General features: G+C 60.6%; 55 protein-coding genes and 1 rRNA gene (1 of these 56 cut by a window edge). 15 read left to right on the top strand and 41 right to left on the bottom strand.

Going from position 1 to position 56,644, the window contains the following annotated elements; all coding sequences use genetic code 11:
• Window positions 1-34: the end of a hypothetical protein gene (locus ACQ4WZ_RS26015; protein WP_436574821.1), read on the top strand. The gene continues 500 nt to the left of window position 1, outside the view; only the last 34 of its 534 coding nucleotides appear in the window; its start codon lies off the left edge, out of view; its stop codon occupies window positions 32-34.
• A 74-nt stretch (window positions 35-108) separates the two neighbouring features.
• On the opposite strand, the gene ACQ4WZ_RS26010 is transcribed toward ACQ4WZ_RS26015, so the two are convergent.
• Window positions 109-366: a hypothetical protein gene (locus ACQ4WZ_RS26010; protein WP_436574820.1), complete on the bottom strand. Its 258-nt coding sequence runs from the start codon at window positions 364-366 to the stop codon at window positions 109-111.
• Here ACQ4WZ_RS26010 and ACQ4WZ_RS26005 point away from each other — a divergent pair.
• Complete coding sequence (locus ACQ4WZ_RS26005; protein ID WP_436574819.1) at window positions 365-2,017, top strand: DUF885 domain-containing protein; 1,653 nt, start codon at window positions 365-367, stop codon at window positions 2,015-2,017. The genes ACQ4WZ_RS26010 and ACQ4WZ_RS26005 overlap by 2 nt on opposite strands.
• A 268-nt stretch (window positions 2,018-2,285) precedes the next feature.
• On the opposite strand, the gene tatC is transcribed toward ACQ4WZ_RS26005, so the two are convergent.
• The 33 genes from tatC to ACQ4WZ_RS25840 all read right to left on the bottom strand — a co-directional run bounded on the left by tatC (window position 2,286) and on the right by ACQ4WZ_RS25840 (window position 33,541).
• Window positions 2,286-3,041, bottom strand: coding sequence for a twin-arginine translocase subunit TatC (gene tatC / locus ACQ4WZ_RS26000; protein WP_101483218.1), 756 nt, complete (start codon window positions 3,039-3,041; stop codon window positions 2,286-2,288).
• On the bottom strand, window positions 3,038-3,571 hold the full coding sequence (gene tatB / locus ACQ4WZ_RS25995; protein WP_034780928.1) for a Sec-independent protein translocase protein TatB: 534 nt from the start codon (window positions 3,569-3,571) through the stop codon (window positions 3,038-3,040). The genes tatC and tatB overlap by 4 nt, the downstream gene beginning before the upstream one ends.
• Before the next feature lie 48 nt (window positions 3,572-3,619).
• On the bottom strand, window positions 3,620-3,856 hold the full coding sequence (gene tatA / locus ACQ4WZ_RS25990; protein WP_092717368.1) for a Sec-independent protein translocase subunit TatA: 237 nt from the start codon (window positions 3,854-3,856) through the stop codon (window positions 3,620-3,622).
• Window positions 3,857-3,936: 80 nt separating this feature from the next.
• Window positions 3,937-4,308, bottom strand: a complete 372-nt coding sequence (locus ACQ4WZ_RS25985) for a histidine triad nucleotide-binding protein (RefSeq protein WP_101483219.1) — start codon at window positions 4,306-4,308, stop codon at window positions 3,937-3,939.
• A gap of 15 nt (window positions 4,309-4,323) precedes the next feature.
• The gene (locus tag ACQ4WZ_RS25980) at window positions 4,324-4,695 is read right to left on the bottom strand and encodes a phosphoribosyl-ATP diphosphatase (protein ID WP_034753849.1); all 372 of its coding nucleotides are present in this window, start codon (window positions 4,693-4,695) and stop codon (window positions 4,324-4,326) included.
• Window positions 4,692-5,129 carry a phosphoribosyl-AMP cyclohydrolase gene (hisI, locus tag ACQ4WZ_RS25975; protein WP_101483220.1) on the bottom strand — a complete coding sequence of 146 codons (438 nt, stop codon included), beginning with the start codon at window positions 5,127-5,129 and terminating at the stop codon, window positions 4,692-4,694. The genes ACQ4WZ_RS25980 and hisI overlap by 4 nt, the downstream gene beginning before the upstream one ends.
• A 26-nt stretch (window positions 5,130-5,155) precedes the next feature.
• Entirely contained in the window at window positions 5,156-5,917 is a 762-nt protein-coding gene (gene hisF / locus ACQ4WZ_RS25970) for an imidazole glycerol phosphate synthase subunit HisF (RefSeq protein WP_070219637.1), read from the bottom strand.
• A gap of 60 nt (window positions 5,918-5,977) precedes the next feature.
• On the bottom strand, window positions 5,978-6,751 hold the full coding sequence (gene hisA / locus ACQ4WZ_RS25965; protein WP_101483221.1) for a 1-(5-phosphoribosyl)-5-[(5-phosphoribosylamino)methylideneamino]imidazole-4-carboxamide isomerase: 774 nt from the start codon (window positions 6,749-6,751) through the stop codon (window positions 5,978-5,980).
• Window positions 6,752-6,833: 82 nt separating this feature from the next.
• Window positions 6,834-7,472: an imidazole glycerol phosphate synthase subunit HisH gene (gene hisH / locus ACQ4WZ_RS25960; protein WP_101483222.1), complete on the bottom strand. Its 639-nt coding sequence runs from the start codon at window positions 7,470-7,472 to the stop codon at window positions 6,834-6,836.
• A 40-nt stretch (window positions 7,473-7,512) separates the two neighbouring features.
• The gene (gene hisB / locus ACQ4WZ_RS25955) at window positions 7,513-8,103 is read right to left on the bottom strand and encodes an imidazoleglycerol-phosphate dehydratase HisB (protein ID WP_010402123.1); all 591 of its coding nucleotides are present in this window, start codon (window positions 8,101-8,103) and stop codon (window positions 7,513-7,515) included.
• Between the two features lie 19 nt (window positions 8,104-8,122).
• Window positions 8,123-9,217: a histidinol-phosphate transaminase gene (gene hisC, locus ACQ4WZ_RS25950; RefSeq protein ID WP_133989055.1), complete on the bottom strand. Its 1,095-nt coding sequence runs from the start codon at window positions 9,215-9,217 to the stop codon at window positions 8,123-8,125.
• Window positions 9,218-9,250: 33 nt separating this feature from the next.
• The gene (locus ACQ4WZ_RS25945; protein ID WP_436574818.1) at window positions 9,251-10,228 is read right to left on the bottom strand and encodes a DNA-methyltransferase; all 978 of its coding nucleotides are present in this window, start codon (window positions 10,226-10,228) and stop codon (window positions 9,251-9,253) included.
• Window positions 10,225-11,550 (bottom strand): histidinol dehydrogenase, encoded by a 1,326-nt coding sequence (gene hisD / locus ACQ4WZ_RS25940; RefSeq protein ID WP_436574817.1) that lies wholly within the window; start codon window positions 11,548-11,550, stop codon window positions 10,225-10,227. Before hisD ends, ACQ4WZ_RS25945 begins: the two co-directional genes overlap by 4 nt.
• 26 nt (window positions 11,551-11,576) lie before the next feature.
• Window positions 11,577-12,245: an ATP phosphoribosyltransferase gene (gene hisG, locus ACQ4WZ_RS25935; RefSeq protein ID WP_101483226.1), complete on the bottom strand. Its 669-nt coding sequence runs from the start codon at window positions 12,243-12,245 to the stop codon at window positions 11,577-11,579.
• A 19-nt stretch (window positions 12,246-12,264) separates the two neighbouring features.
• Entirely contained in the window at window positions 12,265-13,515 is a 1,251-nt protein-coding gene (murA, locus tag ACQ4WZ_RS25930; RefSeq protein ID WP_070290314.1) for a UDP-N-acetylglucosamine 1-carboxyvinyltransferase, read from the bottom strand.
• Between the two features lie 4 nt (window positions 13,516-13,519).
• A complete protein-coding gene (locus tag ACQ4WZ_RS25925; RefSeq protein WP_034753824.1) occupies window positions 13,520-13,756 on the bottom strand; it encodes a BolA family protein in 237 nt (78 codons plus the stop codon).
• A 70-nt stretch (window positions 13,757-13,826) separates the two neighbouring features.
• Window positions 13,827-14,588 (bottom strand): ABC transporter permease, encoded by a 762-nt coding sequence (locus ACQ4WZ_RS25920; protein WP_101483228.1) that lies wholly within the window; start codon window positions 14,586-14,588, stop codon window positions 13,827-13,829.
• Window positions 14,585-15,502, bottom strand: a complete 918-nt coding sequence (locus ACQ4WZ_RS25915; protein ID WP_436574816.1) for an ABC transporter ATP-binding protein — start codon at window positions 15,500-15,502, stop codon at window positions 14,585-14,587. Before ACQ4WZ_RS25915 ends, ACQ4WZ_RS25920 begins: the two co-directional genes overlap by 4 nt.
• 211 nt (window positions 15,503-15,713) lie before the next feature.
• Entirely contained in the window at window positions 15,714-16,061 is a 348-nt protein-coding gene (locus tag ACQ4WZ_RS25910) for an STAS domain-containing protein (RefSeq protein WP_133989051.1), read from the bottom strand.
• A gap of 52 nt (window positions 16,062-16,113) precedes the next feature.
• On the bottom strand, window positions 16,114-16,749 hold the full coding sequence (locus tag ACQ4WZ_RS25905; RefSeq protein ID WP_101483231.1) for an MlaC/ttg2D family ABC transporter substrate-binding protein: 636 nt from the start codon (window positions 16,747-16,749) through the stop codon (window positions 16,114-16,116).
• 72 nt (window positions 16,750-16,821) lie between these two features.
• Entirely contained in the window at window positions 16,822-17,706 is an 885-nt protein-coding gene (locus ACQ4WZ_RS25900; RefSeq protein WP_133989050.1) for an MlaA family lipoprotein, read from the bottom strand.
• Window positions 17,703-18,173 (bottom strand): outer membrane lipid asymmetry maintenance protein MlaD, encoded by a 471-nt coding sequence (mlaD, locus tag ACQ4WZ_RS25895; RefSeq protein WP_101483233.1) that lies wholly within the window; start codon window positions 18,171-18,173, stop codon window positions 17,703-17,705. Before mlaD ends, ACQ4WZ_RS25900 begins: the two co-directional genes overlap by 4 nt.
• Before the next feature lie 79 nt (window positions 18,174-18,252).
• Entirely contained in the window at window positions 18,253-19,038 is a 786-nt protein-coding gene (gene mlaE, locus ACQ4WZ_RS25890) for a lipid asymmetry maintenance ABC transporter permease subunit MlaE (protein ID WP_101483234.1), read from the bottom strand.
• Window positions 19,035-19,844, bottom strand: coding sequence for an ABC transporter ATP-binding protein (locus ACQ4WZ_RS25885; RefSeq protein WP_101484785.1), 810 nt, complete (start codon window positions 19,842-19,844; stop codon window positions 19,035-19,037). The genes mlaE and ACQ4WZ_RS25885 overlap by 4 nt, the downstream gene beginning before the upstream one ends.
• A gap of 259 nt (window positions 19,845-20,103) precedes the next feature.
• Window positions 20,104-21,567 (bottom strand): glutamate synthase subunit beta, encoded by a 1,464-nt coding sequence (locus ACQ4WZ_RS25880; RefSeq protein ID WP_101483235.1) that lies wholly within the window; start codon window positions 21,565-21,567, stop codon window positions 20,104-20,106.
• A gap of 81 nt (window positions 21,568-21,648) precedes the next feature.
• Complete coding sequence (locus ACQ4WZ_RS25875; protein WP_101483236.1) at window positions 21,649-26,349, bottom strand: glutamate synthase-related protein; 4,701 nt, start codon at window positions 26,347-26,349, stop codon at window positions 21,649-21,651.
• Between the two features lie 194 nt (window positions 26,350-26,543).
• Complete coding sequence (locus ACQ4WZ_RS25870) at window positions 26,544-27,251, bottom strand: transposase (protein WP_436574815.1); 708 nt, start codon at window positions 27,249-27,251, stop codon at window positions 26,544-26,546.
• Between the two features lie 306 nt (window positions 27,252-27,557).
• Window positions 27,558-28,238 carry a response regulator transcription factor gene (locus ACQ4WZ_RS25865; RefSeq protein ID WP_034753797.1) on the bottom strand — a complete coding sequence of 227 codons (681 nt, stop codon included), beginning with the start codon at window positions 28,236-28,238 and terminating at the stop codon, window positions 27,558-27,560.
• A gap of 137 nt (window positions 28,239-28,375) precedes the next feature.
• Window positions 28,376-29,509 carry a PAS domain-containing sensor histidine kinase gene (locus tag ACQ4WZ_RS25860; RefSeq protein ID WP_133989048.1) on the bottom strand — a complete coding sequence of 378 codons (1,134 nt, stop codon included), beginning with the start codon at window positions 29,507-29,509 and terminating at the stop codon, window positions 28,376-28,378.
• 49 nt (window positions 29,510-29,558) lie between these two features.
• Window positions 29,559-32,663 carry a DEAD/DEAH box helicase gene (locus ACQ4WZ_RS25855; RefSeq protein WP_436574814.1) on the bottom strand — a complete coding sequence of 1,035 codons (3,105 nt, stop codon included), beginning with the start codon at window positions 32,661-32,663 and terminating at the stop codon, window positions 29,559-29,561.
• 208 nt (window positions 32,664-32,871) lie between these two features.
• Entirely contained in the window at window positions 32,872-33,084 is a 213-nt protein-coding gene (locus ACQ4WZ_RS25850) for a type III secretion system chaperone family protein (protein ID WP_436574813.1), read from the bottom strand.
• Between the two features lie 24 nt (window positions 33,085-33,108).
• Entirely contained in the window at window positions 33,109-33,417 is a 309-nt protein-coding gene (locus ACQ4WZ_RS25845) for a hypothetical protein (RefSeq protein WP_436574812.1), read from the bottom strand.
• Window positions 33,404-33,541 (bottom strand): hypothetical protein, encoded by a 138-nt coding sequence (locus ACQ4WZ_RS25840; RefSeq protein WP_436574811.1) that lies wholly within the window; start codon window positions 33,539-33,541, stop codon window positions 33,404-33,406. The genes ACQ4WZ_RS25845 and ACQ4WZ_RS25840 overlap by 14 nt, the downstream gene beginning before the upstream one ends.
• Before the next feature lie 209 nt (window positions 33,542-33,750).
• Here ACQ4WZ_RS25840 and ACQ4WZ_RS25835 point away from each other — a divergent pair, with 209 nt between their 5' ends.
• The 4 genes from ACQ4WZ_RS25835 (at window position 33,751) to ACQ4WZ_RS25820 (ending at window position 37,598) form a co-directional block, all read left to right on the top strand.
• Entirely contained in the window at window positions 33,751-36,099 is a 2,349-nt protein-coding gene (locus ACQ4WZ_RS25835; protein WP_436574810.1) for a Tex family protein, read from the top strand.
• Between the two features lie 4 nt (window positions 36,100-36,103).
• A complete protein-coding gene (locus ACQ4WZ_RS25830; protein ID WP_436574809.1) occupies window positions 36,104-36,574 on the top strand; it encodes a GNAT family N-acetyltransferase in 471 nt (156 codons plus the stop codon).
• A 105-nt stretch (window positions 36,575-36,679) separates the two neighbouring features.
• Window positions 36,680-36,991: a Grx4 family monothiol glutaredoxin gene (grxD, locus tag ACQ4WZ_RS25825; protein ID WP_010402157.1), complete on the top strand. Its 312-nt coding sequence runs from the start codon at window positions 36,680-36,682 to the stop codon at window positions 36,989-36,991.
• Window positions 36,984-37,598, top strand: coding sequence for a UbiX family flavin prenyltransferase (locus tag ACQ4WZ_RS25820; RefSeq protein WP_133989042.1), 615 nt, complete (start codon window positions 36,984-36,986; stop codon window positions 37,596-37,598). The genes grxD and ACQ4WZ_RS25820 overlap by 8 nt, the downstream gene beginning before the upstream one ends.
• Window positions 37,599-37,747: 149 nt before the next feature.
• Here ACQ4WZ_RS25820 and ACQ4WZ_RS25815 read toward each other — a convergent pair whose 3' ends face one another.
• Together ACQ4WZ_RS25815 and ACQ4WZ_RS25810 are read right to left on the bottom strand one after the other, a co-directional pair.
• Window positions 37,748-38,074, bottom strand: a complete 327-nt coding sequence (locus ACQ4WZ_RS25815) for a hypothetical protein (protein ID WP_133989041.1) — start codon at window positions 38,072-38,074, stop codon at window positions 37,748-37,750.
• An 89-nt stretch (window positions 38,075-38,163) separates the two neighbouring features.
• Window positions 38,164-38,571 carry a hypothetical protein gene (locus ACQ4WZ_RS25810; protein ID WP_034753756.1) on the bottom strand — a complete coding sequence of 136 codons (408 nt, stop codon included), beginning with the start codon at window positions 38,569-38,571 and terminating at the stop codon, window positions 38,164-38,166.
• A gap of 244 nt (window positions 38,572-38,815) precedes the next feature.
• On the opposite strand from ACQ4WZ_RS25810, the gene ACQ4WZ_RS25805 reads away from it, so the two are divergent.
• From ACQ4WZ_RS25805 to ACQ4WZ_RS25775, 7 genes are all read left to right on the top strand, one after another.
• Window positions 38,816-39,184, top strand: a complete 369-nt coding sequence (locus ACQ4WZ_RS25805) for a hypothetical protein (protein ID WP_436574808.1) — start codon at window positions 38,816-38,818, stop codon at window positions 39,182-39,184.
• Window positions 39,185-39,280: 96 nt separating this feature from the next.
• Window positions 39,281-39,685, top strand: a complete 405-nt coding sequence (locus ACQ4WZ_RS25800; RefSeq protein ID WP_034753754.1) for a MerR family transcriptional regulator — start codon at window positions 39,281-39,283, stop codon at window positions 39,683-39,685.
• 135 nt (window positions 39,686-39,820) lie between these two features.
• Entirely contained in the window at window positions 39,821-41,005 is a 1,185-nt protein-coding gene (locus tag ACQ4WZ_RS25795) for an isovaleryl-CoA dehydrogenase (RefSeq protein ID WP_101483246.1), read from the top strand.
• A 53-nt stretch (window positions 41,006-41,058) separates the two neighbouring features.
• Window positions 41,059-42,861, top strand: coding sequence for a bifunctional isocitrate dehydrogenase kinase/phosphatase (gene aceK, locus ACQ4WZ_RS25790; protein WP_133989039.1), 1,803 nt, complete (start codon window positions 41,059-41,061; stop codon window positions 42,859-42,861).
• A complete protein-coding gene (locus tag ACQ4WZ_RS25785) occupies window positions 42,854-44,050 on the top strand; it encodes an acetyl-CoA C-acyltransferase (protein ID WP_101483248.1) in 1,197 nt (398 codons plus the stop codon). The genes aceK and ACQ4WZ_RS25785 overlap by 8 nt, the downstream gene beginning before the upstream one ends.
• 75 nt (window positions 44,051-44,125) lie before the next feature.
• Entirely contained in the window at window positions 44,126-44,794 is a 669-nt protein-coding gene (locus tag ACQ4WZ_RS25780) for an SDR family oxidoreductase (RefSeq protein ID WP_101483249.1), read from the top strand.
• Window positions 44,795-44,834: 40 nt separating this feature from the next.
• Entirely contained in the window at window positions 44,835-45,962 is a 1,128-nt protein-coding gene (locus tag ACQ4WZ_RS25775) for an acyl-CoA dehydrogenase family protein (protein WP_436574807.1), read from the top strand.
• A 464-nt stretch (window positions 45,963-46,426) separates the two neighbouring features.
• Here the strand turns inward: ACQ4WZ_RS25775 and ACQ4WZ_RS25770 are convergent, their stop codons facing one another.
• The 4 genes from ACQ4WZ_RS25770 to ACQ4WZ_RS25755 all read right to left on the bottom strand — a co-directional run bounded on the left by ACQ4WZ_RS25770 (window position 46,427) and on the right by ACQ4WZ_RS25755 (window position 53,355).
• Window positions 46,427-47,320, bottom strand: a complete 894-nt coding sequence (locus tag ACQ4WZ_RS25770; protein WP_101483251.1) for a YihY/virulence factor BrkB family protein — start codon at window positions 47,318-47,320, stop codon at window positions 46,427-46,429.
• A gap of 87 nt (window positions 47,321-47,407) precedes the next feature.
• Complete coding sequence (locus ACQ4WZ_RS25765; protein WP_101483252.1) at window positions 47,408-48,487, bottom strand: S66 peptidase family protein; 1,080 nt, start codon at window positions 48,485-48,487, stop codon at window positions 47,408-47,410.
• 89 nt (window positions 48,488-48,576) lie between these two features.
• Complete coding sequence (locus tag ACQ4WZ_RS25760) at window positions 48,577-51,330, bottom strand: TonB-dependent receptor (protein WP_436574806.1); 2,754 nt, start codon at window positions 51,328-51,330, stop codon at window positions 48,577-48,579.
• Window positions 51,331-51,546: 216 nt separating this feature from the next.
• Complete coding sequence (locus ACQ4WZ_RS25755) at window positions 51,547-53,355, bottom strand: ABC transporter substrate-binding protein (protein WP_133993143.1); 1,809 nt, start codon at window positions 53,353-53,355, stop codon at window positions 51,547-51,549.
• Between the two features lie 217 nt (window positions 53,356-53,572).
• On the opposite strand from ACQ4WZ_RS25755, the gene ACQ4WZ_RS25750 reads away from it, so the two are divergent.
• Window positions 53,573-54,811: a nucleoside recognition domain-containing protein gene (locus ACQ4WZ_RS25750; protein WP_101483253.1), complete on the top strand. Its 1,239-nt coding sequence runs from the start codon at window positions 53,573-53,575 to the stop codon at window positions 54,809-54,811.
• Between the two features lie 8 nt (window positions 54,812-54,819).
• On the top strand, window positions 54,820-56,322 hold the full coding sequence (gene dacB / locus ACQ4WZ_RS25745; protein WP_436574805.1) for a D-alanyl-D-alanine carboxypeptidase/D-alanyl-D-alanine endopeptidase: 1,503 nt from the start codon (window positions 54,820-54,822) through the stop codon (window positions 56,320-56,322).
• Between the two features lie 222 nt (window positions 56,323-56,544).
• Here dacB and rrf read toward each other — a convergent pair.
• Window positions 56,545-56,644 (bottom strand): 5S ribosomal RNA (gene rrf / locus ACQ4WZ_RS25740); the annotation flags it as partial.

Genomic DNA, 56,644 nt, shown 5'->3' with positions numbered 1-56,644 from the left:
CCGGCGCAAAAAACCGCGCAGCGGCGGCAATTAATGCTAATCTTTGGGCCGCCCAGGCAAGCAAGGCCAACCTTTCAATAATTGTTTGTTACTTATATTATCAGTTCATTATTTTCTGATACTAACAAACGACAAAATATTCAAGAGATAAACTATGCTGATAAAAAATAAAGTTGCGCTCGCCGCATTGATGATGGCTTTTAGCCTGACACCGGCCAGCGCCGCCAAGAAGCCGCAGAAAAGCGGCAAGGCCAGCACCAGCAGCAGCAAGAAAAAAACTGTCGGCAAGAAGGCGGCCGTCGCCACGACTGCAGCGGCCGCGACGGTAGCAGCCGTCGCCAGCGAGAACAGCAGCGACCGCTCCATGAATAACCTCAGTGGCCAATTCCTCACGGCCCTGTGGCGTTTGGACCCGGAAAGCGCGATTTCGGTCGGCAAGTATGATGGCGCCGCCAACCTGAGCATTCCCGATGCGGCCAGCCGCCAGAAGCAACTGGCCTTCATCGAAGAATGGCTGGGCAAGTTCGGCAAGCTGAATGCGAGCAAAATGTCGGACAAGCAACGCACCGACCTGGCCTTGCTGACGAATAAACTGCAATCGGACCGCTGGTACCTGACCACCTTCCGCGAATTCGAATGGAATCCCGCACAGTACAACGTGGCCGGTTCCATCGACTTCATCCTGAACACGGAATACGCATCCCAGCCGCAGCGCCTGCGCACCTTGCTCAAGCGTATCGCCACCGTGCCGCAATACTATGCGGCCGCGCGCGCCAGCATCGTCAACCCCACGCGCGAACACACGCAGCTGGCCATCGCCCAGAGCGCCGGCGTGCTCAGCGTGCTTGACGACCTGAACAAGACAGCACAGGGCTCCATCCTGACGCCGGCGGAAAAACAGCTGTACAACGCCCGCATCGCCGCAGCCCGCACGGCCGTGCAAGGCTATGCCGCCTGGCTGACGGACCAGGATGCCGCGCTGGCGCAGAACGGCAACGCGCGCTCCTTCCGCATCGGCAAAGACTTGTACGAACAGAAATTCGCCTACGATATCCAGGCCAGCGTGAGCGCCGAGCAGATGTACCAGAAAGCCCTGGCCGCGCGCGAAAAGCTGCTTGAGCACATGGATAGCCTGTCCGACGAACTGTGGGTGAAAACCATGGGTGCCACGGCCAAGCCGGCGGACCGCACGGCGAAGATCGGCATGGTGATCGACAAGCTGTCCAGCAACCACGTGGCGCCCGCCGACTTCGTGCCGGAAATTCGCCGCCAGATCCCGGAATTGCAGGAATGGGTGACCAGCCACAACCTGCTGACGATGGACCCGAAAAAGCCTCTGGTCGTGCGTGAAACCCCGGCCTACCAGCGCGGCGTGGCTGGCGCCAGCATCGAGGCGCCCGGCCCCTACCGTCCACAGGACCGCACGTATTACAACGTGACGCCGCTCGATGGCGAAACGGCAGAACAGGCGGAAAGCAGCTTGCGCGAGTACAACCACTGGATCTTGCAGATCCTCAATATCCACGAAGCCATTCCCGGCCATTACACGCAGCTCGTGTATGCCAACAAGTCGCCCTCGCTGGTCAAATCCATCTTTGGCAACGGCGCCATGATCGAAGGCTGGGCCGTGTATGGAGAGCGCATGATGCTCGAATCGGGCTATGGCAACAATGCGCCGGAAATGTGGCTGATGTACTCGAAGTGGAATTTGCGCAGTGTCACCAACACTATCCTCGACTACAGCGTGCACGTACAGGGCATGACGCAAGAGCAAGCGCTGGACCTGCTGACGCGCCAAGCCTTCCAGACCAAGCGTGAAGCAACAGAGAAATGGCGCCGCGTGCAGCTGAGCTCGGTTCAACTGACCAGCTATTTCAGCGGCTACAGCGAAATCATGGACTTGCGCGAACAGCGCAAGCAGGCGCTGGGCAACAAGTTCGTGCTGAAGGATTTCCACGAGCAATTCCTCAGCTATGGCAGCGCACCCGTGAAAGTCATCAAGGAATTGATGAATTAAGCGCTGCGCTTCCTCACCTTGCAAAGGGCGCTACGGCGCCCTTTTTGCATGGGTTTGCGCGGCCGTAAACCACCGGCGGCCCTGGCTATCAGGCTGATGGCAAGGCAGGCACCACCGCACTTCGCACTGGCAATTGCCGATTTTCCAGCAATGAGAAGCGCATGTAGTAAGTGCTCACCAAGCGCCTGTGCAATGAAAAAGCCGCTGCTCCCAGGGGAGGTCAGCGGCTTTTGCCTGCGTATCGTGCTTGCAGTATATTGCTTGCCGGCTAGGACGCCTCTTCCGGCGCCTGGGTGGCCTTGACGAAGATGGGCGCCACCAGCAGGCCCAGCTCGAACAGCAAACACATGGGGATGGCCAGCGAGAACTGGCTGACCACGTCCGGCGGCGTGACGATGGCGGCAATCACGAAGGCGCCCACGATGACGTAAGGGCGTACTTCCTTGAGCTTCGCGATAGTAACCAAGCCCATGCGCACCAGGATCACCACCACCACGGGCACTTCGAAGGTGGCGCCAAAGGCCAAACACATCGACATGACGAAATCGAGATAGTTTTCGATATCGGGCGTGACGGCGATCGAGGATGGCGAGAAGTCGCTGATGAAGTGAAACACGCGGCCAAATACAAAGAAGTAGCAGAAGGCTACGCCAGCGATGAACAGCAGGGACGAGGAAATGACCAGCGGCGCGATCAAACGCTTTTCATGCGTGTACAGGCCGGGCGCGATGAAAGCCCACATCTGGTACAGCACCCAGGGCAAGGCAACGATGAAGGCGATCACCAGGGTCACTTTCATCGGCACCAGGAACGGTGAGATCACGCCGGTGGCGATCATTTTCGAGCCGGCAGGCAGCGAGGCGATCATCGGTGCGGCAATAAAATCGTAGATCTGCGAGGGGCCGGGCCAATAGAACAGCACGGCGCAGACGACGGCGATGCCGATCGAGGCCTTGACCAGGCGGTTGCGCAGCTCGACCAGATGCGAGATAAAGGTTTCTTCCACCGGGGATTTGCTACTCATGAGTAAAAGGAGGAGGAACTGGCACGCGGACGGAAGCGCGCCACGCGGGCGGCCGCCGACTGCACGTGCAGCTTGCCGCCATGGCGCTGCTTGTACCAGCCAGGGATGGCGGAATTGCGCACCAGCTTCTTGCGGCGGAATTCGCGCGCCTTGCGGGCCAGGTCATCGTTGGTGGCGCGCAGCATGGCTTCATGGGCATCGTGATGCCCCTCATACGAGCTGGAATCGCCGCGCCAGGCGTTTTCCACCTCGGCCAGGTTGCCGGAGATCGAGTTTTCCACGCCATGCATGGATTTCTCCACGCTTTGCTTGACGGAATGGGCTGCATCCTGCACTTCCTTCTGCAGGTTTTTCAGCTCTTCCATTTCAATTTCGCGCGAGACTTCGGATTTCACCTGGTTCAGGTAGCGTTGCGCGCGGCCATACAGGGTACCGGCCATGCGTGCTACTCTCGGCAACTTTTCAGGGCCGATGACTATCAACGCAACCACGCCGATGATGGCGATTTTAGAGAGACCGAGATCGATCATAAGCGGACAAGGGCTGTTACCGGACGAGGCAAGCGCCCCGCCACGCTATCAGAACTTGCTTTTCTCTTTCGTCTCGACGTCGATGGTGCTTTTGTCGGCCACTTGCGATGGCGCAGCAGGAGGGGTGTTGGCTGCCGGAGCATCATCTTCACCCTTGACGCCATCCTTGAAGCCTTTGACGGCCTTGCCGATATCACCGCCGATATTGCCCAGTTTCTTGGTGCCGAAGACCAGCATCACAATGACCAGAACGATCAGCCAGTGCCAAATACTCAATGAACCCATCACATTCTCCTTGCGGGACGGTGCCCGAATAGCGTCAACCAATGCCGGTAGTATACACGTGAACCCGGCGCACGGCGAAATCAGTGCTGGCCGCGCCAGGGGCGGGGACCGCCGTACACATGCATGTGCAAGTGATACACCTCTTGCCCGCCGTTCGGGCCGCTGTTGATCATGGTCTTGAAGCCACCGCCGGGCGTGCCATCGGCGTCATACGTGACGGCGCAGCCGAACTCGGCAGCGAGCCTGGGCGCCAGGCGCAGCAGCTTGCCCAGCATTTCCGTATGGCTATCGTCGCAGTCGGACAGGCTGGCCACGTGGCGTTTGGGGATCAGCAGCAAATGCACGGGGGCGGCCGGGTTGATGTCCTTGAAGGCCAGCAAGTCCTCGTCTTCATACACGATGGAAGAAGGAATTTGCTTTGCAGCAATCTTGCAAAAAATACAGTTATCCACGCACGCTCCAGTAGGTCAGTGTTTGTCTGTTTCGCCGGCGTCGCGCAGCTCATCCTTGCGCGCCGCCTTTTCTTCCAGGCCGGACAGGCCTTCGCGGCGCGCCAGCTCGTCGAGCACCTGCTGCGGCGTCAGGTCGAACTGCGCCAGCATCACCAGCGAGTGAAACCACAGGTCGGCGCATTCGTACAGGACCTTCGACGGGTCATTGTCGCGGCGCGCATCCTTGGCGGCCATCACCGTTTCCGTCGCTTCCTCGCCGATTTTTTTCAGAATGGCATCATCACCCTTGGCAAACAGGCGCGCGACATAGGAAGTGGCGGGGTCGCCGCCGTTGGCCAGCTTGCGCGATTCGATCACGGCTGCCAGGCGCTTTAAAGTTTCACTCATTTGTTCTTGGTTTCCGCGTAAATCGTGTCAGGGTCTTTCAGCACGGGGTCGGTGATTTGCCATTCGCCCGTTTTTTCATCGCCTTCGAATTTCTGGAAGAAACACGAATGGCGACCCGTATGGCAGGCGATGCCGCCGGCTTGCTCGATTTTCAGCAAGACCACGTCTTCATCGCAATCGAGGCGGATTTCCAGCACCTTTTGCGTGTGGCCCGATTCTTCGCCCTTGTGCCAGAGTTTCTTGCGCGAACGGCTCCAGTACACGGCTTCGCCCAGCTCCACCGTGCGCGCCAGCGCGTCGCGGTTCATCCAGGCAAACATCAGCACGTCATTGCTGCCCGCTTCCTGCGCGATCACGGGCACCAGGCCGTGCTCGTCCCATCTGACCTTTTTCAGCCACTTGGCATTGCTTGCTACGATGGTTCCGTTTTGCATGTTCTTTATCCTGGGTACTATTTTGTTTACGCCAGGCGCATGGGGATGCCCTGCTGCGCCATGAAACGCTTGGCTTCCTGTACCGTGTGCTGGCCATAGTGAAAGATGCTGGCGGCCAGCACGGCGTCCGCGCGGCCCACCTTGATGCCGTCGACCAGGTCTTGCAAGCCGCCCACGCCGCCCGAGGCGATGACGGGAATGCTGACGGCGTCCGACACGCCGCGCGTCAGGCCAAGGTCGAAGCCCACCTTGGTACCATCGCGGTCCATGCTGGTGAGCAAGATTTCACCGGCGCCCAGGCTTTCCATTTTACGCGCCCATTCGAACGCGTCCAGGCCCGTCGCGGTGCGTCCGCCATGGGTAAACACTTCCCATTTTCCGGGCGACACTTGCTTGGCGTCGATGGCCACGACGATGCATTGCGAACCGTGCTTTTGCGATGCTTCAAACACCAGTTGGGGATTCGTCACGGCCGAGGTGTTGATGCTGACCTTGTCGGCGCCCGCGTTGAGCAGCCGGCGCACATCTTCCACCACGCGCACGCCGCCGCCCACGGTCAGCGGAATGAACACTTGCGACGCCACCGCTTCGATGATGTCGAAGATCAGCCCGCGGTTGTCGCTGGACGCGGTAATGTCGAGGAAAGTGATTTCATCGGCGCCCTGCTCGTCATAACGGCGGGCAATTTCCACCGGGTCGCCGGCGTCGCGCAATTCCGTGAAATTGACGCCTTTGACAACGCGGCCATTGGTCACGTCGAGGCAGGGGATGATACGTTTTGCAAGCATGATGGTATCCAGATTGTCGCCAGGCCGGGCGTGCACATGCACGCTCCCGGCCAGGCTGGCTTAAACGGCGGCGTCGGTCAGTTCGTCGGCGCGTTCTTGCGCCTGCGCCAGGTCGATCGTGCCTTCATAGATGGAACGGCCGCAGATCACGCCTTCGATGCCTTCGGCCTGGACAGCGCACAGCGCTTCCACGTCGCCGATATTGTGCAGGCCACCCGAGGCGATGACGGGAATCTTGACGGCTTGCGCCAGCTTGACGGTGGCTTCGATATTGATGCCGCCCATCATGCCGTCGCGGCCGATGTCCGTGTAGATGATGGATTCGACGCCGTAAGCTTCGAATTTTTTCGCCAGGTCGATCACTTCGTGGCCCGACATCTTGCTCCAGCCATCCGTTGCCACTTTGCCATCCTTGGCATCGAGGCCGACGATGATGTGGCCCGGGAAGGCGCCGCAGGCGTCGTGCAGGAAGCCGGGGCTTTTCACGGCCGCCGTACCGATGATGATGTAGGTGATGCCGGCGTCGAGATAGCGCTCGATGGTGTCGAGATCACGGATCCCGCCGCCCAGCTGCACGGGGATTTCCTCAATGTCGTTTTCCACGGCGAAATCCTGCACCGCCTTCAGGATGGCCTTCACGGCGCCTTCGTTCTTCGGCTTGCCGGCAAAGGCGCCGTTCAGGTCGACCAGATGCAGCCGGCGCGCGCCTTGCATCAGCCAATGGCGGGCCATGTCGGCCGGGTCTTCGGAAAATACGGTGGCAAGTTCCATATCGCCTTGTTTCAGGCGTACGCAGTGACCGTCTTTCAGGTCGATGGCGGGAATAAGCAGCATGGTCAGTGTGGTGTCAGAGTGAGTGAGAAGCGAAGCCGGAAAGGCCACGAAGGTACATCAAAAGGTAGGTCAATACGATACGTCAGGGTTTCCAGTGAACAAAGTTCTTGTACAGCTGCAAGCCAGCGGCAGCACTTTTTTCAGGGTGAAACTGCGTCGCGAAAATATTATCACGGGCGACGGCACAAGCGAACGGCGCGCCATAAACAGTCTCGCCCACCGTGTGCGCCGCCTCTTGAGGTTGAGCAAAATAGCTGTGCACAAAGTAAAAATACGCGTTGTCGGCGATGCCATCCCACATCGCATGGGGCGCCGTTTGCCGCACTTGGTTCCAGCCCATTTGCGGCACCTTGAAGCGCGAGCCATCCTCCTGCACCTGGCCGTCGAGCTGGAAGCGCACGACTTTTCCTGGCAGCAAGCCCAGACCGGCCGCATCACCCTCTTCGCTGCCCTCGAACAGCATTTGCTCGCCGATGCACACGCCCAGCACGGGCTTGCTGTCCGCGGCGCGCAGCAGCGCTTCGAGCACGCCCGATTCGCGCAGGCTGCGCATGCAGTCGGGCATGGCGCCCTGGCCCGGCAAGACGATGCGGTCGGCGCTGTCGATGTCGGCCGGCACGCCCGAAATGCGCACATCAGCGTCCGGCGCCACGGCACGCAGGGCCTGCGCCACCGAGCGCAGGTTGCCCATGCCGTAATCCACCACCACAATTTTATTCATGTGTTTAATCTCAGAATTGACAGTGTATCCCGGCCAGCGCTTACAGGCTGCCCTTGGTCGATGGAATGATGCCGGCCGCGCGCTCATCGAGCTCGGCAGCCATGCGCAGCGCGCGGCCAAAGGCCTTGAATACGGTTTCGCACTGATGGTGGGCATTCGTGCCGCGCAAATTGTCGATATGCAATGTTACGCCCGCATGGTTGACGAAGCCGCGGAAAAATTCCAGGGTCAGGTCAACGTCAAAGCCGGCGATCATGGCGCGCGTAAACGGGATGTGGTATTCGATGCCCGGGCGGCCCGAGAAATCGAGCACCACGCGCGACAGCGCCTCGTCCAGCGGCACATACGCATGGCCATAGCGGCGGATGCCCTTCTTGTCGCCGATGGCCTTGGCCACGGCCATGCCCAGGGTGATGCCTACGTCTTCCACCGTATGGTGGTTGTCGATATGCACGTCGCCCGTCGCTTCGATATCGAGGTCGATCAAGCCGTGGCGGGCGATCTGATCCAGCATATGATCGAGGAAGGGCACGCCGGTGTTCAGCTTTTGCTGGCCGGTGCCGTCCAGGTTGAGGGCGACGCGAACTTGCGTCTCATTGGTGTTGCGCGTGATTTCTGCGGTGCGGTTCATGGGAGGCTCTGGCGATAGGCTAAACGAGGGATGCCTTGAAGGCATCGTAAAAAAGGGAATTCTCTTCCGGGGTGCTGACGCTGATGCGCAGGCAATTGACCAGCGCAGCATGCATTTTACTCATATTTTTAATTAAAACCCTGCGGGCAAGCAGTTTTGCACAAACATCGTCGGAATCAGCCACACGAATCAGAAGAAAATTTGCCTTCGAGGGAAATACCGTCACGCCGGGCAGTTCCGCCAGGCGCAGCGCCAGTGCATCGCGCTCGCTGTTGAGCAAGTCAGCCTGGGCATTGAGCACGTCGAGGTGCTCGAGCGCGAATTCGGCTGCCGCCTGCGTCAGCACATTCACATTGTACGGCGGGCGCACTTTTTCAAACTGCGCCAGCAGGGCCGGCGCGGCCGACATATAGCCGAGGCGGATACCGGCCAGGCCCAGCTTCGACACGGTGCGCATCACCACCAGGTTCTCGAACTCGGGCAGGCGCCCCATGAAACTGTGCTGCGCGAACGGCTCGTAGGCTTCGTCGACGACGGCGATGCCCGTGTCGCCCAGGGCGGCCAGGATGCGTTCGATGTCGGCGCTGGCAAACAGATTGCCCGTCGGATTGTTCGGATAGGCGAGGAAGACCAGCGCCGGGCGGTGCTCTTCGATGGCCGCCAGCATGGCGTCCATGTCCAGGCTGAAGTCGGCCTGCAGGGGCACGCCGACGAAATCCATGCCGGCAAACTGCGCCGAGCGCGCGTACATGACGAAGGCCGGCACGGGCGCCAGCAGCACGGCGCGCTGGCCCGGCTCCTGGCGGGCGCAGGCCATGGCCAGGATGGAAATCAGTTCATCGGAACCGTTGCCCAGCATGACGTCGTAGCCGGCGGGCACGCCCAGCTTGGCGCAGATGGCCGCCTGCAGGCTGGCGTAGGACGGCGGATAGCGGTTCAGCGCCACACCGGCCAGGCGCGCGCCCAACTCCTCGCGCAGATGCTGCGGCAGCGGATACGGGTTTTCCATCGCATCGAGTTTGATGTAACCGCTGGCATCGGCTACCTGGTAGCTTTTGACGGTCCGCACATCGGACCGCACGGTGTTGCTGATTAACTGATCGAGGAAAGACATGCTGCAAACACTCCTGATGAAATTAAATGGAGACTAAATGACGACGTCTTCCGCCACGGCGGCGCTGCGCGCCTTGCGGGCCGGCGTTTTTTTCACTGCGGACGATTTTTTCGCCGTTGCCGGCTTCTTGGCCGCCACCGGCGTCTTCACGGCCGCCTTGGCGGCCTTGGGTACGGTGGCCCGGCGTTTGGCCGGCGCCTTTTTCTCTGGCTGCGGCATGGCCTCTGCGGTCAGTTCCTGCGCCAGTGCCGCCAGGCGCTGTTCAATGATGGCGCAATAATCGGGGTTCAGTTCGAAACCCACAAAATCGCGCCCGCAGCGCTTGGCCGCCAGGGCCGTGGTGCCGCTGCCCATGAACAGGTCGAGCACCACGCCGCCGGGCGGGCACGAGGCCTTGAGCATGCGCTCGATGATCTCGAGCGGCTTTTGCGTCGGGTGGTCGGCCCGTTCCGGATGTTCCTTGTGCAGGCGCGACACGCTCCACAAGTCTTTCGGGTTGTAGCCTACTTCCAGCCATTTCGCGCCGATGAAGATCGAGCGCGAACGGGCTTTCTTGGTGGCCGCGTCGTAGGCGATGCGCACCGCGTCAAGGTCGAAGTAGTAATCCTTGCGCTTGACGAAGAAGCCGATGGTGTCGTGCACCGATGAAAAGCTGCGCACACTGCCGCCCATGGATGGCACGCGGCGGTCCCAGATGATTTCATTCATCATCGCCATGCGCTGTTTCAGCATGACGAAAATCTCCGGCGAATAGCGCCAGGTCAAAAAGATATACAGGCTGCCGTTGGCTTTCAGCTTGGGCAGCGCCGCATCGATCCACGCCTCCGTCCAGCGCAGGTAGTCGGCCACCGACTGCTGGTCCGAGGCGTTGCCATAATCCTTGCCCAGGTTGTACGGCGGATCGGTCAGGATCAGGTCCACGGAGCCATCGGGAATACGCGCCAGCCCCGCCAGCGCGTCTTCGCAATAGACCCGGTTGACCCAGTCTGGCCGCTCCGCCAACTTCGTCATGGCTGCGGCTTCAAACGCAGTTCGGCGCTGCGCGCGTGCGCTTGCAATCCTTCGCCATACGCCAGGGTGGCGGCGACACGGCCCAGGGTTTGCGCACCCGCTTCGCTGACGTGAATGATGGACGAGCGCTTCTGGAAGTCGTACACGCCCAGCGGCGACGAAAAGCGCGCCGTGCGCGAGGTCGGCAGCACGTGGTTGGGACCGCAGCAATAGTCGCCCAGCGATTCGGACGAAAAGCGGCCCAGGAACATGGCGCCCGCGTGACGGATCTGCTCGGCCCACTGCTGTGGATTTTCCGTCGAAATTTCCAGGTGTTCCGCCGCGATGGAATTGGCGATTTCACACGCTTCTTCCATGCTGCGTACCTTGATCAGCGCGCCCCGGTCCTGCAGAGAAGTGCTGATGGTGGCCTGGCGCGGCATCGTCGGCAGAAGCTTGGCGATGCTCGCTTCGACCTTGGCGATATAGTCGGCATCGGGGCACAGCAGGATCGCCTGCGCCAGCTCGTCGTGCTCGGCCTGCGAAAACAAGTCCATGGCGACCCAGTCCGGATCCGTCGTGCCGTCGCAAAGGACCAGGATTTCGGACGGTCCGGCGATCATGTCGATGCCGACGATGCCGAACACGCGGCGCTTGGCGGCAGCCACATAGGCGTTGCCGGGGCCGACGATTTTATCGACGGCGGCAATCGTCTGCGTGCCGTAAGCCAGCGCGCCGACCGCTTGCGCACCGCCGATGGTGATCACGCGCGTCACGCCGGCGATTGCGGCGGCGGCCAGCACCATCTGGTTTTTCACGCCATCGGGCGTCGGCACGACCATGATGATTTCGCCCACGCCCGCCACGTGCGCGGGAATGGCGTTCATCAGCACGGATGACGGATACGCTGCCTTGCCGCCCGGGACGTAGATGCCGACCCGGTCCAGCGGCGTGATCTTCTGGCCCAGCACCGTGCCATCGGGCTCGGTGTAAGTAAAACCGCGCAATTCCTCGCGCTGGCGTTCGTGGAAGGCGCGGATGCGCTGCGCGGCGATCTGCAGCGCTTCTCGCTGCGCCGACGGCAAGCCGTTCAGCGCCGCCTGCAATTCGGCCTGCGAAATATCAAAAGCCGCCATTTCCGCCGCGCCGCCATGCGGGATGCGGTCAAAACGGTTGGTGTACTCCAGTACGGCGGCGTCGCCGCGCGTTTTCACGTCGGCCAGGATTTTCGCGACCGACGTTTCAATCGCTGCATCGGTGCCTGCCTCGAACGCCAGCAGCGTATCGAGCGATTGTTGGAAACCATCCTGGCTTGAATCGAGCTTGCGTATCTGTATCGGCATAATCGGCTTTCTGCTACTGAAGGTGTCTAGGCTTGCGAGGCGCGTTCAAACGCCTCGATAATCGGCTGCAAGCGCTCGCGCTTGAGCTTGAGCGCAGCCTGGTTGACCACCAGGCGCGACGAAATTTCCATGATGTGTTCGACCTCGACGAGGTTGTTCGCGCGCAAGGTACTGCCCGTGCTGACCAGGTCGACGATGGCGTCGGACAGGCCCACCAAAGGCGCCAGTTCCATCGAACCATACAGCTTGATCAGGTCGACGTGCACGCCCTTGGCGGCGAAATGCTCGCGCGCCGTGTGCACGAACTTGGTGGCCACGCGCAAGCGCGCGCCCTGCTGCACGGCCTTTTCGTAATCAAAACCGGCCTGCACCGCCACCGACATGCGGCAGGAGGCGATATTCAGGTCGATCGGCTGGTACAGGCCTTCGCCGCCGTGTTCGAGCAGGACATCCTTTCCCGCCACGCCGAAATCGGCCGCGCCGTACTGCACGTAGGTCGGCACGTCGCTGGCGCGCACGATGATGACGCGCACGTTCGGATCGTTGGTGGCCAAAATCAGCTTGCGCGAGGTCTCCGGGTTTTCCAGCACCTTGATGCCGGCCGCTTCCAGCAGCGGCATGGTGTCCTCAAAAATGCGGCCTTTTGAGAGCGCCAGGATCAGCTGGGAGCTGTCACCGTTGTTCGATCCGTTCATGCTCGTTCCTTTTTTGTTTTTACTTGATGCGCACGATGTTCGCGCCGACTGCCGACAATTTCACTTCCATGCGGTCGTAGCCGCGGTCGAGGTGATAGATGCGGTCGATCAGGGTTTCTCCGTCCGCCGCCAGGGCCGCGATCACCAGCGACGCCGAGGCGCGCAGGTCGGTCGCCATCACGGGCGCGCCGCGCAGCTGCTTGACGCCGGCGATGATGGCCGTATTGCCCTCGATTGTGATGTCGGCGCCCAGGCGGTTCATTTCCTGCACGTGCATGTAGCGGTTTTCGAAAATCGTCTCGGTGACGCGGCTGGCGCCGTTGGCAATCGTGTTCACAGCCATGAACTGCGCCTGCATGTCGGTCGGGAAGCCGGGATATTCCGTGGTGCGGAAGCTGACGGGGTTCGGACGGGCCGACATCTCGGCGCGGATCCAGTCGGCGCCGAAGGTCATCGTCAGGCCCATGGCGCGCAGCTTGTCGAGCGCCGCGTCGAGGATGTCCGTGCGCACGTTGCGCAGCGTGATATCGCCGCCGGTGGCCGCCACGGCGCACAGGAAAGTGCCCGTCTCGATACGGTCGGCGATGACCGCGTGCGAAGCACCGTGCAAGGCGTCGACGCCCTGAATCACCAGGCGGCTGGTGCCGATGCCGTCGATCTTCGCGCCCATGGCGACCAGCAGGTGCGCCAGGTCGGTTACTTCCGGTTCGCAGGCGGCGTTTTCCAGGATGGTCTCGCCTTCGGCCAGGGTCGCTGCCATCAGCAGGTTCTCGGTGCCAGTGACGGTGATCATGTCGGTGACGATGCGCGCGCCTTTCAGCTTGGCGCACTTGGCGTAGATGTAGCCTGCTTCGATGCGGATCTCGGCGCCCAGTGCTTCCAGGCCCTTGATGTGCTGGTCGACGGGGCGCGAGCCGATGGCGCAGCCGCCCGGCAACGAGACCTTGGCTTCGCCGAAGCGCGCCAGCATGGGGCCCAGCACCAGAATCGAGGCGCGCATGGTTTTGACCAGTTCATACGGCGCTTCCAGGGTGTCGATGGCGCTACCGTTGAGGACCACGCGGTCGCCGTCCTGCTGCACCTTCAGGCCCGTCTGGCCCAGCAGTTTCAACATGGTGGCCACGTCGTGCAGGTGCGGCACGTTCGTCAGGTCCAGGTCGCCTGCGGTCAGCAGGCCGGCGCACAGGATGGGCAAGGCGGCGTTTTTTGCGCCGGAGATGGCGATGTCGCCGTTCAGGCGGTTGCCGCCGTTGATGAGGAGTTTGTCCATGTGCTTATCCTTGGAATTCTTCAGGTGTCAGGGTTTTCATCGACAGCGCGTGGATTTCCTCGCGCATGCGGTCGCCCAGGGCGGCGTAGACGATCTGGTGGCGCTGGATCAAACGTTTGCCGGCAAACGCAGGCGAAACGATCACGGCCTGGAAGTGCTGGCCGTCGCCTTCCACTTCGAGGTGCGTGCATTCGAGGCCGGCCGACAGATAGCCGTGGATCAGTTCTGGAGTGGTGGTCACGATAAGTCCTTGATATTGAATAATGTGGTGATGTGGTGTGCCGCAATCAATGGCGCAATTAGTGTCGTAACTAGTGACGCAAGCGATAGCCGCTTTTCAGCAGTCGGATCGATGCCAGCGCCAGGATCACGAGGAAGCCGGCGACGATGGAAAGACTGAGCCAGGGGCTGACGTCGGACACGCCGAAGAAACCGTAGCGGAAGCCGTCGATCATGTAAAAGAAAGGATTCAGGTGCGATACCGACTGCCAGAACGGGGGCAGAGAGTGGATCGAGTAAAACACGCCTGACAAAAAGGTAGCCGGCATGATCAGGAAGTTCTGGAAAGCGGCCAGCTGGTCGAATTTCTCGGCCCAGATGCCGGCGATCAGGCCCATGGTGCCCAGCATGGCGGCGCCCAGGAAGGCAAAGATGACGATCCACAGGGGCGCGACAAACGACAGGTCGGCGAACCAGCAGGTGATGGCAAACACGCCAAAGCCCACGGCCAGGCCGCGCGCGACGGAAGCGAGTACATACGCCGAGAAGATTTCCCAATGCGACAGGGGAGTCAGCAGCACGAACACCAGGTTGCCCGTGATCTTGGACTGGATTAGCGAGGACGAGGAATTGGCAAACGCGTTTTGCAGCACGCTCATCATCACCAGGCCGGGAATCAAAAAGGCCGTGTAGCTGACGCCGGGGCTGGGCTCCACGCGGCCGTCGAGTACATGGCCGAACACCAGCAGGTACAGCATCGACGTGAGCACGGGTGCGGCCACGGTTTGCGTCGCCACTTTCCAGAAGCGCAGGGTCTCTTTGTAGACGAGGGTGCGAAATCCTGTCGAAATCATACGGTACCTTTATCCATGATCTGCAAGAAGATGTCTTCCAGGTCGGCTTGTTGCAATTGCATTTCATCGATCTCGACGCCCGCTTCACGCAGGCGGGCGAGGATTTTCTCGACTTCGCTGTATTCGTTGACGCGCAAGCTGAACTTGTTCGGCGCCTGCTGTTCTTCCGGGTGCAGCACCAGATGCTGCAAGTCGGCCGGCAAGCTGCCGTATTTGAGATGCACCTGCAGCTGCGAGCCGGCGATGCGACGGATCAGGGCCGACATGGTGTCGAGCGCCACCACCTTGCCCGTCTTGAGCATGGCGACGCGCTGGCACATGGCTTGCGCCTCTTCCAGGTAGTGGGTGGTCAGCACGACGGTGTGGCCGCCTTCGCGGTTCAGGCGCGAGATGAACTTCCACAGGGTCTGGCGCAGTTCCACGTCGACGCCGGCGGTCGGCTCATCGAGCACGATGACGGGCGGCTTGTGCACCAGCGCCTGGGCGACGAGCACGCGGCGCTTCATGCCGCCGGACAGGGCGCGCATATTCGTGTCGGCCTTGCCGGTCAGGTCGAGGTTTTCCATGACCTCGTCTATCCATTTGTCGTTGTTCGGCAAGCCGAAATAGCCGGACTGCAGGCGCAAGGTTTCGCGCACGGTGAAAAACGGGTCGAACACCAGCTCCTGCGGCACCACGCCAAGGTTGCGGCGCGCGTTGCGGAAGTCCGTGACCACGTCGTGGCCGCGGATCTTGACGGTGCCCGCGTCGGGACGTATCAGGCCGGCGATGATGGAAATGAGGGTGGTCTTGCCGGCGCCATTGGGGCCGAGCAGGCCAAAGAATTCGCCTTCCTCGATGGCCAGCGACACGCCGCCCAGCGCCTTGAGCGATTTATAGCTCTTTTCTACATTCGTGATTTGAATTGCGGTCATGTGCTTGTTTCAAAGGTAATGCGTCTGGTGTGATGCGCCAGTTGCCGGAAACATCCAGGCCGGCAGGCCGGTGCAGGGCGCCCCCTTCAGACGAGGACGGCGCAACAGTCAATTATAGTTGGAAAATTCGTGGAACACTTGGAGATCAATCCGGCGGCGCTGCTGGCCTGCCGGCTTGAAAACTACTGCTGATGCGGGGAGTGGGACAGGATCAATGATGATGCAGGTCGGACGGGCTGCGTTCGGCGTGGCCGTCGGCGCTGCCGCAGTCGTCGGCCGTCAACGTGCTCGAGACGAGCGAGCAGACGCCATACAGCTTGGTGAGGTTTTTCAGGTTGTTCGGCAGGTTTTTCAGTTCCAGCACGCCGCCGGCATCCTGCGCGGCGCGCTGCCACGTCAGCATGACGGAAACGGCGGCCGAATCGACAGCCTTGATGTTGCGCAAATCGAACTTGGTCTGACCCGATCGGATGGCGTCCAGACCCTGCTCCAATGCCGAGGTGGCATTGTCCACGGTCAGGGAAGTCAGGGATTGCAGGGTGTCGAGAGAGTCGGGCATGGCGTCGGGCTGCGCTGGTCTGGAGCTGGTTCAGGAGCTATATGATAGCCGATTATTTGGCTTTGACAGCGGGACGGCTGGCCAGGGCCTTGTTTTTTGCCTGCAAGGTCTTGATCAGGCCATCGATGCCGCCCTTGCTGATCTCGCTGGCAAAGCTGCTTTTATACGTTTCCACCAGCCACGCGCCCAGCACGTTGATGTCATAGATCTTCCAGCCGGATGGGGTTTTCGCCACGCGGTAGTTCAGAGGCACGGGTTCGCCGCGCGCCACGTTGACTTGCGAGCGCACTTCCACTTCCGTATCGGCCGGGTCGGCGCGCATCGGCTTGAATTCCACGGTTTCGTTCTTGATCTGCGACAGGGCGCCCGAATACGTGTAGATCAGCAAGGTGCGGAATTCTGCGGACAGCTGCTTTTGCTGCTCCGGCGTGGCGTCGCGCCAGAAGCGGCCGGCGGCCAGGGCCGTCATGCGCTGGAAATCCACATACGGCAAGATCTTGCTTTCCACCAATTCGGTGACGCGCTTGATATCGCCAGCCTGGATGGCCTTGTCGGCCTTGGCCGTGTCGATCACGTCCTGGCTGATGCGTTTGACCAATACGTCCGGTGCCTCGACAGCGGGGGCGGCCTGGGCGGCGGTGGCAAAGGCGATGGTCGCCATCGCCAGCAATTGTTTCATCAATTTCATGGTTCTACCTTTCATGGTGTTGCTATGCACCGGCTGGCGTTGATCGCAGCCGAGGTGTTTCTGTACCGGAGTTTACTCCTGGGGCCTGGCGTCGGCGGCAACGGTATTGCTACCAGATGTTACGAGGTCCACAGGCGCAACGTCGGCCGCAGCCGTGGCTGATGGGGCTTCCGCAGGGGCGGCCTGTGGTTTCGCATCGTACTGCGGCTCGTAATCACTGCTGTCGTTTTTTGGCACTTTGCGGTCGCGGCGGTCCGTATCGCCATCGAAAACCTTGCTTTCCCGCGCCTGCAGGAAGCCGTCGCGAATAAATTCATAGCGGTCCAGCGCGGCCGCTTCCATCAGGTTGGTCGCGTCGAGCAGCGCAGCGCGCTTGTCGACCACGCGCGTCACTGTGCCGATATTGCGCACCGAGGCAGGGTCCTTGTAGCGCCATGGGTCGCCCGTGATATCGAGCGGCAGGGCCGCCGTATCGCGCACGGTCGATGGGCCCAGCAGCGGCAGCATCACGTACGGACCAGGCTGGACGCCATACCAGCCCAGGGTCTGGCCAAAGTCTTCGTTATGCTTCGGAATACCCGCCTGCGAGGCGATGTCGATCAGGCCGAAAATTCCGAAAGTCGAGTTCATGCTGACGCGCACGACGTCTTGCAAACCCGCTTCACCCTTGCCTTGCAGCAAGTTGTTTACGGCGCTCCACACATCGGACAAGTTGCCGAAGAAGTTGCCTACGCCCGTTTGCACGAACGACGGCGTAACCTTCTTGTAGGCCGTGGCGACCGGTTTCAGGGCCACCTGGTCGACGGTGTCGTTGAACTTGAACATGGCGCGGTTATACCCTTCGAGCGGGTCGCGCGGATTGGTGCCGGTGGCGCAAGCGCTTACGCTGGCGGCGATGGCCAGGGCCAGGCCGATACGCGCCAGGCTGCCTTGAGATTTCTTGGTCGACTCGCTCATTTGCTGTCCTTTCCTTCCGCTGCCTTGCTGTAGATGAACTGATTGATCAGGTCTTCCAGCACTGTGGCCGATTGAGTACGGGCAATCTTGTCGCCCTCTGCCAGGTTCGCCAGATCTCCGCCTGCTTCCAGGCCGATATATTGCTCACCCAGCAAACCGGCCGTCAAAATCTTGGCCGAGCTGTCTTTCGGAAATTTGTAGCCATCTTCGATGTCGAGTTTCACCAGCGCCTGATACGTCTTGTCGTCAAAACGGATCTCCGCCACGCGCCCCACCACCACGCCAGCGCCCTTGACGGGCGCCTGCGGCTTGAGGCCGCCAATATTGTCGAACTTGGCACTAATGGTATACGTCTTGCTGAAAGACAGCGAGCTCATATTGCCGGCCTTGAGCGCTAGAAACATCAATGCCGCCACACCCAGCAAGACGAACAAGCCGACCCAGACATCCATAGATTTACGTTGCATAAACAATCCTAAATTATTTTTACTTGCCGCCGCCTGCGCAACATCCTGCCCAGGCCCGCGGTTGTTCGCTGATCGGCAATTACTTGCTAAACATCAACGCCGTCATCATGAAATCGAGCCACCACACCATTAACGACGAAATCACCACCGTGCGCGTGGTCGCGCCGGAGACATCTTCCGGCGTCGGCTGTGCCTGATACCCCTGGAACAGCGCGATGAACGTCACCGCGATGCCGAAGACCATGCTTTTAACATAGGTACCATTGGCGATATCTTTCCAAACATTCACGCCGCCCTGCATCTGCGACCAGAACGAGCCTTCATCGACGCCAATCAGCACCACGCCCACCAGATAGCTGCCGATGACGCCGACGGCCGTGAAGATGCCACCCAGGATAGGCATGGCGATCACGCCGGCCCAGAAACGGGGCGCCAGCACGCGCTGGATCGGATTGACGGCCATCATTTCCATGGCCGACAATTGCTCACCCGCCTTCATCAGGCCGATTTCCGCCGTCAGCGAAGTGCCGGCGCGGCCCGCGAACAGCAGCGCCGTGACGACCGGACCCAGCTCACGCATCAAGGACAGCGCCACCAACTGCCCCAGCGACTGCGTCGCGCCAAAGGTGCTCAGTGTGTAATAGCCTTGCAAACCCAGCACCATGCCGACGAACAGGCCGGACACGGCGATGATCAACACCGACCGGCTGCCAATGTAAAACAATTGCTCGATCAGCAAGTGTGGGCGGCGCCACAGTCCACCCGAGGAGGCGATGATAAGAAAGAACGAACGCACGGCAAAGCCGAGGTCTTGTACCGAGTTGCGCAACCATGCTCCGATCGCCGCCAGGAAACGCGCGATCATCGGCGCGCTCCCGCGTGCAAACCCAGGTCGTCGGCCAGCGACTTGCCCGGATAGTGGAACGGCACAGGGCCATCGGCCTCGGCATTGACGAACTGCTTGACGTACGGATGCGTCGACACGGCCATCTCGGCCGGCGTGCCGTGCGCCACGATCTTGCCCGATGACAGAAAATACACATAATCAGCGATGGCGAAACACTCCTTCACGTCGTGCGATACCAGGATAGACGTGGAACCCAGCGCATCGTTCAGATTGCGGATCAGATTGGCCGTCACGCCCATGGAAATCGGGTCCAGGCCGGCGAACGGCTCGTCATACATGATCAGTTCCGGGTCGAGCGCGATGGCGCGCGCCAGCGCGACGCGGCGGCCCATGCCACCGGAAATCTCGGCCGGCTTCAATTGCGCCGCGTTGCGCAAACCCACGGCGTGCAGCTTCATCAGCACCAGGGTGCGGATCAGCTCTTCATTCAAGTCCGTGTGTTCGCGCAGGGGAAACGCCACGTTCTCGAACGCCGTCAAGTCCGTAAACAGGGCGCCGTGCTGGAACAGCATGCCCATCTTGCGGCGCATTTGATATAACTCGTCGGTCTTGAGCGTATGCACGATCTGGCCGTCGATATTCACGGAGCCGGAACTGGGGCGCAGCTGCCCGCCGATCAGGCGCAATACGGTCGTCTTGCCACTGCCGGAGCCACCCATGACGGCCACAACTTTTCCGCGTGGGAAATCCATTTGGAGGCCCGATAAAATCGAACGTTCTCCATAGGCAAAGTGTAAATCACGGATCTCAACAAGATTTGGCACGACGAAGCTCACTATTTTAATGGCGTATTGTAGTGCAGAAACGCCAACCTCTGCTGAGACACCCCTTGGGACAGCCCCGGAAAGGGGAAGAATACAACACTAATGAATCGAAAGTCAGATATTGTAGTGGAAATTTGAGCTGTGCATCGCGTCCCCATCCGATGACGTTCACGGCTATTGACTTGATCAGTAAAAATAACAAAGGCCACGCCGCAATCCGCGCCGTGGCCCTGTCAAAAAACGAACAATTGCTCGTTAATTAACGTGGCAGCAGGGATGCCCCCATCAGGAACTCATCGACGGCGCGTGCGCACTGGCGCCCTTCGCGGATGGCCCAGACCACCAGCGACTGGCCGCGGCGCATGTCGCCGGCGGCAAACACTTTGGCCACCGAGGTCTGGTAGCAAGCGGCGCCGTCCGTACTGGCCTTGACGTTGCCGCGCGCATCCGTATCAACGCCGAATGCTTCAAGCACCTGTTGCACAGGGGAAACAAAACCCATGGCCAGGAAGACCAGGTCGGCCTTCATCTCGAATTCCGAGTTCGGCACTTCGCTCATCTTGCCGTCTTTCCACTCCACGCGGCAGGCGATCAGCTTTTCCACCTTGCCGCCCTTGCCTTCGAAACGCTTGGTGGCCACGGCCCAGTCGCGCTCGCAGCCTTCCTCGTGCGAGGACGAGGTGCGCAGCTTGGTGGGCCAGTACGGCCAGACCAGCGGCTTGTTTTCCTGTTCCGGCGGCTGCGGCATCAGTTCGAACTGGGCTACCGAGGCGGCACCATGGCGGTTCGAGGTGCCCACGCAATCGGAGCCCGTGTCGCCGCCGCCGATCACTACCACGTGCTTGCCTGTCGCCTTGATCTGGTCCTTGAGCTTGTCGCCCGCGTTGACCTTGTTTTGCAGCGGCAGGAAATCCATGGCGAAGTGCACGCCTTTCAAGTCGCGGCCCGGCACGGGCAAGTCGCGCGGCTGCTCGGCGCCGCCGGCCATGATGACGGCGTCAAATTCTTTTTCCAGGTCTTCCGGGAAAATGGTTTCCTTGGCCCAGTTGTTTACGTGGGCAGGGAAATCCTTGCCGACCAGCACGCTGGTGCGGAAGACCACGCCTTCGGCTTCCATCTGTTTCACGCGCAAGTCGATGTGCGACTTTTCCATCTTGAAATCGGGGATGCCATAACGCAACAAACCACCGACCCGGTCGCTCTTTTCAAACACGGTGACGGCATGGCCGGCGCGCGCCAGCTGCTGCGCCGCCGCCAGACCGGCAGGGCCGGAACCGACGATGGCCACTTTCTTGCCCGTACTAAAACCCGCCGGCTGCGGCGTGACCCAGCCGTGTTCCCAGCCCATGTCGATGATTTTGTGCTCGATGGACTTGATGCCGACCGGATCTTCGTGGATGCCCAGGGTGCAGGCCGATTCACATGGCGCCGGGCAGATGCGGCCCGTAAATTCCGGAAAGTTATTCGTCGAATGCAAGATATCGAGCGCTTCGCGGTAAGCACCGCGGTACACCAGGTCATTCCAGTCGGGAATGATGTTATTCACAGGACAACCCGTGGTGCAGAAAGGGATGCCGCAATCCATGCAGCGCGCGCCCTGCACGGTCGCTTGCGCATCCGACAGGTGCAGCACGAATTCCTTGTAGTTCTTCAGGCGCGCGGCAGGCTCCAGATAGTGTTCGTCCTGGCGCTTGAATTCCATGAAGCCGGTAATTTTACCCACGATTATTCCTTTGTATTATTAGCTGGCGGGGAGCGGCCTGGCCGCTCCCGGTCATTCATCTTGGCAATGAGCTTGGCTGGCTCAGGCGGCGACGGCTTGCACTTCCATGGCAGCATCGGCAGCCATCTCGATCAACGCGCGCTTGTATTCGTTCGGGAAGACTTTCACGAACTTGCCGCGCGCCGCGGCCCAGTCGTCCAGCAAGACGCGGGCGCGAGTGCTACCCGTGTGCTTGAAGTGACGCTCGATCAGGCGCTTGAGGATGACTTCATCGGCTTCCGGCACGCCATCGCGGTGCTGGGTATGCCAGGCGTCGCGGTCGAGATGCTGTTCCGCTGCGGACACGACCTTGTCCAGGCTGACCATGGCCGTGTTGCATTTGCTGGCAAAGTCGCCGGCCGGGTCATACACATAGGCGATGCCGCCCGACATGCCGGCCGCGAAGTTGCGTCCCGTGTTGCCCAGCACCACCACCGTACCGCCCGTCATGTATTCGCAGCCATGGTCGCCCAGGCCCTCGACCACCGTGGTGGCGCCCGAGTTGCGCACGGCAAAGCGTTCACCGGCCACGCCATTGAAGAAGGCTTCGCCGGCAATCGCGCCGTACAGCACCGTGTTGCCGATGATGATGTTATCCACGGCCCAGCCGCGGAATTCCGTATTCGGCCGCACGATGATGCGCCCGCCCGATAGCCCTTTACCCACGTAATCGTTGCCCTCGCCTACCAGGTCGATCGTGATGCCGTGCGCCAGGAAGGCGCAGGCCGACTGGCCCGCCGTGCCTTGCAACTGGATGTGGATGGTGTCGTCAGGCAAGCCTGCGTGGCCATATTTCTTCGCCACTTCGCCGGACAGCATGGTGCCCACCGTGCGGTTCAGGTTGCGCACGGGCGAGATGAAGGAGACGCGCTCGCCCTTTTCCAGCGCCGCGCGCGCTTGCGCGATCAGCTTGTGGTCGAGTGCTTTCTCCAGCGCATGGTCCTGGAATTCCACGTGGCGGCAGGCTTGGCCATCCAATGTTTCCGGCTTGTAGAAAATGGCCGAGAAGTCCAGGCCCTGCGCCTTCCAGTGCGAAATCGCCTTCGACTTATCGAGCAAATCGACTCTGCCGATCAGTTCGTCATACGTGCGGATGCCCAACTGCGCCATCAATTGACGCGCTTCTTCGGCAACGAAGAAGAAGTAATTGACGACATACTCGGGTTTGCCCGAGAACTTGGCGCGCAGGACGGGGTCTTGCGTGGCCACACCCACGGGGCAGGTGTTCAAATGGCATTTGCGCATCATGATGCAGCCTTCGACCACCAGCGGCGCCGTGGCGAAACCGATTTCGTCGGCGCCAAGCAGGGCGGCGATGACCACATCGCGGCCCGTCTTCATCTGGCCGTCGGCTTGCACGCGGATACGGCTGCGCAAGCCGTTCAGCACCAGGGTCTGTTGCGTTTCGGCCAGACCCAGCTCCCACGGCGTGCCTGCATGTTTCACAGACGACAATGGCGAGGCGCCCGTGCCGCCGTCGTGGCCGGCGACGACCACATGGTCGGCCTTGGCCTTGGTGACGCCGGCGGCCACCGTGCCGATGCCCACTTCCGACACCAGTTTCACGGAAATCGAGGCGCGCGGATTGGCATTCTTCAAGTCATGGATCAGCTGCGCCAGGTCTTCGATCGAATAGATATCGTGGTGCGGCGGCGGCGAAATCAGGCCCACGCCCGGCACGGAGAAGCGCAGGCTGGCGATGTATTCCGACACTTTATGGCCCGGCAACTGGCCGCCTTCGCCCGGTTTCGCGCCCTGCGCCATCTTGATCTGGATCTGGTCGGCGGAATTGAGGTAGGCAGCCGTGACGCCGAAACGTCCCGACGCCACCTGCTTGATGCGCGAGCGCATGGAATCGCCTTCCTGCAGCGGAATGTCGACGACGATCTGCTCGGCGCCCACGATGGAAGCCATGGTATCGCCCTGGCGGATCGGAATGCCTTTCAATTCCTGCGTGTAGCGGTTCGGATCTTCGCCGCCCTCGCCCGTGTTCGACTTGCCGCCGATGCGGTTCATGGCGACGGCCAGGGTGGCGTGCGCCTCCGTGCTGATCGAGCCGAGCGACATGGCGCCGGTAGCGAAACGCTTGACGATTTCCTTGGCCGGTTCCACTTCGTCCAGCGGTATCGCCTTGGTCGGGTCGAGCTTGAACTCGAACAGGCCGCGCAGGGTCAGGTGGCGACGGCTCTGGTCGTTGATGATTTGCGCGTACTCCTTATAGCTGGAGAAATTGTTGCTGCGCGTGGAGTGCTGCAACTTCGCAATCGCGTCCGGCGTCCACATGTGGTCTTCGCCGCGCACGCGGAATGCATATTCGCCGCCCGCGTCGAGCTTGTCGGCCAGCACGGGATCGTTGCCGAAGGCCAGCGCGTGCAGGCGCAGCGCTTCTTCCGCCACTTCAAACACGCCGATGCCTTCCACGTTCGAGGCCGTGCCCTTGAAGTATTTGTCGACCAGCGACTTGTTCAAGCCGATGGCTTCGAAGATTTGCGCGCCGCAGTACGACATATACGTCGAAATGCCCATCTTCGACATGACTTTCATCAAGCCTTTGCCCACCGCCTTGGTGTAGTTATAGATGGCTTTGTCGGCCGACAAGTCGCCGGGCAAACCATGCGCCATCTCGGCCAGGGTTTCCATGGCCAGATAGGGGTGGACGGCTTCCGCGCCGTAACCTGCCAGCAGCGCAAAGTGGTGCGTTTCGCGGGCCGAACCCGTTTCCACGACGAGGCCGGTGGACGCGCGCAAGCCCTTGCTCACCAGGTGCTGGTGCACGGTCGAGGTGGCCAGCAGCGCGGGGATCGCCACCTGGTCGGCGCAAATGGCGCGGTCCGAGACGATCAGAATGTTGTGGCCGGATTTGACGGCATCGACGGCTTCCGCGCACAGCGAGGCCAGGCAGGCTTCCACGCCTTCCTTGCCCCAGGCCAGCGGGTAGCAGATATCGAGTTCATACGACTTGAACTTGCCGCCCGTGTGGGCGCTGATGTTGCGCAAACGTGCCATGTCGTCAAAGCCCAGCACGGGCTGCGCCACTTCCAGGCGCATCGGCGGGTTGACGTTGTTGGTATCGAGCAAGTTCGGTTTCGGGCCGATGAAGGACACCAGCGACATCACCATCGCTTCGCGGATAGGATCGATCGGCGGGTTCGTCACTTGTGCGAACAGTTGCTTGAAGTAGTTATACAGCGGTTTCAATTTGTTCGACATGACGGCCAGCGGCGAGTCATTGCCCATCGAGCCCGTCGCCTCTTCGCCGGCCACGGCCATCGGCGCCATGAGGAATTTCAGGTCTTCCTGCGTGTAGCCGAACGCCTGCTGGCGGTCCAGCAGCGATGGCTGCTCTTTTTCGCCCTGGGCGCGGTCCTGTTTCACCTGGCCTTCGGCCATCTTGATCTCGTCGAGCTTGATACGCACCGAGTTGATCCACGCTTTATACGGCTTGGCGTTGGCGTAGGTGTTTTTGAGTTCCTGGTCGTCGATGATGCGGCCCGCTTCCAGGTCGATCAGGAACATTTTGCCAGGCTGCAAGCGCCATTTCTGGATGATTTTCGATTCGGGAATCGGCAGCACGCCCGACTCAGACGCCATCACCACCAGGTCATCGTCCGTGACGATGTAGCGCGCCGGGCGCAAGCCGTTGCGGTCCAGGGTGCCGCCGATGTGGCGACCATCCGTAAACGCCATGGCTGCCGGGCCGTCCCACGGTTCCATCATGGCCGCGTGGTATTCATAGAAGGCGCGGCGGTTGTCATCCATCGTCGTGTGGTTTTCCCACGCTTCCGGGATCATCATCATCATCGCCTGGGCGATCGGATAACCGGCCATCAACAGCAGTTCCAGCGCATTGTCGAAGCACGCCGTGTCGGACTGGCCTTCATAAATCAGCGGGAACAGTTTCTGCAGGTCGTCGCCCAGCACGGCCGACTTCATCACGCCTTCGCGCGCGCGCATCCAGTTGAAGTTGCCTTTGACGGTGTTGATCTCGCCATTGTGCGCGATCAAACGGTAGGGGTGGGCCAGCGGCCATTCGGGGAAGGTATTCGTCGAGAAACGCTGGTGGACCAGGGCCAGGGCCGAGATGCAGCGCGCATCCTGCAAGTCCTTGTAGTACACGCCCACCTGGTCGGCCAGCAGCAAGCCTTTATAGACGATGGTACGGGCCGACATCGACGGCACGAAGAATTCCTTGCCGTGCAGCAGCTTCAAAGCCTGGATGGCGTGACCGGACGATTTGCGGATCACATACAGTTTGCGCTCGAGCGCGTCGGTGACCATGATGTCCGGACCGCGGCCGATGAAAATCTGGCGGATCACGGGTTCCTTGGCGCGCACGGTGGGCGACATCGGCATGTCCGTATCGATGGGCACGTTGCGCCAGCCCAGCACGACCTGGCCTTCGATGCGCACGGCGCGTTCGATTTCCTGTTCGCAGGCGATGCGCGAGGCGTGTTCCTTCGGCAGGAAGACCATGCCCACGCCGTATTCGCCAGGCGGCGGCAATTCCACGCCCTGCTTGGCCATTTCTTCGCGGTAGTACTGGTCGGGAATCTGGATCAGGATGCCGGCGCCATCGCCCATCAGCGCATCGGCGCCCACGGCGCCCCGGTGATCGAGGTTTTTCAGAATCAGCAAACCCTGTTCGACGATCGAATGGGTCTTGTTGCCCTTGATATGGGCGACGAAACCGACGCCGCAGGCATCGTGTTCATTGGCTGGGTCGTACAGGCCTTGTGCTTTCATGGGCTTCTCCGCTGCATATGACTATCGAAAAACTAGAGTAGTGCAACGCAACAAAAAACTCAACTACAACAATTAGGGTCGGAGTCGAATTAAATTTATTTGCGTCTCCCTAAAAATTTAATAGGGACATAGTCAAAGGAATCTCAATAAAACATCAGGAAGTGACGATTTTTTGTTTTAGCTGTACCTGCGTGTCAGTTGGCGTCCGCTGCGGCTGCGACTTTGCGTGGACGGCCCCGCTTGGCGGGCAGCACTTGCCGCTGCATTTTCTGCTCCAGCGCTTGCTTGAACGCTTCGGAACCCAGCGGCCAGCCCTTCAGTACAGCCTGCTCCACGGTTTTCACCTGGCTGCTGCCCAGGCCCTGCTCGCACAGACGCAGATAGGCGGCCTCTCGGTCGAATGGCGTGTTGCCCAGCGCCCAGTACAGCGCGTGGTCAGTGATGACAGGGTCGGGACGCACACCGGCATGGTGGGCATAACTGGACCAGCTGTAATCGAGCGCCTGGCCCGCCAGACCCGCTTGCACGGGCACACATTCCAGGTAGCGGCAGCAGGTAAGAAAGAAATTGTCGGGATCGATGACGGAGGTTTTGTAGCGTCCCTGCCACAAAGCACCTTCCCGGCCATATTTTTGATTGAAATACGGCACGTAATAGCGACCCAGCCACTGCATCAGCTGTCCCAGGCCCGTCGCATCGCTTGGGGTGGCCAGCAAATGTAATTGGTCTGGCAACAAAACGTAGGCATGGATGGCCACCTTGAACATTTTCGCGCCCGTTTTCAGCCAGGACAGGAACTGCGCATAGTCAAGCGCATCCTGGAACACAGGCTGGCGGTTGCTGCCGCGCTGGATCACGTAATGGGGCAGTGCGGGAATGATGAGACGGGGCAAACGGGCCATGGGAAAATCATAAAATAAAGGCTAAGGTCTTGATTTTACACACTTGCGGGTACACGGCACGACTCTGACCCTGTTTTATTGAAAATACGGAGAAAAACGATTGACTCTGTCCCTTGATTACAGGATCGGGCGCTTATGCGCGTTCGCACACGGCGAGGAGATGGTTCCAGCGACCTCCATTGTCGAGGCAGCTGTCGATTTGCCACTCGTGGCGCAGCCAAAGCCCGCCACTGGCCAAAGCCAGCAAAACGATCGCAAACAGGCCTAGCAGCAGACGTCGTTTCATCGCTGGCTGCGTCTTGGCGATCAAGACAAATTAAAACTGGCCGACAGACTGTAACCCTCGCCATACGCACTACGCAGCGGCAAGTCCTGGCCCAGGCCCGTCTTGGCTTTCTTGCGCAGGCGGTACACGAGCATGTCGACTCTGCGGCCCGCATCGGGGTCTTCGCCGCCCATGCCGGCCACGATGACGTCGCGCGGCACGGGGCGGGTGTTGATGGTCAACAGGTGCAGGAAGTTGAATTCTTTTTCCGTCAAGGCAATGACAGCGCCCATCAGTTCAAGTTGGCGTGCGCTCACTTTCAAGGTCCACTTGCCGGGTTCCGGCACAGGATCTTGCGGACCGACGCGGCGGTCGAGCGCCTCGATGTGGGCGGCCAGTTCAGGGAATTTGATCGGCTTGGTCAGGTAATGGTCAGCGCCAAGGCGCAAGCCCAGGATGCGGCTGTCGAAAGCAACACGCCCCGTTAACACCAGCACGCCGATTTGCGGATACAGCTGGCGCATGCGGGGAATGACATTGAAGCCGTCCTCGTCGGGCAAGCCCAGGTCCAGCACGACCACGCCGACATTACCATGGCTCAACGCCGTCCACATCCCGCCAGCGGAGCTGGTGATATGGACTTCGTGTTCGAGCTCAACGAGGAACTCCGCCATGTCTTCGGCGTAGTCCAGATTGTCTTCGACGATCAGTATTTTCGTCATTGCTACGCCATTCTTCCGTTAGTGAGCTACCGTGGGCAAACCATGCCATTCACTTCTGCACCATGATGGACGGCACAATAGGTTTACGTCAAGGAATTATCACGGTTGCCTTCAGCGGAAGCAAGGCTTTTCCTTGTCTAGACAGGAAGCGGCAGCCAAATGCGGAAAAGCGCGCCGCCTTCGGGCAGATTATGCCCCTGCAAACTTCCACCGTGCACCTCGACGACAGCGCGCGCCATGTACAGGCCCAGGCCCGCGCCCGGATGCGTGGCATAACTTCCACGGCTTCCTTTTTCGAACAGCTGGGCCAGTTCTTCTTCCCGCAGGCCGGGCCCCGCATCGCGCACGCACAGCGCCACGCCGCCCTCGGGCACCAGCTTGGCCGACAAGGTGATGCTGCTCCCCGGCGGGCTGAACTTGACGGCGTTGTCCAACAAGATTTTCAGGCATAAGGCCATGCCGGGCACGTCGCAGCGCAGCCTGGCCGGCAAGTCCTCGTCCAGTTCCAGCTGCACGCGGTGGCTGGCGGGTACCGTGGCGGCCGCCTGCTGCAGCAAGGCCAGCGGCGCGATGCCGTCGGCGGCCCGCTCGCGGCCGATGGCCGCCATGCGTTCGGGCGACAGATAGTCGGCTATCATGGCCAACAAACGGTCGACGGCAGTCTGGATTTTCACATAGCGCTTGCGCGTGGCCTCGTCGGCATCTTTCGATGTCGAGACCAGGCGCTGGATGGCGCCGTCGATGGTGGCCAGCGGCGTGCGGAATTCATGTGACAGCATGGAGGCGAAGCGCTTTTGTTCCTTTTCCCGCTCCGCTTCCTGCGCCTGGGCGGCGCTGACATCGCGCACCGAGCCCACCACGGTGATGCCCCGCCCCATCGCCGCCGCAGCGGGCACGATGGTGGAATGGATTTCCAGCGCCAGCAAGTGGCCGTCGGCGTGCGGCAATTCCACTTCACGCAACAGTGTCAAACGGCTGGCATCGCCGTCGTGCCAGCGCTGCAAGCGAGCCGGCACATCCGCCGCCAGGCGCGCAGCGTGCTCGCGCAAGGCAGGCAAGTCGTGACCCGTCAGGCCTTGCGCGGCGGGGCTGATGTAGAGCAATTCCAGGGTAGTAGCGTCGAGCAGGAAGGCCGCGTCGCGGCCATGTTCGGCCAGCAGGCGGAACTGCGCTTCGCCAGCCCGCGCGTGCAGCAGGGCGCGGCGCAACTGGACGAAACGCAGCGCCATGAGGATGGCGCCGGCAAGCAGCAAGAGGAGAAAGGGCAGCATGCTTTATACCTGGCAAGAAAGAATCGCCAAGTATAAGCGTGCGGTGCCCTTAATCTTCCAGTGGAGCAAAAATCTGCTGCAAGTCTTCCTGCGTCAGCGCCATCTTCTGCGCTTCGCCTTCGGCCAGGATCGATTGCGCCAGCTCCGATTTCTTTTGCTGCAGCAGCTGGATTTTTTCTTCCAGGGTGCCCTTCGCGATCAGTTTATACACGAACACGGGCTTGTCCTGGCCGATGCGCCAGGCGCGGTCGGTGGCCTGGTTTTCCGCCGCCGGATTCCACCACGGATCGTAGTGGATCACCGTGTCGGCCGCCGTCAGGTTCAGGCCCACGCCACCCGCCTTCAGGCTGATCAGGAAGATAGGCACGGCCCCCTGCTGGAAGGCCGCCACTTGCGCGCCCCGGTCCTTCGTTTCGCCCGTCAGCAAGGCGTAGGGAATGTCGCGCGATTCCAGCTCTTCCTCGATCAATTCCAGCATGCTGGTAAATTGCGAGAAAACGAGAATCTTGCGCCCTTCGTCGAGCAAGTCTTCCACCATCTGCATCAAATCAATCAGCTTGGCCGAGCCGGCCGACTGCTTCTTCGCCGGCAAAGATTTCACCAGGCGCGGGTCGCAGCAGACCTGGCGCAGTTTCAGCAGCGCTTCGAGGATGACGATCTGGCTGCGCGCCACGCCTTTCTTGTCGATTTCTTCGCGTACTTTTTGATCCATCGCAAGACGCACGGTTTCATACAGGTCGCGCTGCGGCCCCGTCAGCTCCACCTTGCGCACCATTTCCGTCTTCGGCGGTAATTCCTTGGCCACATTGTCCTTCGTGCGGCGTAGCAGGAAGGGCTTGATGCGGCGGTTCAGGAGCATGCGGCGCAGCGGGTCGTCCTGGCGCTCGATCGGATGGCGGAACTGGGTATTGAAGGTCTTCTCGTCGCCAAGCAAGCCAGGCAGCAGGAAGTGAAATTGCGACCACAGTTCACCCAGGTGGTTTTCCAGCGGCGTGCCGGACAAACACAGGCGGTGGCGCGCGCGCAGCAGACCGGCGCTTTGCGCCGCCTTGCTGCGCGTATTCTTGATGTAGTGCGATTCGTCCAGGATGACCAGGTGGAAATCATGCTCGCGCAGGGTTTCCTCGTCGCGCGGCAACAGCGCGTAGGTCGTCAGCACCAGGTCGCATTGGTCGATCTGGTCGAACTGCTGCGCGCGGTCCTTGCCCTGTAGCAGTAATACTTTCAGGCTGGGCGCGAACTTGGCCGCCTCGTCCTGCCAGTTGCCCATCAAACTCGTCGGTGCGATCACCAGAGCCGGATGCGTCAAGCGGCCCGCTTCTTTCTCTACCAGGATATGCGCCAGCGTCTGCACGGTTTTACCGAGACCCATGTCGTCGGCCAGAATACCGGCCAGGTCATGGTCGCGCAGGAATTGCATCCACGCCAGGCCATCGGCCTGATAATCGCGCAGGGTGGCTTGCAGGCCGGCTGGCGCCGCCACTTTTTGCACGGAACCGAACTGGCTCAGCTTTCGGCCCATGGCGCGCAGCTGCTCGCCACCCGTCCAGCGCAATTCCAGACCACGCGCCAGCTCTTCCAGCCGCGCCGCGTCCAGCGTCGACATGCGCACGGCATGTTTGATCTTGTCGCTGAAATACAGTTCCCCCAGGGTGTTCAGGATGGGGCGCACCCTGCCCCACGGCAAGGCGACGCGCGTGCCGTCCGGCAAGGTCGCCAGCATCTGGTCGTCGTCCGCATGGGCTTCAATGACTTTCGGATTGAAATCGTTGGGCGCATTGCGGATCAGCTGCACCAGCACGGGCAGCAACGGCACTCTTTCCTGGTTGACAACGATGCCCAGTTCCAGCTCGAACCAGGCGTTGCCGCTGTCCGGATCCTGGTCGTCGATCTCCGCATACCAGTCGCCGACCTCGCTCACCTCATAGCGGTACTTGGCCGTTTTTTCCACGATCCAGCCCTGCTTCAGCAAGCCATCGATGCCGGCCTCGGCAAAACGCAGCCATTCCGCCTGCGAAGGCAGCAGCAAGGCGCCCTTCAAGCCACTCAAGGGGGCGGAGCCCGGCTTCTTGAATTGCAGCTCGGCCAGGGTGGCCAGGGCACGCGCTTCATCGACCGTATTTCTCTGGATAATTTCCGTCACCTCGCCCACTTGCCGCACCACGCGCTGCGACGGGTCGAACGAGACGCGCTCGCCATCGTAGTCGTAGGACAGCACGGCGAAATCGCTCCAGCGCTGCGCGCTGCCATCGGCCAGCATGGCGCTGTCCAACAGCAAGACCGGTTGCGCCGGCACGTCCTTGCGCAAGCGCTGCGGCAACGGTTGCGGCAGCGGCATCAAGTGCTGCAAGCCTTGCGCCAGCAGCAGTTGCGACACGCGCACCTTGTCGTTCGCGTTCAGCGGCGGCGCCTGCGCCACCAGCGCCTGCAAGTCGGCCAGTGAAATGTCGGAGCCGCCCTGGTTCAGTTCCAGTACGCCGCACGACAGGTTGTCGATGTACCACGGCGGATCGGTAGGCAGCATGTAGTCGATCTGGTCGGCGCCATGGTGCTTCACACCTTCCGGCGGGTCCACTTGCCAGCCCAGGCGCATGGTCTTGCCTTCGTCGCGCCAGAACAGGCGCGCGGGACGCACGGGACCTTCCTTCAACGGGTACACGAGGCCATTGCCCACATCGGCCCAGGAATTGGCCCACAACAGTTTATCTTGCTCAGCCAGCATTTTCAGCAGGGCCGCGCCCACCTTGCCCTTGGGCTCCGTGGCGCTGCCCGTCTGCGAATTCTGCCCGCTGCGCATGGCCACGAAGAAACGCACGAGGTCTTCGTCTGCCGGCGTCAAAAAGGTGGGCGGCGCCGACAGCAGGGAAAAGATTTCGCTGATGGGAGACGCTGCCGCCACATCGCCATTCGGCCGCAGCCGCGCCTTGTACAGGCACAGGGCCACGTGGCGGCCACCGCTGGTGGGCGCCAGCACGTAGATCAAACGATGCTGGTTGAGTTTCGGGTCCGGCTCGGCAATGCTCAGCACAGCCTTCGGATGAGCGGCAGCCTCCACCCGCTGCAGCCAGGTGGCGACGGCATACGGCAAAGGCGCACCCGGCGCGCTGGCCGGGGCAACTGGGGTTTCACTGGTTTCGTCGCGGGTAAAATCCATGGGGCGCATTTTTGTGTAAAGGTCGTATCCAAATCGGCAACAGGCAATATTATCCGCCATACAGGCGTTGCTGGCTTGATTCACACACGCTCTTTGAGCAGTTTTAATGCGCGATGCCTAAAAAATAAGTATTTAATACGACACTTGGGACCCGCAAGCGGCAAAAAAGGCCCGTCACCGGCCATTTTCGCCGCCCGTGGACGGCTTATCAGGCCGGCACAGTTTCCTCTTCCGCCATGCTGGCGGCCGCTACTAGTGGTGCAATGCTCGTATCGGCCGGCGTAAAGTTGCGCAAGAACAAGAAGAATTGACCCATCATCTGCGTCCACAGTTGCAGATTGATATTCAGGTACACCTTGCTGACGCCGCCGGCGACCAGCACATCCATTTCCAGCACGACGAAATCGCCATGCCGGGACATGCGGGCAAAACGCTTGCTGCGGTGTCATTTGGCCGGCAAGTCGCCGCCCTGCATGCTCAAAGGGCAGCTCAGGGTGAGGTCGGCATACAGGCCAGGCGATGCTTCGTTACGCCACAGCACCTGAAAGCCGATGCCATGGCTGGCACTGTGCAGGCTTGCCACGCCGTCGTGTTCGATGCTGGTGACGGCGCAGCCGCCCGCCTTCGCTTCGGCCAGCACTTGTCCCTTGATCTCGTCGCGGTTCTGCTCGCGCACGGTTCGCGAAATAGATGGCACGCGCAGGTCGGCGCCGCTGTCGCTGACGCCTTCGAAGTTGACATTACCCGAATGCACCGGCCTTCGGACCGGCATCGACGGTGACGGGTTTGCGCCAAGCCCAGCCGGGTTGCCGCCAGGCATGCGCCAGGCCGGGGCCAAGCGTGCCCAGGATCGTGAGCAGAAAAAGAAAACCTTGCATGGCAGTTTATCTCCGAAGAACAGTCTAAAGAAGTGCAGGCCTGGTGAGCTGGTCCGTCACGCCGCAGAGGCCAGCGCCGGCGCCGTCCGCCAGCCCGCTGCTGCCGCCCCGTTGACGCTGGTGCCAACGCACAGTCCATTTGCGCTGTCAAGATTGCGCAATCGCGCCGATTGCGTATCATTCCAGGCTTGATCGCTCTGGAAACAACCATGCTGCCCACTATCGAACAACGCCTTGCCCTTGAACTTGCCGCCAAACCGGTGCAGGTTGCTGCCGCCATCGAACTGCTCGACGAAGGCGCCACCGTGCCCTTCATCGCCCGCTACCGCAAGGAAGCGACTGGCGGCCTCGACGATATCCAGCTGCGCCTGCTCGAAGAGCGCTTGCGCTACCTGCGCGAACTGGAAGAGCGGCGCGCTGCCATCGTGGCGTCGATCACGGAACAGAACAAGATGACGCCCGAGCTGCTCGACGCCGTCATGCACGCGGAAGACAAGACGCGCCTGGAAGATTTGTATCTGCCCTACAAGCAGAAGCGCCGCACGAAGGCACAGATCGCCATCGAAGCGGGCTTGATGCCGCTGGCCGACGGTTTGCTGGAGAATCCCGAACTGACGCCGGAAATGGAAGCGGGCAAGTTCCTGCGCGACGCGTTTACCAGTGCCGACGGCAACAACCCGGGCGTGGCCGACACTAAGGCGGCCTTGGACGGCGCGCGCCAGATTCTGATGGAACGTTTCGCCGAAGACGCAACTCTGCTGCAAACCTTGCGCGAATACGTGCAGGAACACGGCATCGTCGAATCGAAAGTGGTGGAAGGCAAGCAGGACGAAGGCGAAAAATTCGCCGATTATTTCGACTATTCGGAAACCATTTCGACCGTGCCATCGCACCGCGCCCTGGCCCTGCTGCGCGGCCGCCGCGAAGGCATCCTCGATGTCACCCTGCGCCTGGACACGGAAGCGGAAAAACCCAAATGGGATGCGCCGCACAACCCGTGCGAAGGCCGCATCGCCGCCCGCTTCGGCATCAAGAGCCTCGGCCGTCCGGCCGACAAATGGCTGCTTGATACGGCGCGCTGGACCTGGCGCGTGAAAAGCTTCATGCACCTGGAAACAGAACTGATGGGCGCACTGCGCGAACGTTCGGAACTCGACGCCATCAACGTCTTTGCCACCAATTTAAAGGCGCTGCTGCTGGCCGCGCCAGCCGGCCAGCGCGCCACCATGGGCCTGGACCCGGGCTTGCGCACGGGCGTGAAAGTGGCTGTCGTCGATGCCACCGGTAAAGTCGTCGACACGGCCGTGATCTACCCGCACCAGCCGAAGAACGACTGGGATGGCTCCCTGCATACGCTGGGCCGTCTTGCCGCCAAGCACAATGTGTCCCTGATTTCCATCGGCAACGGCACCGCCTCGCGCGAGACGGATAAACTGGCGCAGGACCTGATCAAGCAGCACCCGGAAGCGAAGATGACGAAGATCGTCGTCTCGGAAGCGGGCGCATCGGTGTATTCCGCGTCCGAGTTCGCCTCGAAAGAATTGCCGGACATGGATGTGTCCCTGCGCGGCGCCGTGTCGATTGCGCGCCGTCTGCAAGACCCGCTGGCCGAATTGGTCAAGATTGACCCGAAATCGATCGGCGTGGGCCAGTACCAGCATGATGTGAGTCAAAGCCAGCTGGCCCGCTCACTCGATGCTGTTGTGGAAGATTGCGTGAACGCCGTCGGCGTGGACGTGAACACGGCCTCGGCGCCCCTGCTGGCGCGCGTTTCCGGCCTGTCGGCCAGCGTGGCGCAAAGCATCGTCAGCTACCGCGACATGAAGGGCGCATTCACCTCGCGCGCGGCGTTAAAGGCCGTGCCGCGCCTGGGCGATAAAACCTTCGAGCAGGCAGCCGGCTTCTTGCGCGTGATGGGCGGCGAAAACCCGCTGGACGCCTCGGCCGTCCATCCGGAATCGTACCCCCTGGTGGAAAAAATCCTGGCAGACATCAAGAAGGATATCAAGGCCGTCATCGGCGAAACCGCCTTGCTGAAAACGCTCAGCCCCGCAAAGTATGCGGATGACACGTTTGGCGTGCCGACCATTTCCGACATTTTGAAGGAATTGGAAAAGCCGGGCCGCGACCCGCGTCCGGAGTTCACCACCGCCACCTTCAAGGAAGGCGTGGAAGAAATCCGCGACTTGCGCCCGGACATGATTCTCGAAGGCGTGGTCACCAACGTTGCCGCCTTTGGCGCCTTCGTCGATATCGGCGTGCACCAGGATGGCCTCGTGCACATCTCGGCCCTGTCGAACACCTTTGTGAAAGATCCGCACACGGTGGTCAAAGCCGGGCAAGTCGTGCGCGTCAAGGTGCTGGAAGTCGATGAGAAGCGCAAGCGCATCGCGCTGACCATGCGCCTGACGGACAGCGCGCCGCAGGCGGGCAGCAAGCCGGAGCAAAAAGGCGACCGCAACGACCGCCGCAGCATGGCGCAGCACCAGTCGCAGTCGCGCAACGCGCCCGAGCCGGCCGGCAGCATGGCCGCCGCGTTCGCCAAGCTGCGCGGCTAAGTCCATGGACGCCAGGCATGACCTCGTCATCCTGGCGGTGGACGCCGCCAGCCTGGATGCCAAGCTGCTGCTCGACGAATTATCGGACGTGCTGCTGCGCATCAACGGCGACAGTGGCCGCTCTTCCTTCGATGTCGAAGCGGCAACGCCGCGCGGCGGCTTTTACCTGGCCCGCGACGGCGCCAGCGCCCTGCTCGGCTGCGCCGCCCTGCGGCCGCTAGGCGAAGCGGACAGTGCCATAGGCGAACTCAAGCGCATGTATGCGCGCCCCGGCGCCACCGGTGTGGGCGCGGCCCTGCTGGCCCATGTGGAGGCGCAGGCGCGCAGGCACGGCTATCAGGCTGTGCACCTGTCCACCCGCGTGGCAAATAGCCGCGCGGTGGCGTTTTATGCCAAACACGGCTACGCACCCGTCATTGCCTGGGGCAAATACGTGGGCGCGGCACAATCGGTGTGCCTGGGCAAACAGTTATAAGCGTCAACGTGGCTGACTTGCCCGATTTATGACTTGAGCGCATACCCGTGCCGTCGTTTTCTTATAAAATGACGGCATCTATTTATTTACCCATCAGAGGCAGCTATGAGCGACGTACAAACCTGGATCAAAGAAACCGTGACGAGCACGCCAGTCGTGCTGTTCATGAAGGGCACGGCCCAGTTCCCGCAGTGCGGCTTTTCCGGCCGCGCCATCCAGATCCTGAAAGCATGCGGCGTCGAAAACATCGCCACCGTCAACGTGCTGGATGACCCGGAAGTGCGCCAAGGCATCAAGGATTACTCGAACTGGCCAACCATTCCGCAGCTGTATGTCAAAGGCGAGTTCATCGGTGGTTCCGATATCATGAATGAAATGTTTGAATCGGGCGAACTGAAGTCCCTGCTGGATGCCTGATAGCCAACAGCAGCGGCCGCGCCGTATCGTCGTGGCCATCACGGGTGCCACGGGCGCCGTGTATGGCTTGCGGCTGCTGCAATTGCTGGTCGCCATCCCCGGCGTCGAGACGCATCTGGTCTTGTCGGATGCAGCCGTACTGACCCTGCACCAGGAAACGGGCGTGGGGCGCAAGGAAATCGAAGCGCAGGCGCACGTGGTGCACAAGCTGCGCGACATCGGCGCGAGTATCGCCAGCGGCTCGTTTCAATCGGATGGCATGGTCGTCGCGCCGTGCTCGATGAAGACGCTGGCGGCCGTGGCACATGGCTTGTCGGATAATTTGATTACGCGGGCAGCCGATGTGGTGCTCAAGGAGCGCCGCCGCCTGATCCTGATGGTGCGCGAAACGCCGTTCAACCTGGCGCACCTGCGCAATATGACAGCCGTGACCGAAATGGGCGGCATCATCTTCCCACCACTCCCCAGTTTTTATCACCACCCGCACAGCATCGCGGAGATGGTCGACCATACGGTCGCGCGCGTCATCGACCTGCTCGGCATCGAGCACGGCCTGGCACCGCGGTGGAATGGTTTGAAAACCCCAGATCCATCAACAACAAACTGAAAAACTACTGAAAACTACGCACGTCACGATGCCTGACAAAAGCGTAGCGAGCGGAAGGAAGAGGTGGTCGAGAAGCGCAACCGTGCTCTAGCACGGTGAGCATCGCAGACCGCCTATGCCGACGCGCAGTAGCTGAGCTCAGGCATCCATCACCGTTTTTCGAACTGAACGGCACTGGCCTGCTTCAAATCCCTGGCTTCTTCAACCATCCTGCGGTGGGCGATCCGTTTGCGCATGACTTCCGCATGTTGCGCGGCAGTCATGGGGGGCACGGTCATCAAGTCCTTCAGCTGCGCGGTATTGCTGTAGTTACTTTTCATAAGACGGCTCAAATGCTCGGCTCCGTAGTGGATGAACTGGCTGCTTCTGATGTGATTATGCGCTGGTATTGGCCGCTGCGCCGCTGCGTACGGGATTATTGTCAAATAATTCCGCTGCAGCGCAACATGCGAGGTCTTATTGTGCGGCAGAATCATGTCTCCAGTATGACGCTGCGCAAATAAAAGGACAGGGAGAGCACCGCCAGCGAAAAGCGGACAGCGCCGGCCGTGGAGGGCCTGAATGCTTACTTTTGGTAGTTGACTCGGACCAGCATGCGAATAAATTCACGCGCAATTTGACGATGATGTTCATCTAATCTTTGCAAATCGGCAATTAATTTCACATCGGCGGACTCAAAACGCGATAAAGCGCTGCCCGCTTCGCCATTCGGCGTGGCGCTTTCCGGGCCGCCAAAACGCAACCATTCCGCCGGAACGCCCAACCATTGGGCAATCATGCGCAATTTCTCTTGCGTGGGAATTGCTTCACCTACTAACCATTTCCTAGCTGCATGCACGGTAATCGGGCGTCCGTCGAAACGGATGTTGAATTCCCGGGCCAGTCTGGTCGGGCTGTCTGGAGAGTAATGGGCGTTTTTGAGAGCCAACTGAAGTCGTTGGCTGAAGCTTTCGCGTTCGTTAGAAGAATTCATAGGTGTACTATTTCATGTTGTAACATGAAAGTCAGTTTCTTGAATGACCATACAGATTGTTACATTTGAAAAGAGTATAAATTAACAATTAACACTCCAGCCGGGCTTTTCAGGTGCAAAAGTAGGCCAAATTTTCTCTTGTGATTCTGCGTGGCTTCGGTTCAAATTCGCGGCTGGCCTTGATTTTCGCACTGCAGCACGATTCAAAGCCTCGGTTTGGCATTACAACGTACGGTATCGGATAATGCCTTCCTCTATCGATACGCGCAATGCCCATGTCATACAATTTCTTATAGACAAAGTTTTCGAAAAAGCCATCTTGTTTTCAATGTGGAAACAATCAGCACAACGTGCTCATAGTGAAACGTTGTTTTTTGATCGTGCCGACCAGAAAGAATCGGCGCTTGAAAATTTTACTGCCATCGCAGCGAAAAGAATGTCGCCGTTGTGCCAGGAAAGCTCTTTTTGGTGTCATCTTGGCCACCAACTCTCGATCTTAAGCGTGTTCGCGCAAGAAGAATCAATTTATTTTCAGCAACGGTTGTCTTATACGCCAAATCCCCTTGTCCACAGCCGCTTTTTCTTGCAGCACGGCCAGGGCACGCTACAATAGTATTGACGTTGACGTAAACGGCACTTTGCCACCCGCCTGCCCCGCAGCACCCCATTTATCGACCGATCACCCATGCAACTGACACCGCCCGCAGCAATGACGACCTATACCATTACCGAACTGGCGCGGGAATTCGACATCACGGCACGCGCCATCCGTTTCTATGAAGACCAGGGCTTGCTCAGCCCGAAACGCGAAGGCGCAGGCGGACGCAGCCGCGTCTACACGCCGCGCGACCGCACCCGCCTCAAACTGACCCTGCGCGGCAAGCGCCTGGGCCTGGCGCTATCGGAGATCAAGAGCCTGGTCGACATGTACGAGTCGCCGAAAGATACGCGCGCTCAGATGGACCGCTTCCTGGGCGTGCTGGCGCAGCACCGGCAAACCCTGGAGCAGCAGCGCATCGATATCGAAATGGCACTGGCGGAAATCAGCGCGCATGAAGATGCCTGCGCGCGCATGTTGGCGGACTTGAACCTTGATAAGGCGCAAACAAACTAGGTGCCCACGCGGCGACACTTGCCGCGCAGAGCGCTTTACGCGATTCACTTTACGTTTACGTAAACGTCACAACTGAGTATCATAGCTTTACTGACCCGGCACCCATGACCGCCACACTATAACGACGAGGACGACATGCTCCATCTCCCAGGCTTGACCTTTGACCACGGCGACGACATCGCCTCCTTAAGAGTAGCGATCCAACAATTTGCCGCCGCCGAAATCGCGCCGCGCGCGGCTGAAATCGACCGCACCGACCAGTTCCCCATGGACCTGTGGCGCAAGATGGGCGACATGGGCTTGCTCGGTATCACCGTCAGCGAAGAATACGGCGGCGCCGGCATGGGCTACCTGGCGCACATCATCGCCATGGAAGAAATCTCGCGCGCCTCGGCCTCCGTTGGCCTGTCCTACGGCGCCCACTCGAACCTGTGCGTGAATCAGATCAAGCGCAACGGCACGGCCGAGCAAAAGGCCAAGTACCTGCCGAAACTGATCACGGGCGAGCACATTGGCGCCCTGGCCATGTCGGAACCGAACGCGGGCTCGGATGTCGTCAGCATGAAACTGCGCGCCGACTTCAAGGGCGACCGCTGGGTCTTGAACGGCACCAAGATGTGGATCACCAATGGCCCCGATGCGGACGTGCTGGTGGTGTACGCGAAAAACGACCTGGAAGCGGGTCCGCGCGGCATGACGGCTTTCCTGATCGAAAAGAATTTCAAGGGATTTTCCATCGCGCAAAAGCTCGACAAGCTTGGCATGCGCGGCTCGCACACGGGCGAGCTGGTATTCCAGGATTGCGAAGTGCCGGCCGAAAACGTGCTCGGTGGGTTGGGCAAGGGTGTCAACGTGCTGATGTCGGGCCTCGACTTCGAGCGCACCGTGCTGTCCGGCGGCCCGCTGGGCATCATGCAAGCATGCATGGACCTGGTCGTACCCTACGTGCATGACCGCAAGCAATTCGGCCAGGCCATCGGCGAGTTCCAATTGATGCAAGGCAAACTGGCCGATATGTATTCGACCATGATGGCGTGCAAGGCCTATGTGTATGCAGTGGGCCAGGCTTGCGACCGCGCCACCACGCCGGAAGCCGTGCGCCAGTTGCGCAAGGATGCGGCCGGCGCCATTCTGTATAGTGCGGAGAAGGCGACCTGGATGGCAGGTGAAGCGATCCAGGCCCTGGGCGGCAACGGCTACATCAACGAGTATCCGGCCGGCCGCCTGTGGCGCGATGCCAAGCTGTATGAAATCGGCGCCGGGACCAGCGAAATCCGCCGCATGCTGATAGGCCGTGAACTGTTTGCGGAAACCAAGTAAGCACGGGCGCGCGGTTATCGACTGGGTGATGAGCTATTCATGCGAGTACAGATATGACGCAAATTGCCTTCCCCAAATTGCTCTCTTCCCAGATTGCATTCGATATCGCGCGCACCATCCGCGATGGCTTTGACAAGCATTACCGTTTATTCCGTGAAACGAGCCAGCACGCCAAGCGCTATTTCGAGCAAGGCGCCTGGAGCGCGGCACAGACGGCGGCCCGCGAACGCATCGACTTTTATGACAAGCGCGTGCAGGAATGCGTGCAGATGCTCGAAGATGAGTACGAAGAGTCGGAGTTGAGCGACGAAGTGTGGCGCGAACTCAAGTTGCACTACATTGGCATGCTGACGGAACACAAGCAGCCGGAACTGGCGGAAACCTTCTTCAATTCCGTCTGCTGCAACATTTTGCACCGCACTTATTTCAATAACGACTATATTTTCGTGCGTCCCGTCGTTTCCACGGAATACATCGACACGCAAGACCCGGTGCCCACCTACCGCGTGTATTACCCGGGCAAAGATGGTTTGCGTCCCACCCTGACGCGCATGGTGAACAACTTCCAGCTGGACTGCGCATTTGCCAACCTGGAGCGTGACGTGGCCCAGGTGGAAGTGCGCCTGCAGCAGCTGTTCGGCGGCGACAGGCTGGAGCCGAACCACCAGCTCCAGGTCTTGACCAGTTTGTTCTACCGCAACAAGGGTGCCTATCTGGTCGGCAAGGGCATCAACGGCAACCGCGAATACCCGTTTGTCGTACCCATCCTGCACAACCGCCACGGCAAGCTGGTGCTCGATACGGTGCTGTTCGAGCAGCAGCAGATTGCCGTGCTGTTTTCGTTTACGCGCGCGTATTTCCTGGTGGATATGGAAGTGCCGTCGGCCTATGTGCAATTCCTGCGCAGCTTGCTGCCGCGCAAACCGCGCAGCGAAATTTATACAATACTTGGCCTGCAAAAACAGGGCAAGACCCTGTTTTACCGCGACTACCTGCAGCATCTGAGACACTCGTCGGACCACTTTGAAAGCGCGCCCGGCATCCGCGGCCTGGTGATGCTGGTGTTTGCCCTGCCGTCGTTTCCGTATGTCTTCAAGGTCATCAAGGATTTTTTCCCGCCACCCAAGGAAACCACGCGCGCGCAAGTCCAGCAAAAGTATTTGCTGGTGAAACACCACGACAGAGTGGGCCGCATGGCCGACACGCTCGAGTACTCCAACGTGGCCTTTCCCCGCGCCCGCTTTGCCGAGGAACTGCTGGCCGAGCTCAAGCAGTTCGCCCCCTCGCTGGTCGAGGAAGACCAGGAGCAGATCATCATCCGCCATCTGTACATCGAACGGCGCATGGTGCCGCTGAACATGTGGCTGAGCAATGCAGAAAAGGAAGGCCGCGATGACCTGGTCGAACACGGCATCGTCGAGTACGGCAACGCCATCAAGGAGCTGGTGGCGGCGAATATCTTTCCGGGCGACATGCTGTATAAAAACTTTGGCGTGACCCGTCATCAACGTGTCGTTTTTTACGATTACGATGAGATCGAGTACATCACCGATTGCCAGTTCCGCGTCATCCCCCAGGCGCGCACGGAGGAGGAAGAAATGTCGGCCGAACCGTGGTATCCCATCGGAAAGCACGATGTGTTTCCCGAACAATTCGGCACCTTTCTGCTGGGCAATCCCCGCATCCGCGCCTATTTCATGCAGCACCATGCCGACCTGCTGACGGCGCAATATTGGCAGGCGCGCAAGCAGCGCATCGAAGACGGCCATATCGAGGACGTCTTCCCGTATCCGCAGCACATGCGTTTTTGTAAGCAGTCACCATCCTCAACCCAACCGGAGATCCAACATGAATGATCCAGTCGTAATCGTCGGTGCCGCACGCACCCCCATGGGCGCCTTCCAGGGCGATTTTGCCAACGTGACCGCCAGCGACCTGGGCGCCGTGGCCATCCGCGCCGCAGTGGAACGGGCCGGCGTGGCGCCGGAAGCCGTTGAGCACGTGTTTTTCGGCAATTGCCTGATGGCTGGCCAAGGCCAGGCGCCTGCCCGCCAAGCCTTGCGCAAGGCTGGCTTGCCCGACTCCACGGGCGCCGTGACGCTGTCGAAAATGTGCGGCTCGGCCATGCAGACAACCATGTTCGCGCATGACACCTTGCTCGCCGGCAGTGCCGACGTGGTGGTAGCGGGTGGCATGGAATCGATGACCAACGCCCCCTACCTGGTGCCGAAGGCGCGCGGCGGCTACCGCATCGGCCATGGCATGATTTATGACCACATGATGATGGATGGCCTGGAAGACGCCTACAGCCGTGATGAAAAGGGCAATGCACGCTCGATGGGTACGTTTGCAGAAGAGTGCGCCAGCCAGTACAGCTTCACGCGCGAAGCGCAGGATGCATTTGCCATCGAATCAGTGAAACGCGCCCAAGCGGCCACCAAGGATGGCAGTTTCGAATGGGAAATCGTACCCGTGACCGTTTCCGGCCGCGGCGGCGACACCATCGTCAGCATCGATGAAGGCCCGCAAAAGGCTCGCCTGGAAAAAATCCCGACCTTGAAAGCCGCCTTCAAGAAGGATGGCACCATCACGGCCGCCTCGTCTTCGTCCATCAACGATGGCGCGGCAGCCCTGGTGCTGATGCGCGAATCGACGGCGAAAAAGCTCGGCTGCACCGTCATCGCAAAAATTCACGGCCACGCCACGCACGCGCAGGCGCCGAACGAGTTCACCACGGCCCCCATCGGCGCCATCAAGAAGCTGTACGCCAAAACGGGCTGGAGCAGCAGCAAGGTAGACTTGTTCGAGATTAATGAAGCGTTCGCCGCCGTGCCGATGGCCGCCATGCACGACCTCGACATTCCACACAGCAAGATCAACATCCACGGCGGCGCGTGCGCGCTGGGCCACCCGATCGGCGCCTCGGGCGCGCGCATCATCGTCACCCTGCTGGGCGCACTGAAGAAAACCGGCGGCAAGCGCGGCGTGGCGGCCCTGTGCATCGGCGGCGGCGAAGCGACGGCGATGGCGATCGAACTGGTATAAGCTGTTCCTGAGCACGGGCGCGCACGGGCAATCATTGTCAGGGGCGCGCCCTTTCATTCATTCCAGGGAGAACACATGCCTACCGCACTAATCATCGGCGCCTCGCGTGGCATCGGCCACGAAATCGTCCGTCAATACCGCCACGATGGCTGGAGAGTGATCGCCACGGCGCGCACACCGGACGCTTGCGATACGCTCAGGCAACTGGGCGCGGAAGCGCACCAGCTCGACGTGACGGATGTGGAAGGCTGTGCCGGCCTGGGCTGGAAGCTCGACGATGAAAAGCTCGATGTGGCCATCCTCAACGCGGGCGTATATGGCCCCCGTCACGACGGTTTTCCTGCACAAGCAGATTTTGATCTCGTCATGCACACGAACGTGCTGGCAGCCATGCGCCTGCTGCCGATACTGGCGCCGCTGGTAGCGAATGCCAAGGGTAAACTGGCCGTGCTGTCCTCGCACATGGGTTCCTTGAGCGAGCGCGGCAACCCCAGCGGTTCGCTGTACCGCGCCAGCAAGGCCGCCTTGAATTCCGTGCTGATCGACACGGCCCTCGTGCATGGCCCGCAAGGCGTCAGCTGCGTGGCTTTCCATCCGGGCTGGGTACGCACGGACATGGGTGGCGCCGGCGCCGATATTTCGCCAGAGGAAAGCGCTGCCGGCATCCGCGCCACCCTGGCCAGCCTGCCGGCCACGGACAAGGCCGTGTTCCGCAACTATGATGGCAAGCCCATCGCCTGGTAATTGCCTGTATCCACTATAAAAATATACGAGACGACGTCCCATGATACTCAATGAAGAACAATCGATGATCCAGGAAGCGGTGCGCAGTTTTTCGCGCGAGCGCCTGGCGCCCCATGCGGCCCGCTGGGACAAGGAACATCATTTCCCCAAAGAAGAATTGCAGGAACTGGCCGCGCTGGGCGCCTTTGGCGTGGCCGTGCCGGAAGCGCTGGGCGGTGCCGGCCTCGACTACGTGTCGCTGGCCCTGGTACTGGAAGAAATCGCCGCCGGTGATGGCGGCACCTCGACCATCATTTCCGTAAATAATTGTCCCGTGTGCAGCATCGCCATGATGTACGCCAACGACGCACAAAAAGAACAGTGGCTGCGGCCGCTGGCACAAGGCGCCATGCTGGGGGCATTTTGCCTGACGGAACCGCACACGGGCAGCGACGCCTCAGCCCTGCGCACCACAGCCACGCGCGACGGCAATGAGTACGTCATCAACGGCACGAAACAATTCATTACCAGCGGCAAGTATGCGGACGTGGCCATCGTCATGGCCGTAACCGACAAGGCCGCCGGCAAGCGCGGCATCAGCGCGTTCTGGGTGCCGACGAACACGCCTGGCTACATCGTGGCGGGACTGGAACAGAAGATGGGCCAGCACTCGTCGGACACGGCGCAAATCCTGTTCGACAACTGCCGCATCCCGGCGGAAAATCTGATAGGCGAAGAAGGACAAGGCTACAAGATCGCCCTGTCCGGCCTGGAAGGCGGACGCATCGGCATCGCTTCGCAAGCCGTGGGCATGGCGCGCGCCGCCTACGAGGCGGCCTTGAGCTATGCGCGCGAGCGCGAAAGTTTCGGCAAACCCATCTATGAACACCAGGCCGTGCAATTCCGCCTGGCTGACATGGCCACGCAAATCGAAGCGGCGCGCCAGTTGATACGCCACGCGGCGTCGATGAAGGATGCGGGCCTGCCATGCCTGAAGGAAGCGGCCATGGCCAAGCTGTTCGCGTCGGAAATGGCGGAAAAAGTGTGCTCGGACGCTATCCAAGTGCACGGTGGCTACGGTTATGTGTCCGACTTCCCCGTCGAACGCATCTACCGCGACGTGCGCGTATGCCAGATCTACGAGGGCACCAGCGATATCCAGAAAATCCTGATCGCCAGGGCCTTGTAAAAGTATTTGGAAGTAACAGTCTCAGCGCTTTTAGAAACCGTAGCGAGCAAGCCCGATATCGGATTGAGTAACGCAGCCGTACTTCGGTACGGCGAGTAACGCCGATTCGAGAGCGGGCTGCGCAGTAGGTTTATAAACGCGCCCACCAGACGAAAAAAAAGCCCGCTAGCGCGGGCTTTGTTCCAATGTATTACCAATGCTTTAATCGTGTCATGGACGCCAGTGCTATCTGCAAAGTGCCTCCTGATTTTCGGACTCCCATGCTATCTGCATGGTGACTCCAAGGTGTAAATCGACCATCGTATCCGGAATTACAAAATCCATTTCTTCGCACTGTCACGCCATCGACATTACACCTGTCGGTCGCCGCGCTGAAACTGGATGGTGAGATCATTTGCTGCCAAATCTCAATCACTGAACGGAGTATAGCACAGCTTTTTGTGCGATGCAATAATCTTTTTAAATCAAGTCCTTAGCGCCAGCGGCTTGTCCTCTTCGCCGCCACGGGCCACTCTTTCGTACTCGGAAATCACTTGTGCGCCCAGCAGCAGCAGGGTGGCGCCGATTTCCAGGCTGAACATGACGACGATGGCTGTCGTCATCGAGCCGTACACGACATTGACCTGCGACAAGGTGGAAAAATACCAGACCAGCACATGGCGGGCGATTTCCCACAACAGGGCCGCCGTCACGCCGCCGATCAGCGCATGCGTGATCGACAGCCGCCCGACGGGCATGACCAGGTAAATCGAGCTCAATACGAGGATTTCCCCTCCCAGCCCGAGCAAGTACAGCAGCACGCCGGACACGCCTTCCAGGCCCCAGTCATGGCGCAAGAAGCGCACGCTTTCCTCGCCCATCACCTGCAGGCCGCCCGCCACCAGGGTAATGAGCAAGATGCCCACGCCCAGGCACAGGATGTAGCAGTACGGCAGCACGGCGGAAATGAGGAAATGGCGGCGGCGGATGGCCACGCGGTGAATGAAAATCACGCTCATGGCGTTTTCCAGCACGGTAAACGCCAAGGAACTGAAAAACAACATGGTCAGCAGCAGCAGCCAGCCGATCACGCCCCGGTTATTGAGGAAATGCGCGACTTCCGCCACGATGGCCTTCGATTGCCCCGGCACCAGCCACTCCAGGTAATGGCCTATGGTTTGCAGCAATTCGTCCTGCGCGATTACGTGCGACAGGGCCACCACCACCAGCATCAGCAGGGGCACGATGGACAGCAGCGAGTAATACGCGACGGCGCCCGCCAGCAGCAAGCCCTGGTTGGCGCGGAATCCCTTCAGCACCTGCAGCGCGAAGGCCAGCGGATGACTGAGGATGTAGGTACTGGCGTGGCGGTTGATCATGTCGGGTGTGGTGAAGAAGGCGGCGCGGCCTCGTGCCACGCCTGCAATCACACTAGCATACTGACAATCCCCCTGCTGCACCGTACGCTAGCAGACGGCCGGCTCCAGCAAGGTCAAGGTTTGCCGGTCCGCATCCAGGGTCGCCAATATACCCATCGGTATGGTGAATTGGTGGCGGATGTGGCCAAACGAATAGCCGCTGACGGCCGGCACCGTCAATGGCAGCAGATGCTGGTCCAGGGTGGCATCCAGGGTCAGCGCGGTATCGCCCTCGGCCGCCTCGCAATGCTCGAAGATGCCCAGCATCAATGCCGCCGCATGCTTGAAACCGATGGACAGGTCGAGCTGGCACAGCATGCGGTCGATGCGGTATGGCACTTCATTGATTTCTTCGAGGAACAAAATATGCTCGCGGAAATCGGCCGCATACGGTGTGCCGGCCAGCGCGCTGACCATGCACAGGTTGCCGCCCGTCAAGCGTCCCGTTGCCTGGCCGCCATGCACGGTGCGGATGGCGAAGTTGGGCTGCGTCTGCGCGCGGCGGTGGTTGTCCAGCGCCATCGGGATCGTGTAACTGTCTTGCGGCGTCATCAGCACATTGCGCAGCTGCGTCACCGTGTACTCGGAAAACGTGGACGAAGCCACGGGGCCGTGGAAGGTCACCAGGCCCGTCTGGCGTCCGATGGCCAGGTGCAGGGCCGTGATGTCGGAATAGCCGACCAGCACTTTCGGATTGCGCTGGATCAAGGCGTAGTCGAGCAGCGCCAGCAGCGAGATGCAGCCGGAGCCGCCACGGATGGCCCAGATCGCCTTGACCTCGGGATCGGCGAAAGCCCCATGCAGATCGTCGAGGCGCTGCTGCACCGTGCCCGCATAGTTGCCGTGCACGGCGCGGATGTTGGTGCCCAGGCTGGCGCGCAAGCCCAGCGATTCGATATTGCGCACCGCCTTGGCGATGGCATCCTCATCCGTAAAACCGCCCGGTGCGATGATGGCCACCAAGTCGCCGTCGCGCAGGCGCGCCGGTTTGATCAATGCGTGTTGCTGTTGCATGCGTTTGCCCTTCCCTTGCGTGGCCGCCGCCCACGCCGGTGTGCCTGCCGCCCCCAGAGTGGCGGCCAGTACGCCGCCGAAGCGGCGCCGGCTGAGATTGGTCTGACTGGACATGCGGCCCTTTCCTGGAATAAAAAACGGCGACGCCAGGCGCCGCCGCACGAGAGTAGCATGCCGACAATCTTGCCGCCGGCAGCGCTGCCTTACATGAACTTGTACTTCAGCTGGAACGACAGCGAACGGCCGCGCGGATCGGCCACGCGCGGGTCCCAGCCGGCGCCCACCACTTCATCCACGTTGTGCGCGGTGAACGGTGGATCGCGGTCGAACAGGTTCTGGATACCCACGGTGATGGTGGTATCTTTGAAGCCCGTGTAGGTGCCCGACAAGTTATACGTGGTGTAGCTGGACACGTCGGGCTTGAAGCCCGGTGGTGGCGTGCCCTTGCCGCCATTTGGTAGCTGGTCCTTGTAGCCCGACGAAAAACTCTGGATCAGCAAGCCGCTCCAGTCTCCACGCGACAAGCCAAAGCTGGCATTGTGTTTCCAGCGCAGGTACAGATCGCGCGTATAAAACTTGCCGACCAGTTCCTGGTATTCCTGGCCTTGATACTCCGCAAACTTGAAGCTGTCCATATACGTGCCGTCCAGGGTCGCCGTCCATTTCGCGTCCTGGATCTTGCCTTCGCCGCGCAAGCCCACGTCGAGGCCGCGCACGCGGCTGCCTGCCGCATTGATCCAGCCCGCCTGCACGTACTCGATGGTGCCATCCGGATTGCGGTGGATGTACTGGTTCAGCGCCTGGTAATTGGCCAGCACGATTTGCGGCGTGCGGTTCAGGATGCGGTCCTTGGTATTGATGGCCCAGTAGTCGAACGAGGCGGAATATCCCTTGAATGGCTCAATGACAAAACCGACGCTGCCCTGCTTCGACGTTTCCGGCTTCAGATTGGTATTACCGCCCGTCTTGTAGTCGAGGCGGTCGATGGCGCAGTATTCGGGCACGCCCGGATGCTTGGCGCAGCCTTCCTGGTCAACCACGCCGTTCGGCAATTCCTGGCTCAGCGAACCGGAATACAGCTGCTGGAAGCTTGGCGCAAGGAAACCCTTGCTGGCCGAACCACGGAACAGCAGGAAGTCGGCCGGCTGGTAGCGGAAGGCCACTTTCGGATTCGTCGTCGCGCCCACCAGGCTGTAATCGTCGCGGCGGATGGCCAACTGCATTTCCAGGTCCTTCGTGACCGGCACCAGCAGCTCGGCATATACGGCCTTGACGGTACGGCTGGCATCTTTTAATGCGGCATTCCCCGGCGCCAGCAGGATCTGGATGGCGTCGACGTCCTGCCCGAAACTGTAGCCTTCGCGGCGCAAGTCAAAACCGGCCGCCATAGCCAGCGCACCGGCCGGCAGCTGGAACAGCTCACCCGACACGGAACCGTCGATCTGCGTCAGGGTTGTCTTGCCGTGCTGGAAGTCGCCACGGAACTTGGTCGATTCGATCAATTGCTTGGCCGCTTCCGTCTGGCTCTGGCCAGCGCCCACCCACGGATTGATGATGCCCGTCGCCAGGGCCGCGTACAGCTTGTCCGTGTAGGAATAGCCATCCGTCAGCTTGGTCTTGGTGCTGCTTTCGGCGCGCGAAATGCCGGCCTTGTAATCCCACTTACCGAAGTTGCCTTCAAAGCCCACCAGCACGCGGGCATTGTCGGTGGTATTTTCCTGCGTGCGGTTGCCCACGTCATTGGCGCGCCATTTGTAGGAAATCGGCTTGGTCTTGTCGAAAGTAGGGATATAGGCCGACAGGTCCTGGTAATACGCGCCACCGACCGGATACAAATTCTTGTTGGCGACAGTCGCCTGCACCTGCATCGGCGTCAAGATGGCCGTGGCCTTGGTGCGTGAACCGAGCACTTCGACAAACATGCGGTGGTCGGGCGCCAGCTGGAAGGTGCCGCGCGACAGCAGATTGGCCCGTTCGACAGGAAATTGCAGCACATAGTCGGCGCCATAGTCATACGCGCACGAATACCTGGTGCGCAGCGGCGAGGTCACGTCTTTCCACAGTTCCGTCTGGTATTGCGACATGCCGGCGACGGTGTCGCACTTGCCCTGGAAGCTCAGGGGATTGGCTTGCAGGTATTTGGTCGCATCGCCAGGCAGCTGGAACGACGTGCCCAGTGCCGTGCCGGTCCCTGCCATCTGGTTGGCAAACGGCGTGCCCGTGGTATCGGGCGACAGGCCGCGGCCCGGCTGGAAGCCGTTGACGAAGGAGCGGTCGCTGCCGTTCAGGCGCTCGGCCTTGTCGACGGTCAGGCTGGCCATGATGTTGTAGCGGTCCGACTCCAACGAACCCGTGCCGGCCAGAAGGGATGCGCGGCGCGTGGCGCCGCCGCCCGCTTGCGTGTCGTTGGTGGAGACGGATGCTTCCACGCCGCTGTAATTGGTTTTCAGAATGAAATTGATCACGCCGCCGATGGCGTCCGTGCCATAGATCGCCGAGGCGCCATCCTTGAGGATTTCCACGCGCGAAATCGCGCCCAGCGGGATCGAGTTCAGGTCGACCGACTTGCCGCTGGCGCCGTGCGTGGCGATGCGGCGGCCGTTCAACAGCACCAGGGTGCTCGACGGTCCCAGGCCGCGCAGCGAGGCGAACGAGGCGCCACCACTGACGCGGTCGGCATCGGCGCCAAACACGTTATTGCCCGACGTCATGTTATCGGCGCCCGTGCCGTTCGCCGACAAGGTGCGCACCAATTGCTCGGTCGACGTGATGCCCTGTTTTTCGATCTGGTCAAAGGTGATGACTTGCACCGGCAGCGCGCCTTCCTTGGCCACGCGCTTGATACTGCTGCCCGTGACTTCGACCCGTTGCAGCGCTGGCGCCGCCGCTTCCTGTGCCATTACCGGCCCCACCACCCCCATCAATGCCACCAACTGCGCTAGCTTCTTCAATTTCACAGGTCTTCTCCTTGTTGGGCAATCGAAACTTGAGTCATCAAGTCAGGCTGTTAGATATGTCGCAACGTCTGTCTCGCGGTACATTTTTTTATGACATTTGCGCATGACTTTATTTATTTTCATTTTCAGAGTAGCGCGATGCATCCGCAGCCAGCCAATGAAAAATGCTTTCCTAACCATAACTTTTTGGAATGAATGCCCTTTTCAACCGCCTGCTTACTTGCCTGCAGGGCGGCCCTTGGCGGGATCGACGTCCAGGTAGCGCCAGGACGTGAATTCCACGGGGTGGCGCCTGTAGTTTTTTAGCCACGGTTGCTGCAGGTCGGCAGAGATGGGATGTGTCAGCAGCACCCACGGCGTGTATGCGTGGATCAGCTGAAACAGGTCGAAGTACAGACTGCGTCGGCGCGGCGTATCGGATAGCAGGCGCGCCTCCTCATAGCGTTTATTGTAATCGGGCAAGTTGAAACGGGCATAGTTGGCGCGGCCAACGTTGCCACCATACAACAATTGCATAAAGTTATCGCCATCGGGGAAGTCGGCGATCCAGTTGGTCTCGAACATCTGCACCTTGCCCAGGCGCGACGCCTTGATGATTTCCGTCTTCTTGTCGCTTTTAAATTCCACCCGCAAGCCGATGGCGTTCAGGTTGCGCCGCCACAGTTCATCGCGCAGGCGTCCCACCGTGCTCGGCTCCGTGTGCATGGTCAAGGTCAAGGGCCTGCCATCGGGCTGCGTGCGGAAACCGTCAGCGCCCGCCTTGTAGCCAAAGCGATCCAGCAGCGCGCGCGCCAGCACGGGATCGTAGCCGACCGGGCTGCGGTAGCTCCTGTCGTAACCGAGCACATTGGGCGGCAGCGGCGACTGCGCCGGCAAGGCCAGGCCTTTCTTCAACAGCGCGATGTCTTCGCGGCTGTTGTAGCTGAGGGCAATGGCGCGCCGCAGGGCCAGCTTGTCCTTGCTCGTGCCGCCCAACACGGGATCGTCCATATTCATCCACATATAATATGTTTGCAGCACGGGAAAACGCGTCAGCTGCAAGCCCTTGGCGGCCAGCGCCGGCTTCAGCGCGCCATTTTCCAGCACCATGTCCGTCATCGATTCCGGCACTTGCTCCAGGTAGTCGAATTCGCCTTTCAAAAAGCCCAGCATGCGCGATTGATATTCTTCAACGATGCGCACCTCGATACGCTCGACCAGGGGCAAGCGCTGGCCTTCCAGCGAAGCGGCGATGGCGCGCGCGTCGACCGGCAAGGCGGCCAGCGCCCTGGCTTCTGTATGGAACACGGTGGCACGGAAAGTCGGATTGGCTTGCAGCACGATCTTGTCGCTGCGCTTCCATTCCTTCACCAGGAACGGCCCCGTGCCCACGGGATGGTTGCCGATCTGTCCCGGCGCGGCATACGCGTCGGCCACTTCGCGTGCCACCACGCCGGTGGCCGGCATGGCCAGGTAAAACAGAAAGTTCGGGTCGACGCCGTTCAGGCGGATGCGCAGGGTGTATTTGTCCAGCGCCTGCAAGCCGGCGATCGGCGTGTCGTAGCTAAATTTGGCTTTCAGGGTCGCATCGCCCACCAGCTTGTCTTCCAGCAAGAACAACCACGGCGACTTCAGGCTGGGGTCATACAGCCGCGTCAGGCTGTAGACATAATCCTGCGCCGTCACTTCGCGCGGCTTGCCCTTGAAGGCGGGATCGGGGGTAAAGAAAATACCGGGCTGCAAATGGAAGATATACGTGCGCCCACCATCTTCCACCGTCGGCAAGCCCCGCACCGTATTGCCCTGCAGCTGCACCGGTCGCGCCAGGTAGTCGTAGCGCAGCAAGGGGTCGAAGATATTTTCCATCAGGTTCAGGCTGGCCAGGTCGGACGCCACGGCCGGGTCCAGGCCCGTCTCGCTGGTGCTCAAAAACAAGTGCAGGGTCTTGTTCGCCCGGGCGGCCACATCGGTGGCAGCAATGCCCGGTGCGGTGAACAGCGTCAACAGTGCCAGGCCGGCGGCGCAGGCGGTTTTGCGTAAAAACATCATCAGTGATCCAGTGCAGACAGGGCTAACAAACAAACGTGAAGAACAGGCATCACCGAGACTACTCGGGCACAGTACGGGGCGCCAATGAAAACAGGCTGCCAGCTTATAACTTTTTGGCATGTGATTGCTGCATTCTTTCATCAACTCGTATCGGGCTGCCCCTATACTTTGTATGCAGACATTTTTCACTCCCGACATACAGAACTGATCGAATATGGCACTTAATTACATCTGGTCCGGCTTTTTCCTCGTTGGCTTCCTGGCCGCAGTGCTGCAGTGGCTATTTCTCGGCGATACCGATATCTTCAAACGCATCATCGATGGCACGTTCGAAACGGCGCGCATGGGCGTGATGGATATCGCCCTGCCGCTGGCGGGCGTGATGACCTTGTGGCTGGGCATCATGAACATCGGTGAAAAGGCAGGCATCGTCGGCTGGCTGGCGAAAGTGATCGCGCCCTTCTTTTCGCGCATCTTCCCGGAAATTCCCAAGGACCATCCAGCGACCGGCCACATGGTGATGAATTTTTCGGCCAACCTGCTGGGACTGGACAATGCGGCCACGCCCTTCGGCTTGAAGGCCATGGAAAGCCTGCAGACCTTGAACCCGAACAAGGAAGAGGCGACGAATGCACAAATCATGTTTCTGGTGCTGCACACCTCGGGCCTGACCCTGATCCCGCTGGCCATCATGGCGCAGCGCTCCATCCTCGGCGCGGCCGACCCGTCCGACATCTTTATCCCCTGCATGATCGCCACCTATGTCGCCACCATGGTCGGCATCATCACGGTGTCTATCAAGCAACGCATCAACTTGCTCAACAGGGTCGTGCTGGGCTGGATGGGCGGCATGACGAGCGCTATCGTGGCCATGATCTGGTACTTCACGCAATACCTGACGAAACAGGAAATCGAGCTGGTGTCGAAAGTGGTCAGCAACCTGGTATTAATCAGCGTCATCGCCATTTTCATCATCGGCGCCCTGCGCAAGAAAGTGAACGTGTATGACGCCTTCATCGAAGGGGCGAAGGGCGGCATCCAGACCTCGATTACCGTGATTCCCTACCTGGTCGGCATGCTGGTGGCCATCAGCGTGATCCGCAATGCAGGCGTATTCAATTTCATGATGAGCGGCATGAACTGGTTCTTCGCCAACCTGGGCATCAATACGGATTTCGTGCCCGCCCTGCCGACGGCCATGATGAAGCCGCTCAGCGGCTCCGGCTCGAAAGCCATGATGATCGATGCCATGAATACCTACGGCGTCGACTCCTTCGTCGGCCGCCTGGCCTGCGTGTTCCAGGGCTCGGCCGACACCACCTTCTATATTGTGGCCCTGTACTTCGGCTCGGTGGGCATCCGCAAGACGCGCTATGCGATCACGGCCGGCCTCATCGCGGATCTCGCTGGCGTGGTCACGGCCGTCTTTGTCGCCTACGTCTTTTTCCACTAAGGAGCGCCATGTTTCGTCCCATCCTCATCGCCGCCTTGCTGGCTGGCATCGGCCTGTCCAATGCACAGGCGCAATTGCCCGAATCCGTCAGCCTGCTGCTGCGCAGCGCGAGTATCCCCGAAGACGCCATGGGCGCCATCGTCTTGCGCGGCAACACCACCGTGCTGTCGCACGGCGCCGGGCGCAGCATGCAGCCCGCGTCCACCATGAAGCTGGTGACGACGGCCGTGGGCCTGGAGCAATTGGGTCCCATCTTCCGCGGCCGCACCGAGTTGCGCACCAGCGCCGACGTCATCAATGGCGTGCTGAAGGGCGACTTGATCCTGCGCGGCGGCGCCGACACGGATTTCAACGCGGACGTGCTGGCACACATGCTGCAAACCCTGCGCAACCAGGGCATCGTAAAAATCAAGGGTGACCTGATCCTGGACCGCCAGCTATTCCAGCCGGCCCGGCCGGACATTGGCGCACTGCCCTTCGACGAGTCGGCCGAGTTCCGCTACAACGTCATTCCCGATGCCTTATTGCTGAACACCAATTTGCTCGATATCAACATGAACTCAACGGATCGGCAATTGAGCATCCTCATGCAGCCGCCGCTCGAGAATGTCAGCATCACCAGCGACATGAAGCTGGTCAAGGGCAGCTGCGCCCGGTGGGAAGATGGCTGGCGCCCGCCCGAATATCGGCGCGATGCGAGCGGCAAGCTGCAGGTGATACTGCACGGCACCTTCCCGCAAAATTGCAACAAGGCCACCAGCATCAATGTGCTTGATCGCAACGACTATGCGGACCGGCTGTTCCGTGCGACCTGGAAACGCCTGGGTGGCACGATCACGGGCACGGTGCGCGAAGCGCCGTTTACGGGCTTGCCGCCGACGGCCGAACCGGTCGGCACGCGCATGCTGGCCGACCATGTGGCACGCGCCTTGCCAGAGGTCTTGCGAGATATCAATAAGACGTCCGATAACACCCTGGCCCGCACCTTGTTCCTGAGCCTGGGCAGCTTGCAAAGCGATGGCTGGCTGGGCAGCCGTCCCGTTGCCATGGCAGCGCCGGAAGATACGGCCAGCCGGGCGCGGCTAGTCATCCAGGAATGGTTCCAGCGACACAATATCGATACCCAGGGCATGCTGGTCGACAACGGTTCCGGCCTGTCGCGCACGGGACGCATTGCGCCGGCGCAACTGGCTGGCGTGCTGCAAGCGATGCAGCAAAGTCCGTGGGCGCCCGAGTTCCAGTCCAGCCTGCCCATCGTGGCGCTGGACGGCACCATGCGCAAGCGCCTGTTGAACAGCCAGGCCGCCGCGCGCGCGCGCATCAAGACGGGCACATTAAAAAATGTGGTGGCCATCGCCGGCTATGTACCCGATGCCAACAACCAGCTGTGCGTAGTGGTTGCCATGATCAATAGCGACCTGGTGGGCAATGGCAATGGCCGCGCCGCCGTCGATGCGCTGATCGAGTGGGTGGCCAGGAGCGGTGCCACGCCGGTGGTCGCCGGCCAATAAAAGGAAAGCAAAGACAGAAAGGCAGCGCGCAGCGCTGCCTTTTTTTCGGCTTTTGCATTGGCAGCTGATGAACAGCCGGGGTCAGACCCTCAATGCCGCTAACGCAAAAGTCATTGCTAACGAGCGAGGGGGTCTGACCCCAGCCTTCGCTTGGGGCTAACCACCAGACGAAAAAAAACCCCACCGGAGTCCGGTGGGGTTTTCTTCTACTACGAATAACAAGCCTGACGATAACCTACTTTCACACTGGTTGCAGCACTATCATCGGCGCAAAGTTGTTTCACGGTCCTGTTCGGGATGGGAAGGGGTGGGACCAACTTGC

This window comes from Janthinobacterium darwini (assembly GCF_051380905.1).
In the GTDB taxonomy this organism is placed as follows: domain Bacteria; phylum Pseudomonadota; class Gammaproteobacteria; order Burkholderiales; family Burkholderiaceae_D; genus Janthinobacterium.
The sequence above is the reverse complement of the archived record's forward strand: the minus strand, read 5'-3'. Positions and strand labels throughout refer to the sequence as shown.

Excerpts from the sequence above, each read along its gene's own strand:
- tatC (WP_101483218.1), bottom strand. The coding sequence starts at position 3,041 with ATGAGTAGCAAATCCCCGGTGGAAGAAACCTTTATCTCGCATCTGGTC.
- ACQ4WZ_RS25865 (WP_034753797.1), bottom strand. The coding sequence starts at position 28,238 with ATGACGAAAATACTGATCGTCGAAGACAATCTGGACTACGCCGAAGAC.
- hisC (WP_133989055.1), bottom strand. The coding sequence starts at position 9,217 with ATGTCTTTCCTCGATCAGTTAATCAGCAACACCGTGCGGTCCGATGTG.
- ACQ4WZ_RS25920 (WP_101483228.1), bottom strand. The coding sequence starts at position 14,588 with ATGATTTCGACAGGATTTCGCACCCTCGTCTACAAAGAGACCCTGCGC.
- ACQ4WZ_RS25915 (WP_436574816.1), bottom strand. The coding sequence starts at position 15,502 with ATGACCGCAATTCAAATCACGAATGTAGAAAAGAGCTATAAATCGCTC.
- ACQ4WZ_RS25805 (WP_436574808.1), top strand. The coding sequence starts at position 38,816 with ATGCCTTCCTCTATCGATACGCGCAATGCCCATGTCATACAATTTCTT.
- ACQ4WZ_RS25815 (WP_133989041.1), bottom strand. The coding sequence starts at position 38,074 with ATGATTCTGCCGCACAATAAGACCTCGCATGTTGCGCTGCAGCGGAAT.
- ACQ4WZ_RS25765 (WP_101483252.1), bottom strand. The coding sequence starts at position 48,487 with ATGTCCAGTCAGACCAATCTCAGCCGGCGCCGCTTCGGCGGCGTACTG.
- ACQ4WZ_RS25750 (WP_101483253.1), top strand. The coding sequence starts at position 53,573 with ATGGCACTTAATTACATCTGGTCCGGCTTTTTCCTCGTTGGCTTCCTG.
- hisA (WP_101483221.1), bottom strand. The coding sequence starts at position 6,751 with ATGCTGCTTATTCCCGCCATCGACCTGAAAGACGGTCACTGCGTACGC.
- ACQ4WZ_RS25755 (WP_133993143.1), bottom strand. The coding sequence starts at position 53,355 with ATGTTTTTACGCAAAACCGCCTGCGCCGCCGGCCTGGCACTGTTGACG.
- mlaD (WP_101483233.1), bottom strand. The coding sequence starts at position 18,173 with ATGCAACGTAAATCTATGGATGTCTGGGTCGGCTTGTTCGTCTTGCTG.
- hisB (WP_010402123.1), bottom strand. The coding sequence starts at position 8,103 with ATGAACCGCACCGCAGAAATCACGCGCAACACCAATGAGACGCAAGTT.
- hisF (WP_070219637.1), bottom strand. The coding sequence starts at position 5,917 with ATGCTTGCAAAACGTATCATCCCCTGCCTCGACGTGACCAATGGCCGC.
- ACQ4WZ_RS25810 (WP_034753756.1), bottom strand. The coding sequence starts at position 38,571 with ATGAATTCTTCTAACGAACGCGAAAGCTTCAGCCAACGACTTCAGTTG.
- ACQ4WZ_RS25770 (WP_101483251.1), bottom strand. The coding sequence starts at position 47,320 with ATGATCAACCGCCACGCCAGTACCTACATCCTCAGTCATCCGCTGGCC.
- ACQ4WZ_RS26005 (WP_436574819.1), top strand. The coding sequence starts at position 365 with ATGAATAACCTCAGTGGCCAATTCCTCACGGCCCTGTGGCGTTTGGAC.
- ACQ4WZ_RS25945 (WP_436574818.1), bottom strand. The coding sequence starts at position 10,228 with ATGACGAAGTTGGCGGAGCGGCCAGACTGGGTCAACCGGGTCTATTGC.
- ACQ4WZ_RS25800 (WP_034753754.1), top strand. The coding sequence starts at position 39,281 with ATGACGACCTATACCATTACCGAACTGGCGCGGGAATTCGACATCACG.
- ACQ4WZ_RS25820 (WP_133989042.1), top strand. The coding sequence starts at position 36,984 with ATGCCTGATAGCCAACAGCAGCGGCCGCGCCGTATCGTCGTGGCCATC.
- ACQ4WZ_RS25795 (WP_101483246.1), top strand. The coding sequence starts at position 39,821 with ATGCTCCATCTCCCAGGCTTGACCTTTGACCACGGCGACGACATCGCC.
- tatA (WP_092717368.1), bottom strand. The coding sequence starts at position 3,856 with ATGGGTTCATTGAGTATTTGGCACTGGCTGATCGTTCTGGTCATTGTG.
- ACQ4WZ_RS25855 (WP_436574814.1), bottom strand. The coding sequence starts at position 32,663 with ATGGATTTTACCCGCGACGAAACCAGTGAAACCCCAGTTGCCCCGGCC.
- hisD (WP_436574817.1), bottom strand. The coding sequence starts at position 11,550 with ATGCCGATACAGATACGCAAGCTCGATTCAAGCCAGGATGGTTTCCAA.
- ACQ4WZ_RS25875 (WP_101483236.1), bottom strand. The coding sequence starts at position 26,349 with ATGAAAGCACAAGGCCTGTACGACCCAGCCAATGAACACGATGCCTGC.
- ACQ4WZ_RS25860 (WP_133989048.1), bottom strand. The coding sequence starts at position 29,509 with ATGCTGCCCTTTCTCCTCTTGCTGCTTGCCGGCGCCATCCTCATGGCG.
- ACQ4WZ_RS25850 (WP_436574813.1), bottom strand. The coding sequence starts at position 33,084 with ATGTCCCGGCATGGCGATTTCGTCGTGCTGGAAATGGATGTGCTGGTC.
- ACQ4WZ_RS25785 (WP_101483248.1), top strand. The coding sequence starts at position 42,854 with ATGAATGATCCAGTCGTAATCGTCGGTGCCGCACGCACCCCCATGGGC.
- ACQ4WZ_RS26010 (WP_436574820.1), bottom strand. The coding sequence starts at position 366 with ATGGAGCGGTCGCTGCTGTTCTCGCTGGCGACGGCTGCTACCGTCGCG.
- ACQ4WZ_RS25780 (WP_101483249.1), top strand. The coding sequence starts at position 44,126 with ATGCCTACCGCACTAATCATCGGCGCCTCGCGTGGCATCGGCCACGAA.
- aceK (WP_133989039.1), top strand. The coding sequence starts at position 41,059 with ATGACGCAAATTGCCTTCCCCAAATTGCTCTCTTCCCAGATTGCATTC.
- ACQ4WZ_RS25835 (WP_436574810.1), top strand. The coding sequence starts at position 33,751 with ATGCTGCCCACTATCGAACAACGCCTTGCCCTTGAACTTGCCGCCAAA.
- tatB (WP_034780928.1), bottom strand. The coding sequence starts at position 3,571 with ATGATCGATCTCGGTCTCTCTAAAATCGCCATCATCGGCGTGGTTGCG.
- ACQ4WZ_RS25870 (WP_436574815.1), bottom strand. The coding sequence starts at position 27,251 with ATGGCCCGTTTGCCCCGTCTCATCATTCCCGCACTGCCCCATTACGTG.
- ACQ4WZ_RS25840 (WP_436574811.1), bottom strand. The coding sequence starts at position 33,541 with ATGCAAGGTTTTCTTTTTCTGCTCACGATCCTGGGCACGCTTGGCCCC.
- hisG (WP_101483226.1), bottom strand. The coding sequence starts at position 12,245 with ATGAACGGATCGAACAACGGTGACAGCTCCCAGCTGATCCTGGCGCTC.
- ACQ4WZ_RS25775 (WP_436574807.1), top strand. The coding sequence starts at position 44,835 with ATGATACTCAATGAAGAACAATCGATGATCCAGGAAGCGGTGCGCAGT.
- ACQ4WZ_RS25905 (WP_101483231.1), bottom strand. The coding sequence starts at position 16,749 with ATGAAATTGATGAAACAATTGCTGGCGATGGCGACCATCGCCTTTGCC.
- mlaE (WP_101483234.1), bottom strand. The coding sequence starts at position 19,038 with ATGATCGCGCGTTTCCTGGCGGCGATCGGAGCATGGTTGCGCAACTCG.
- ACQ4WZ_RS25980 (WP_034753849.1), bottom strand. The coding sequence starts at position 4,695 with ATGAGTGAAACTTTAAAGCGCCTGGCAGCCGTGATCGAATCGCGCAAG.
- ACQ4WZ_RS25830 (WP_436574809.1), top strand. The coding sequence starts at position 36,104 with ATGGACGCCAGGCATGACCTCGTCATCCTGGCGGTGGACGCCGCCAGC.
- ACQ4WZ_RS25900 (WP_133989050.1), bottom strand. The coding sequence starts at position 17,706 with ATGAGCGAGTCGACCAAGAAATCTCAAGGCAGCCTGGCGCGTATCGGC.
- murA (WP_070290314.1), bottom strand. The coding sequence starts at position 13,515 with ATGGACAAACTCCTCATCAACGGCGGCAACCGCCTGAACGGCGACATC.
- dacB (WP_436574805.1), top strand. The coding sequence starts at position 54,820 with ATGTTTCGTCCCATCCTCATCGCCGCCTTGCTGGCTGGCATCGGCCTG.
- hisI (WP_101483220.1), bottom strand. The coding sequence starts at position 5,129 with ATGCAAAACGGAACCATCGTAGCAAGCAATGCCAAGTGGCTGAAAAAG.
- grxD (WP_010402157.1), top strand. The coding sequence starts at position 36,680 with ATGAGCGACGTACAAACCTGGATCAAAGAAACCGTGACGAGCACGCCA.
- hisH (WP_101483222.1), bottom strand. The coding sequence starts at position 7,472 with ATGAATAAAATTGTGGTGGTGGATTACGGCATGGGCAACCTGCGCTCG.
- ACQ4WZ_RS25910 (WP_133989051.1), bottom strand. The coding sequence starts at position 16,061 with ATGCCCGACTCTCTCGACACCCTGCAATCCCTGACTTCCCTGACCGTG.